Genomic DNA, 55,115 nt, shown 5'->3' on the forward strand with positions numbered 1-55,115 from the left:
GCAGTTCCGCGAGCCAATTAACCAGCTCGCCTCCATTCAGCGGATGGGGCCGCGCGCGGCGCTCACCAAAGCGCTGTTTGACGGAGACGAGCAGTTCCTCGATGACTTTGATCCCAAGAAAGTTGCCGAGCAAGCCAAACGCGAGTCTGAAGAGAAGCCGCAAGAGAAGCCGCGCGGCAACTTCAGTTGGGACGACATCACCTAGACGTATTCAACCCTAGGGACTTGCCGGCCAGGGATTCCCTGCGTACAGCGAGCTTTGCTGCTACCGCTTGGATGGCCTTTGCAGTGGGGGAGTCGCCCAGCGCGATTGGGGTGCCAGAATCCCCGCCTTCTCGCAGCTTGGGGTCCAGTGGGACACTGCCCAGCAGAGGGACTTCGGCGCCGGTGAGCGTCGTTAAGCGATCTGCTACTGCCTGCCCGCCGCCGGAGCCGAAGACGTCCATGACGCTGCCGTCGGGCAGAACCATCGCAGCCATGTTCTCGATCACGCCGGCGATCCGCTGGTGGGTCTGTAGGCTGATGGAGCCGGCGCGCTCGGCAACCTCCGCCGCCGCTGCCTGTGGGGTAGTGACCACCAAGAGCTCGGCGTTTGGCAGGAGTTGGGCGATGGAGATGGCGATGTCGCCGGTGCCTGGGGGGAGGTCCAGGAGGAGGACGTCGAGGTCGCCCCAGAACACGTCACCCAAGAACTGCTGTATGGCGCGGTGCAGCATCGGTCCGCGCCACACGACGGGGGCGTTGCCTTCCACGAAGTGGGCGATGGAAATGTGCTTGATACCATGTGCCTGCGGCGGCATGATCATCTCATCCACAGCGTGGGGGCGGTCGGTGGAGCCGAGCATACCAGGCACTGAGTGACCATAGATGTCCGCGTCCAACACACCGACGCTCAAGCCCCGGGCAGCGAGCGCAGCCGCGAGGTTGACGGTCATGGAAGACTTGCCCACGCCACCCTTGCCGGAGGCCACTGCGTACACGCGGGTTGTGGAGTTCGGTTGGGCAAAGGGAATCACTGGCTCCTCGCCGCGCAGGCTGGTGCGCAGTTCGCGGCGCTGTTCGTCGCTCATGACGTCGGTGGTTACGCTGACCTCGCCCACGCCTTCGATGTCCTGGACTGCGGCGCGGGTGTTCTCCACGATGGTGTTTTTCATGGGGCAGCCGGCGATGGTGAGGTACACCTCCACGGCCACATCAGCACCGTGGATCTCCACGGATTTCACCATGCCGAGCTCAGTGATGGGCTTGCCGATCTCGGGGTCTTCCACACGGGAGAGTGCTGCGCGAACAGCGGAGTCTGTAATCGTTGTCATCATTGTCCTTTGGGGTCTGCAAGGTCACCCTGCACGGGGTCATTGAGTTCGTGCTCACCGCGAATCTGGTGGCGCCATGCCGCGCGTGCCGCCGCTTCGTCGTCGAGCTTCGCCTCAATGCGTTCCAGCATATTCTGGAGGTCTTCAAGTTCGTGGCGCAGGTAATCACGGGTCACCATTTCGCCCACCGCAAGGCGCAGCCCGGCGAGCTCGCGGGTGATGAACTCGGTGTCCGCTTTGGTTTCAAAAGCGCGGCGACGGTCTTCGGCGAGAGAGACGCGGTCGCGGTCCTCCTGCCGGTTCTGCGCGAGCAGAATCAACGGCGCGGCATAGGCAGCCTGGGTGGAAAATGCCAGGTTGAGCAGGATGAATGGGTAGGCATCCCAGGAGAACCACCAGCCGCCAACGTTCAGCAGGATCCAGATGACCACGAACACCGTTTGCCACATGAGGTAACTGCCGGTGCCAAAGAACCGGGCAACCTTTTCGGCGTAGGCGCCTACGGTATCGTCATCCAGCTTGAAGGGGTTTTTCCGGCTCCGCAGCGTGGGAGTGTCCAGGTTTGAGCGATTGTATTCTGCCATGGTTTAAGCGTGAGGGTCGGGGCGCAGGCCTTCGTCGCGCCAATCGTCTGGAAGCATGTGGTCAAGCAGGTCATCGACGCTCACCGCGCCGAGCAAGTGGCCGTCTGAGTCCAGCACCGGCCCGCACACCAGGTTGTAAGTGGCAAAAAAGCGCGCTGCGGTCTCCTGCGAGTCATCCGTGTACAGCGGCGGAAGGTCAGGGTCCAGAATGCCGGACACCAGCGCCGAGGGCGGCTCCCGCAAGAGGCGTTGGATGTGCACACACCCTAGGTACTTGCCGGTTGGGGTCGCCGTGGGTGGGCGCACCACAAATACCAGGCTTGCCAGCGAGGTGGAAAGATCAGGGTTGCGTGCGAGTGCCAAGGCCTCCGCAACGGTGGTTTGCGGGGACAAAATGAGTGGCTCTGGGGTCATGAGCGCACCCACCGTGTCCGGGCTGAAGTTCATGAGGCGGCGCACCGGGGCGGACTCCTCAGGGTCCATCAGCTCCAGCAGCACATCTGCCTTCTCATCGTCCAACTCACCGAGCAGGTCAGCCGCATCGTCGGGATCCATTTCCTCGAGCACCTCAGCGGCGCGCTCAATGCCCAGGGCTTCAATGAGCTCTGCCTGGCGATCCTCGGAGAGCTCCTGCAGCACGTCGGCGAGGCGTTCGTCGTCCAGCTCCCGTGCCACCGCGAGGCGCCGCTGGGGCGGGAGGTCGTACATCGCGTGGGCGACGTCGGCAGGGCGCATATCCTCGAATGTCACCAGCAGCTCTGCGGTAGGGGAGGACTCGCCGACGCCCGCAGCATGCACGCCATGCACATGGCTCCACAACGCGGTGTGTAGTTGGGGGCGCCGGCCGAACTTCGGGCGCTCGCTGATCACTGCGACCCGTGAGATCACCCAGTCGCGGGAGCGGGTGCGTTCGAGTTCCACGTCGGCGATTTCTACCGGCAGGCTGTGCAGGTGCTCCAGCTCGGGGTCATCCACCTGGACCTTCTGGCCCACCAAGTCACCCAGCAGCGCTACCTCACCGGCGCGAGGAGTGTAGGCGCGCAGTGACACTGAACCAGTGGACAGTGTGATTTCTTGGGGGTCGATGGCACCCACGCGCAATATTGGAACAAAGATCTTGCGTTTGTTGGTCATTTCCACAACCAGCCCAATTGCGCGCGAGGTGTGGCCCTGCGGGCGGATGTTCACCACAACGTCGCGTACACGCCCGATCGCGTCTGTATCGGGACCTCGAACTACCATGCCGGACAGGCGGCCTGCGTACACTCGGGTCACTTCACTCATGAGGCCTTAGTCTACGCATCTAGAGTCATTAACGCTAAGCTAGAAAGGTCATTTTTCGCGCCGGGAGAAAAGGATTCAACGATGCAGCACAATTTGCAGGCCGGTCACTCCCACCACGTGCGAGGCAGCGTTGCAACCCTTGCCTTGGCGCTTGCTGGCGCACTTTCCGCCTGCACTGACCTCGAAGCCCCGGTACTCCCTGAGGCGGAAAAGGCCGTAGTCATCAGCGTTGATGATGCCCCTCGTGCGGTGTTCCTCGGTGAGCTCTACCGCCAGGCGCTGGAACGCCAGGGGCGCGAGGCGGTATTGGAAGTCACCGAGGAATCCAGCCTGCACAGGCTGGCCACTGGCCACGCGGACCTCACCTTGACCTGCGCCGGCAACGCACTGCAAGAGCTCAATCCTGCGCTCGCCGAAGAACTCGCCCAGGAGTACAACGGCGTAGTCACCGCGGAGTGGCGCGAGCGAACGTATGCCGCCCTCATGGGCTCGCTGGGGGATAACATGGACGCCACTGACCCCTCCAACGCCCAGGCCTGTGAAGCGGATTTCTTGCCGCAAAACCTGGTGCCCGTGTACCGAAGCCCAGTGATTGGGCGCCCGGAGCGTTCCACCATCAACGTGGTATCCGGCTCCCTGAGCACTATGAACGAAGTACCTCCTCATGAGGAAATCCCCGCGCTGCTCGATCGGGCCGGGGTATAAAAATGCTCCCCACGGGTATCCGTGGGGAGCATGTTCTAGTTAGTCCGCAAATGCTTCCTTGAGCAATGCTTCCTGTTCCACTGCGTGGACCTTGGAGAGGCCGGTTGCGGTGGAGGACTGTGCGCGGCGGGAAACGCGCTTCATTGGCAGCATATCCGGGATGAGCTCGGAGAGGTGCTCATGCAGGAATGGCCATGGGCCCTGGTTTGCGGGTTCGTCCTGGCAGAAGCGGATTTCTTCTGCGTTCGGGTAGGTGGCAAAGGCTTCGCGCAGGCGGTTGAACGGAATTGGGTGCAGCATCTCGATGCGCACGATCGCCACGTCCTCGCGCTTGTCCTTTTGAGCCTTCTTGGCCAGCTCGTAGTAGAGCTTGCCGGAGACCAGCATGATCTTCTTGACCTTGTTCACATCACCAATCACGTTGCCTTCAACGTCCACAAAGCGTGGGTCGTTGATGACGGACTGGAACTTCTCCACCTTGGTGAAGTCCTCTACGGATGAGGTGGCGGCCTTCATACGCAGCATGGACTTTGGCGTGAACACCACCAGCGGGCGCTTCAGGTTGCCCAGTGCGTGACGACGCAGCAGGTGGAAGTAGTTGGCTGGGGTGGTCGGCTGAGCCACGGTCATGGTGCCCTCTGCACAGAGCTGCAGGTAGCGCTCGATACGTGCGGAGGAGTGGTCCGGACCCTGGCCTTCGTAGCCGTGTGGCAGGAGCAGGATCACGGAGGAAAGCTGGCCCCACTTGGCCTCACCGGAGGAAACGTATTCGTCGATGATGGTCTGGGCGCCGTTGGCGAAGTCGCCGAACTGCGCTTCCCACGCCACTACGGCGTCTGGGTTTCCTACGGAGTAGCCGTACTCGAAGCCCATGCCGGCGAACTCGGTGAGCGCGGAGTTGTAAACCAGGAACTTGCCGCCGTTGCGCTTGGCCAGCTCGTGGAGGCCGTTGAACTCTTCACCGGTGTTGGGGTCATACACCACAGCGTGGCGCTGGGTGAAGGTGCCGCGGCGGGAATCCTCACCTGCCAGGCGCACGAGCTTGCCGGTGTTGGCCAGCGAGGAGAAGGCAATGAGCTCACCCCAGCCCCAGTCAATGCCGCCCTCGCGCACGGATTCCAGGCGCTTTTGTGCAACTGGAGCCACTCGTGGGTGGAACTCAAAGCCCTCAGGGGCATTGGCGTAGGCCTGGCCGATTTCCACGAGTTCTTCGCGGGTGATGTTGGTCTTGAGGCCATGAGGCAGGGCCTGGGAGCTGGTGATGCCCTCCTGTGGGGCAAAGGCCTTCTTTTCGGCTTCCTTGACCTCGTTGAACACTGCTTCCATCTGGTCGTGGAAGTCTGCTGCCACGCGCTCTGCATCGTCCTTGGTGAGATCACCACGGCCGAGCAGATCCTCGGTGTACTGCTCACGCACGGTCTTGCGGCCGTTGATGCGCTCGTACATGAGTGGCTGGGTCATCGATGGGTCATCAGCCTCGTTGTGGCCGCGGCGGCGGTAGGAGATGAGGTCAATGAACACATCCTTGCCAAAGCGACGGCGGTACTCGGTGGCGAGCTGGCCAACCCACACCACTGCCTCTGGGTCATCACCATTGACGTGGAACACGGGGCAGCCAAAGGCCTTAGCGTAGTCCGTTGCGTAGTGGCTGGAGCGCCCGGAGTCAGGAGTAGTGGTGAAGCCGATCTGGTTGTTCACCACGATGTGGACGGTGCCGCCCACGGTGTAGCCGCGAAGCTGTGCCAAGTTGATGGTCTCCGGCACAATGCCCAGGCCCGCGAAGGCGGCGTCGCCGTGGAGCAGCAGTGGCATCACGGAGTAGCCGGACTCGCCCTTGTCCAGGATGTCCTGCTTTGCCCGGGCGATACCCTCCATGACGGGGTTCACTGCCTCGAGGTGGGATGGATTGGCGGTCAAGGTGACCTTGATTTCACCGTCGCCGAACATCTGCAGGTGGGTGCCCTCTGCGCCCAAGTGGTACTTCACGTCACCGGAGCCACCGGCTGCCTTGGGCTCGATGTGGCCTTCAAACTCAGTGAAGATGGTTGCCAGTGGCTTGTTCACGATGTTGAACAGCACGTTGAGGCGGCCGCGGTGTGGCATACCGATGACCACTTCGTCCAAGCCCTGGCCCGCGGCGGTATCAATGGCGGAATCCATGAGCGGGATGAGGGATTCGGCGCCCTCCAAGGAGAAGCGCTTTTGGCCCACGTACTTGGTCTGCAGGAAGTTCTCAAAGGCCTCAGCGGCGTTGAGCTGCTGCATGATGTACTTCTGCTGCGCAGGCGTTGGCTTAGGCATGCCCGCCTCCAGGCGGTCTTGCAGCCAGGTGCGCTCGTCGCGGTCCAGGATGTGGGTGTACTCGGAGCCGACCTTCAGGGTGTAGGCGGCGCGCAGGCGGGAGAGCACCTCGCGCAGCGTCATGGTCTCCTTGCCACCAAAGCCACCGACGTGGAAGCTGCGGTCCAGGTCCCACAGGGTGAGGCCGTGCGTCTCAATGTCCAGGTCGCGGTGGTCAGGCACCGGCATGCCGGGCTGGATCCACTTCAGCGGGTTCACATCTGCAATGAGGTGGCCGCGGGAGCGGTAAGCCTCGATGAGCTGCATCACGCGGGTGTTCTTATCTAGGCCGGTGTTCGGCAGATCCTGTGCCCAGCGCATCGGGGTGTACGGCACACCTACGGAGGCAAATACCTCATCCCAGAAGGTGTCATCCACAAACAGTTGGCTCATGGTGCGCAGGAATTCACCAGATTCTGCGCCCTGGATGATGCGGTGGTCGTAGGTGGACGTGATGGTCACCAACTTGCCCACGCCGAGCTCGGCCAGGCGGTCCTCGGAAGCGCCAGCGAACTCCGCTGGGTAATCCATGGAACCCACACCGATGATCGCGCCCTGGCCCTTGGTCAGGCGAGGCACGGAGTGGCGGGTGCCAATGCCACCTGGGTTGGTCAGGGAAATGGTGACACCGGAGTAGTCATCCATGGTGAGCTTGCCCACGCGGGAGCGGGCAACGATATCCTCGTATGCCTCCACAAATGCGGCGAAGTCCAGGGTTTCGCACTTCTTGATCGCCGCAACGACCAAAGCGCGGGAGCCGTCCTTCTGGGCGACGTCGATAGCCAGACCCAGGTTGATGTGCTCCGGGGTGTGCAGGGTGGGCTTGCCGTCCTCCACGGAGTAAGAGTTGTTCATCACCGGGTGAATCATGGTGGCCTTGACCATGGCGTAGCCAATGATGTGGGTGAAGGACACCTTGCCGCCGGAGGTACGCGCAAGGAAGTTGTTAATGATCGCGCGGTTTTCAAACATGAGCTTGACCGGCATATCGCGCACCGAGGTAGCGGTGGGGATTTCCAGGGACTCGTCCATGTTCTTGGCAATAGCCTTGAAGATGCCCTTGATTTGCTTGGTGCCAGGGGCTGGGAGCTCGCCCTCACGGTCCAGCGGGGACGCCTTGCGCTTCTGCGCGGCGGCAGCCTTCTTTGCCTCTTCTTCTACTCGCGCTTCCGTCTTTTGGTCCGCGCGCTGTGCTACTGGCTCCGCTGGCTGCGGTGTGCTGACTGGGGCAGGGGCGGCTGGTTCAGGAGATGCTGGTGCACCCTGCTTTTCAAAAAGCTCGCGCCACTCTGCATCTACAGACTGGGGATCTTTCTTGAACTGCTGGAACATCTCGTCAACCAGCCACTGATTCTGGCCGAAGGTACTCGCGCTGCTCACGGCAGGTGCTCGCCTCATTTCTTTGTGAGATTTCTTACGTCTAACTCACTACAGGCTAACCCTTTTTGGAAAAAGGGTGTAACTGCTTTGCACAAAGTTTCCTCTTCAGTGCTAGGCACGAACGGGGGCAGGCCCCGACCCTCTCCCTAACTGGGGTTTTGCTGCGTGGTGTCCTCCCACATTTTTGCATAAATACCCCCATTAGTGCATAGCGTGTCGTGATCACCCTGCTCCGCAATTCTTCCATCAGCAATCACCACAATGTGGTCCGCGCCTTGTGCAGTGGCAAGGCGATGGGCTACCACAACGGAGGTCCGGTGTGCGGTGACCCGTTGGGAGGCCTTGAGGATCGTTGCCTCCGTGGCGGGGTCCACGGTGGCGGTGGCCTCGTCGAGAAGCATGATCTCTGGAGTGATGAGCTCGGCGCGGGCGAGGGCGATGAGCTGACGCTGCCCCGAAGAGAGGCCGCGTCCACGCTCGCCGACGCGCGCAAGGAAGCCACCGGGGATCGCGGCGATGGCGGCGAGCGCGCCAACTCGCCTGGCCGCTTGCTCGATGTCCTCGCGGGTGGCGTCGGGCAGGCCGTAAGCGATGTTGCTGGCAACCGTGCCGGCGAACAGGTGTGCTTCCTGGGGAACGTAGCCTACGCTGCGGCGCCAGGCGGCAAGGGAGAAGCTGGCGATGTCCGTACTGTTTGCCCGGACGTGGCCCGAGGTGGGGTCGTAGAAGCGCTCGATGAGTTTGACCACCGTGGATTTTCCCGCGCCCGTTGGGCCCACAATGGCAACCGTTTGTCCCCTCGGGATGTTCAGCGTGAAGTCCTGGAGCACTGGCGTGTCGGTGTAACCGAAGTACACCTGATCAAAGTGCAGATCCGCGCCCTGTGGCGGCGTGGCCGTGCCGCTGTCTGCCACAGCGGGGGAGGTACCCAGGAACTCTCCGATTCGACGGAGGCCCACTTGGGCTTGCTGGTAGGAGTCGAACACTTGGGAAAGGGAGGTGATGGGGGAGTAGAGGCGGTCCAGGTAGAGCAGGAACGCCACCAGCGCGCCTGCCGCGAGCTGCCCTTGGGCCACCATCGAGGCGCCGATCAGCAGCACACCCGCTTGCACCAGTTCAGAGATTGCATTGAGCCCTGGGAAATAGGTGGCCACAGCGAGTTGAGCGCGGATCCTCGTGCGCACATAGCGCTTCGAGCCCGAACGGAAGCTCGCGAGGGTTGCCTCTTGAAAGCCAAAGAGCTGGGTGGTTTTCAGCCCGGCAATCGCCTCCTGGAACTGCGCGTTGACTCCGCTGATTTGCTCGCGTGCCTGGCTGTAGAGCTTGGTGGAAACGCGGCGGAACACCATGGTTGCCACCACGATCACGGGGATTCCCACCAGAGACACGGCGAACAGTACCGGCGAGGTGATGCCCAGCAGCACCAGAATGCCTACGATCGTGGTGGAGCTCACCACCGCCGTGGCCAGGCTCGTCTGGAGGAACGTGTTCAGGGCGTCGATGTCCGTGGTCATTCGCGTCATGATCGCCCCAGCCATGTTCTGCTCGTAATAGTTCATGCTGAGCCGCTGCAGATGCGCGTAGCAGCGCACTCGTAACTGATAGAGCAGGCGTTCGCCGGTGGTTGCCGTGGTGATTGTTGTGGCTATCTGGGCGCCCCAGGCCAGCGCCACCAAGGCGAGCCCCACCGCGGTAATCGGGCCGATGATGCCCGGTTGGTTCCCCAAAACACCCCGGTCAATCACCATGCGCGCAAGCCAAGGCACGCTCAAGCCGGCGGCTACGGACAGCGCATACAAACCAGTCACCGCCGCGATCAGCCCCTTGACCTCGGCGAACAGCACTCGAGCGTTGAACACCTTGAGCGGTTGCTCCAGAGCCTGCTCGTCTGCTTTCGGAGTTGCTGTGGCTGGAGGGAGCTTGCCGACGCGCGCCAGGAGCTCAGGGGTCGCCGGCATTGCGGCGCTTTGCCGACGCGCGCCCCCTTGCCCTGGGTGCATACCGGCAGAGGACGCGACCTCGCGCATCGTGCTGGACTCCATCGCCAAGGCGTCGGCCTCTGGGGCGTCCTCCGGCCAAAGCAGGTGGGCGGGCGGTTCGGTGCCGTCGTCGAAAGGAACTGGTGTGACCTTGCCCTGTAGCTGCATGATGTGCAGGAACTGTGGGTGCTGCGCCATCTCCGCTGGCGGAAGCTGAGCCAGGGTGCGGCCCTGATGAATCAGCGCGATGCTGTCCGCATGCTCCAGTGTGCTGTGCCGGTGGGCTGCGGCGATGATAGTGGTGTTCGGAAGAGCTTGGCGAAGCGCGGTGTAAATGGCGCGTTCCGTGGTGGCGTCGATGGCACTGGTGGCGTCGTCAAACAATAGGATGTCTGGGTCTGCCGCGACTGCGCGCGCGATGGCGATGCGTGCGCGCTGCCCACCCGAAAGCGTCAGCCCTCGCTCGCCCACAGTGGTGTTGTAGCCCTGCGGGAGCTGCTTGATGAACTCGTGTGCGCAAGCGATGCGTGCAGCGCGTTCCACCTGTTCGGTGCTGAGCCCACGACCCAAGTCAATGTTGTGGAACACTGTGTCTGAGTACAAGAAGGGATCATCAAATACCGCACCTACGGTGCCGGCGATGCGGACGGTTCCGGATTCTTGTTGATACACCCCGGCGAGCAGCTCCAAGAGGATGGTTTTCCCCGAACCCGCCGGGCCCACCATCATGGTGGTGCTGCCGCGCGGCGCATCAAGGTCAATGCCACGCAGCACTTCTTGCTCGCCGAATTGGAAGGAAACACCCTTCACCTTGATATCCCCAACTGTGCTTGCCCGCGTGCGATCGGTGGTGGGCACAATTTCTGGTGTGAGATCGATGACCTGGTACACGCGCTCAAGGGCGCTCGCGCCGAGCTGGAACTGCACCACCAGGCCGGCGATGGAAGAAATGACCCCCGTGACCTGTGTGAGGTAGGCGCCAAATGCCAAAAACAGGCCAATGGTGATTTCCCCACGCAGCGCCAGCATGCCGCCCAAACCGATGCCGATCACCAACGCCACGTTGGGAAGCTGCTGCACAAGCGGCTGGAATCGGGCCGTGAGCTTTGCCGCGCGGATGGCGGTGGCGTAAACCTCGCGCCCGAGGATACGCAGCGTGCCGAGTTCCCGGCGCTCCTGAGCGAATGCCTTGACCACGCGTACACCGGTGACCGTTTGCTCGATTTGGGTGCTCACCTTGGCAATTGCCTGCTGTTTTGACCAGGTGGCTGCAAAGAGCGTGCGCCTAGACAACCAAGTAATCACAGTAATCACTGGCACGCTGAGCACCGCCACTGCCAATAGTGGCAAGGAAATCCACCCAAGCAGCGCCAGGATCACAATGAGGTTCAGGACCTGGCCCAACAGCAGCGGGAACATGGCCACCACGGCCTGAACCTGGTTGAGGTCAGAGATGGAACGGGAAACCACCTGGCCGGTGTCCAGCTTGTTTTGAGCTTTGCCGTCGAGCCGCAGCAAAGATTCCAACACCGCGATGCGCAAGGTGTGTTGCAGGCGGTTGGACAAGATGCCCGCCACGAACCTGCGGGCGAATTGGAAGGCATAGCGCAGGAGGGCCACCACGATGAGTATGCGAACCACCTGGGGGATGTCCGCTGCATTGGCCCCGGTTGCGGCGTCCACCGCCTGGCCCGCGAGCAGCGGAATGGCCGCCTGGAATGCCGTGACCCCTACGGAGGAAAGTATTGCGCACAGCAACACAAAAGGGGATTGCCACAGTGCACGCAGCAGTTGGCGATAACGGCCCTTGTGCACGGTAGCAAACCCCTTAGGCTAGTTCTTGGCTGGTTCTAGCACATCTTCCTCGGCCTTTGCCGGTGTTGCAAAACGTGCTGGAAGAGGACCCAGAGAGCTGCGGGTGTTGCTGATCACCTTGTCTGCCAGCTTCCGGTTGGCCATCGTGCCAAGGACTAATCCCACGCCCATCGGCATGAGTTTGCCCAGCCAAGCGCGGCGGATTCGCTTGTTGACCTGCTTCAATGCAAGGCGCACGAGCTGGTTGTTCACCTGCACCAAATTGCGCTTGGACATGTTGGAGATGGCAGTAATGGAGGAAGTTTCCAGCGCAGCGTCCACCAGGGCGGAGCCGGCGGAGCCCGTGATGGCCACCAGGATCAGGGCCTTCCTGCGCTCGGGGTCGCGGATTTCCGCGCCGCGTAGGTAGCCTGCGGCGACAGTGTAAAACGCTGCGGCGTCCAGGAACACCAAAGACTCCGCGCTGATTGCCAACGCGCCGGTGACAAACCCAATGCCCGGGATCGCGGCAGCGGCACCCGCACCGGCGCCGGAGCCGGTGGCCAGGCGCATGAAGTGCTTGTCCATCAGCACCTGGATTTCCTCTGGGGTGGCCTCTGGGTTCTTGGCACGCAGCCAATCCACATAGTTCTCAATCGTGGAGGACTGCATGGAGACAGCCTTATCCAACGCGGTGATGAGCGCCTTAGCGGCTATGCCCCCGCGGGCCTCGAGGGCGTTGGGGTCTGTAACCTCGGCGCCAACGGCGTCCGTTATCTCGACGTTGCCAGCTGGTTGTTGGTTGCTCTTTCCAAAGAATGGGAGCTCAAAACCCATTGAATTGGTCCTTCACAGTTGATGTTCTCTAACGATGCCGAGGCCCCATGTGGCCTTGGGCTCACAGGATATAACTGCCTGTTGTGCCGAAAAGGTTCCCGCACGCAAATAACGATTCTGCAACTAGCCTTGCTGGGCGTAAGCTTCCGCTGCATCCACCTGTGCTTGAGTGGGCTGCTTGCCGGTGTAGAGCACAAACTGTTCGGCGGCCTGCAGCGCCACCACTTCACCGCCATTGATGCTCGGCACGCCCAGTTCCTCCGCCTTCACAATCAGTGGGGTGCGCACCGGGTAGGCCACAACATCGAAAATCATCTTTGCGCGTTGGATTTGAGTGTCGCTGAAGGCCTGGGCATCAGCTTGGTCACCATTCATTCCCAGTGGGGTGACGTTGACCAGCAGCTCAGCATTTTCTGGGACTTCGGTGGCGTATTCCCAACCGTAGCGCTCCGCAAGCGCGGTACCCGTAGCCTGATTGCGTGCCACCACCGCGCCGCGCATGCCGTGGTCCGCGAGTGCCGCCACCACTGCGTTAGCCATGCCACCGGAGCCGCGCACGGCAACCCTCCACGCCGGGTCCACATTGTGGGTGTTCAGCAGAGACGCCACCGCCGTGTAGTCCGTGTTGTAACCTGTGAGCACGCCGGAATCGTTCACAATCGTGTTCACGGCACCGATGCGCTCGGCGGAAGGATGCAGGCCGTCGATGAGCGCGATGACGTCCTGCTTGTATGGCATAGACACCGCGGCGCCGCGGATGTCGAGCCCGCGCACACCGGCGATCGCCTGTGTGATGTCGGTGGGGGCCACAGCCTTGTAGAGGTAGTTCAGGCCCAGCTCAGCAAACAGCCAGTTGTGGAAGCGCACACCGTGATTAGAGGGGCGTGCTGCGAGCGAGATGCACAGCGTTGTTTCGCGGTCGACGTAATTCACCATGTCACCTACTGTAGACAACATGAGCAAACGTGGCCGCAAAGTGCCGCGGCTGCAGCGTACAAACACACAGCTAGCCGCCGGTGAGAGTTCCGACGCGCCGCAGCGCATCCTCGCACGCACCACCGCAGGGCTGGTCGCGGGGGTCCGGCAAACAGGGATTTCCCCAGAGCTTTCCGTGCGCACATGGCGCGGGGTGCCATACGGGGAAACAACCACAGGGGAACGTCGTTTTGCAGCTCCCCGCCCAGCGAAACCATGGCCGGGCGTGCGAGAGTGCACGGAGTATGGCGAGGTTGCCGCGCAACCGATCCTCGGGCCCAGCGACCGCACCAAAGGCGGCGAGGACTGCCTGCATTTGGATGTGGTGCGCCCGGATTCCGACGAAGTGCTGCCCGTAGTTGTGTATTTCCACGGAGGGTCATTCATGTTTGGGTCCTCGCACGAGCTTCTCCTGCGCGGGCACTACCTGGCCACCGGCATGAACGTGGTGTATGTGAGCCTCAATTTTCGTCTCGGAGTGCTTGGCTACCTGGACTTCAGCAGCATGGCCGCGCCGGGTGATGATGTGGTGGCGAACCCGGCGGTACTCGATCAGCTTTTGGCGCTGCGGTGGATTCAAGCCAACATTGCAGCGTTTGGTGGCGACCCCGAGAATGTGACGATCATGGGGGAGTCCGCGGGTGCTGCGGCTGTACTCACCTTGATGTGCGTGCCTGCGGCGAAAGGGATGTTCCATCGGTGCATTGCGCAGTCGCCACCGATTGCCATGGTGCATTCCAAGGCGCAGGCGGCGTTTTGGACTGCGCAGTTGCGCCGGCGCCTCGGGCTGGCGGAAGACGCCACCGTTGCGCAGTTGCGGGAGATGGATCAAAAGACGCTCATTAATGCGGGTCAGTCAATGCTGTGGCGCAGCCGCGAGCTGTTCATGATGAACTCCTGCTACGGGCCTACCGTGGATGGAAAAGTGCTGTTCGAGCACCCGTTGGAAGTGTTTCGCAAAGGCCAGCAGCACCCGGTGCCGCTGCTCATTGGAACGAATTACGACGAAGCATCCTTTGCCAAAGGCTTTTACCTGCGCCAAACCGCCCGCGGCAGGGCAGCCGAGCGGATGCTCGCGGCATTCGACCCGGAAGGCGCACCCGGTGTGCTGGAGTCCTATGAAGGTGCGTTTCGGCGCAAGGAGTTTGCACTGCTCATCGCCGACGCCGTATTTTGGGCACCCGCCATGGTGGCCGCCACCTACCACCAGCTTGTGGCGAACACCTGGATGTACCGCTTTGATTTTGCGCCAGCAGTATGGCGCTGGTTGGGGCTCGGCGCGATGCACTCGATGGAACTCACGCCCGTGTTCGGAGATCTCAACGGTTCCCGTGCTTCAGCCGTCCATCGCATTGGGAAATCCGAAACCCTAGAGAAAATGCGCGAACTCATGCAGGGGTATTGGGGCAGCTTCATTCACCACGGCACTCCTGGCGGGACGTGGCCACGCTACCGGGTGCCTTCCGAACACCTCCCCGGGCGCGCAACCATGGTGTTCGACCGCGAACCCCACATTGTGTACGACCCCAAATCTCACAAACGCCGCGCATGGTTGAACTACACAATGACCCAGTGGGGCCTCGGCCGCCCCGAACTGCTGGAACAGTTCGGGGAACTTGAAGAGCAAGGGCCAAAGGCGCTGCCACCTGCACCCTAACTTTGGTTGCGGCACTGGAATCGTTGGGAACCGGCCCAAAACTCCGTAGGCTTAAACACATGGCCAGTCCTACCAACCCAACCCTTGCGCGAGCACTCCAACAGCTCGTGGCGCAGCAACCACACTTTGATCCCTGTGTGGCGCCTGGACCTGATTCCCTCACAGTGTCATTGCGGGAGCTGTGCGAGCCAACGTTCGTATTGCAGGTAATTCACCGAGGCCAGCAGACCTTTTCCTTGGAAAACCCCAAGCATGCTGCTCAACTCTGGTTCTACTCACTGTGCAACTCAGTGGTTGGCCCAGCCATGAACCTCATGGTGGAGCACAGCGTGTACCCGAGCCTCAAGTTGGGAGAGCTCTTTAGCCAGGACAGGCAGGGCTATTGGTTGGGGTATCAGCCTTCCAGCCTGGTAGATGGGCCTCTGGAGGCGGGGGAGGAGCTGGGCGCGGCGATGGCACAGGTGATTGCGGCCTTATCTGAGTCCTCCGGGATGAAACAAGCTCCTCTGTGGGCAGTGCTTTCGGATGCGGTGATCCAAAGCGGGGTGGCAGCGGGCAATGATGCATTTGAGCCGGAGCACGCCCTTGAGGTCATTGCCGCGATGCGTGAAGGCATCCAAGAGGCCACCAGCCGCTCGCTCCCACCTGCGCAGATAGAAGGACTGAGTGCAGATGGCGAGATCATGTCCGTTGAACAGGCGGAGTACTTGCTGGCGCACCGAGCCAGTTGCTGCATGATCTACTCCTCACCACAGGCACAGCTGTGCACCTCTTGTCCGAAGCGGGAGAAGCAGGAGCGTATCCAAGGCCAAATCCAGGCGGTGCTTTTTTAGCGCGATGGGGCATGCGCAAACCCCTGTTGCCCGTTAGGCTTAGGAATTGCCGTGTGCAAACAATGCGCCCGGTACTTCAAACTCCATGCTTGGAAGGGATGGACGCAGGCGATGAGCTTCTTTGAAGATCTTGCAAACGCACTGGACACAGAGGGAATTGAATCCAGGGTTCTGGGCGAAACACTGTTTGTGCCAATCACACCCGAACTTGAAATTCAGTTCGTTGAAATTGATCCCGATCTGCCCGCCGCCAACGTCTACATTGCCGCCGCGAATGATGATGATGAAGAATTCGATGCCGCCCTGGTATCTGTGGTCTTCTCAGTCAAAGACGCGGTGAGCACCGTTGCCGAGCATGTGGCCACCAACCAGATCATCTCCCTGATGAAAACCCTCCTTGAGGGCGAAGACCCACGGTTGGAAGGCCTGGAGTTCTTCCAAGACGCCGCCCGACCCAATGTGATCCGCACCTCGCTGTTGCCCGACGCGGAGCTTGCCATCGGCATTGACATTGAGGAAGCCGTACCCACCGCGACCCTGACCTTCCAAGTGTTCCAGTTTGATGACCTCCCGCTGGACCTTGTTGAGGAAGACCTGTTCAACAACAGCGTAGAAACACTGGAACTCGGGACCTTCAGCGATTTTGACAAGCTCCTGGACATCATCGAGTTCGCCGCCTCGCAGGCAGACAGTTGGGCAGAGCAGATGGTGCCCCTCGACGACGAGTTTGAGTACTTTGACGAAGACTAAAACCCCCACGGTGCTGCTGGACTGTGACACGGGCATTGACGACGCGCTCGCGCTGATCCTTCTGGCTGCGTTGCACCGCGCCGGGCGGATCACGCTGGCCGGGGTAACCACCACTGCGGGGAACACGACTGCGGAGCAAGCGGCGCGGAACACCCGGTGGATCCTTGGCCTGGCGGGCATAGGGGAAGAGGTGCCCGTGGTCGCTGGCGAAGCAGGGCCGGTGGTGGTGGATTTGGTCACCACCCCGGAAACCCACGGGCCCACTGGGTTGGGGTATGCGCAGGCGCCCGCTGCGGAGGTGGGCTATGACTGGCAGGGCTTGTGGCGTGAGGTGTTGCAGGACGATGGTGATGCGTTGTTGGTGGTCACTGGTCCCGCGACGAATGCCGCCGTGTGGTCCCGCGCGAATGCACTGCCGAAGCACATCACGCTGATGGGTGGGGCCTACTTGTATCCGGGGAATACCACCCCCACCGCGGAGTGGAATTCTTGGGTGGATCCGCACGCGGCGAAAGAGCTGTTCGGGGCGGTGACTCGGCCGATCACCGTGTGCGCGTTGGGTGTGACGGAGCAGATGTTGCTTACACCAAAGCTGCTTGAAGAGTCTGTCGCCGCGTTGGGGGACTGCGCTCTTGCAAAGGTCCTCGAACCGATGCTGCGTTTCTATTTTGAGTTTCACCAGGCTCAGGGTGAGGGCTATTTAGCACAAGTTCATGATTTGCTGGCGGTGATGATCGCGCTGGGGATCGTGGATGTTGAGGCGCACACGTTACGGGTGGATGTTGAAGCTGACTCCGCGCTGCTGCGGGGAACAACCGTCGCTGACTTCAAAGGACACTGGAACCAACCTGCGAATGCGCGCCTGATTATCCAAGCCAACGTGGCTCAGGCTTGGGACGTGTGGCGTGAGGCTTTGGGGCTGTTGCGCGCATTCCATTCTGCGAGCTGACGCAAAAGTTGGCGGGGCGGCGGGGGCAGGTTTACACTGTCCCACGTTCGCGCGCCGAGGTGACATAGGCGCGACCGTTGTATTCATCCATTGCAGGATGATGTTCGAGGAGCTTTGCATGTCACGTTCTGTTCTCCCTGATACCTCCGATTTGGCTGGTAACACTGGGACCGCTGGGTTTACTGGATTCTCGGGGCTTTCCGCCAACCGGAAAGTATTGGTTGGTGCCGGCCTGTTTGTTGTACTGCTGACCTGGTTGTATTTGGTGGTAGTGGCCCCTTTGGATTGGGATTCAGTGGGAGGCTCCGCTCCAGCGCTGATCACGCTCATTGGCTATGGCCTCGGCGCTGTATTTTTGTTGGCAGCAACCTTGCCAGTTCTTCCGGTGCGCACCATTGCGCTCATCCCAATGGCGTTGTTGCTGAATATCTTGATCGGCCAGATTGTTGGCTCTGTTGGCATTCCGTTGTACTTGGATTCTGTGGGAACGGTGTTGATCGCCGCGCTGGCTGGGCCAATCGCAGGTGTTGCCACCGGCACCTTGAGTTCCGTGGTGTGGGGCCTGCTGAATCCCGCGGCTTTGCCTTTCGCTGCTGTTTCCGCCGTGGTGGGTCTCCTTGCCGGTGTGGCTTTCCAACGCGGCGCAAGGCGTAACCTCTTGGTGGCCGTGCTCTCCGGTGCGGTCATTGGTGTGATCTCGGGGATGTTGGCAGCACCGGTTGCGGCTTTTGTGTACGGAGGAACCGCAGGCGTTGGAACTGGTGCAATTGTGTCCTTGTTCCGTGAGATGGGCAATTCTCTGATTGCCTCGGTGACGATGCAATCGTTTATCTCTGACCCGTTGGACAAGGCGATTGTGATGGCGTTGGTGTGGCTGACGGTGCGTGCCTTGCCGAGCCGCATTTGGGGTCGGACCAAAGCTGCCTCATAGTGGTATCCCCGCAAACGTCTATGCACCCGTACACCTCGCTGTGTGCGGGCGTTTGTGCATGGCTTCTGGTGCTGGGCATTAATACTTGGTGGTTTTCTGCCATTGTGTTGGTTCTCGCCGTTGGGGCTGGTACATGGAAGGTGGGCAATGCCTCGGTGATTTTTGCCAGTTCTGTGTTGTGTGCTCCTGCTGCGATTTCGATGGTGTTGGTGCATGCCCCGTATGGGCAGCAGCGCATCGCGCCGTTTGTGACATTGGATGGTCTTGCCACTGCAGGTGTACTGGCATTGCGATTTTGCGCGTTGATCGTGGTAGTCCTGGCAGCAGTTGCTTGGGTGGAAACACCGGCGCTGTTGAAGGCTCTGCAAGTTTCCGGTAAGGGGGGATTGGGTACAAGGCTCGCCGTGATTGTGGGGCAAACGTTGCAATTGGCGCCCCAAGCAGCGCGCGCCCGAGGGACAGTACGCGATGCGATGGTATTGCAGGGAATACCGGTGAGGGGGCCGCGCGCGGTGGTGCGCGTGGCACTGATGGTGATGATTCATGTGATTACACAGGGAGCGGACCGGGCGGCACCAATGAAAAGTGCGGGCCTGGAGCTTGTGGGTCAAAAAACGCTGTTGTATCCGCTGCAGGACTCCGCGGTGCAAAAAGTGGTGAGGGGAGCCATGGTGGTGTTCAGTTTCGGGGTGATTGCGTGGATTTCGTTGTGGTAGATGGGTTGATGCAGCGGTTGGCGTCAGGCGATTGCGTTGTGGTGGGTGCAACCGAGGGCAGCGAACGCGTGGCATTGGCACTGCAGGAGCAGGCTTTGCGCGCAGGCAAAAGCTCGGCGGTGGTGTTCCGTGACGGTATGCGTCACCTCTCGTACTTACGCTCACGGGTAGATGAGGAAGTGGCGTTGCCGCTCGAGCAACGGGGCTGGGAGCAGGTCAGGATGGCCGCGCGAGTGGAGGAGTTGCTTGCCCAGTTGGGCTTAAGTGAGCTTGCCGACGCAGACCCAACGCATCTTTCAGGCGGTCAGGTGCAGCGTGTCGCGGTGGCGAGTACCGCTTCATGGGGTCCGGATGTGCTGATTTTTGAGGATCCTTTCGCTGGCCTGGATGTGGATTCGGTAGGTCGCCTTTGTGCGTTGATGCATAGTTATCCGGGTGTTGTGGTGTTGTGCGTGAGCGCCAACAGTGCTGGGGTGGAGCAGTTGAGGGGTTCTGGTGAAGTTGAGGTAGTTGGTGAATTGCCGGAGCTGCCTGCGCTGGACGTGGAACTGGACTTGGACGGCTCGAGCGTGGCGCCGCTCGAAGAATGGGTGGAGTTGGGGGAGCTCAATGCAAGGCGCGGATCGCAAAGGCGTGGGTGGTTGCGTGGGCGAAAGCCAGCGCACCCGAAGTTCCGGCAATCACGCCAGCTCCGGCAATCACGAGAGTTTGAGGTCCATGTGCCTGCGGAGAACCTGAGGCTGCAGAAAGGTGCGGTGACCTGGTTGTGTGGACCGAATGGCGCGGGGAAAACGACCGTGCTGCGGGCACTAGCTGGATTGGACGGGCATGAAGGTTGCCAAAAGAACATTGGTGGGAGTTTTGGTCTTGCGTTGCAGCGCGCCCAAGACCAAGTTGCCCAGACCAGCGTGGGGGAGATGCTGGCCCAGGTGACCTGCCAAAGGGAGCAGGTGGCTCGCATGTGTACAGCTTTGGGTGTGCCCTTTGATGCGCATCCGTTGGATGTGACGGCTGCTCAGCTCCGCGCTGTGCAAGTGTTTGCTCAGCTCGGAGGTCCGCACTTGGTGGTTGGTTTGGACGAACCTGATGTGGGTTTAGATCCGGCTGCTGAGCAGGTAGTTCACCAGGTTCTTGCAGACGCTTTGAGGGAGGGGAAAGCTGTGCTGCTCACATGCCACAATGAGCGCTTTGTGCGGCGGGTTGCAACATATGCCGAGGTAGGGGAATTGCACCTCTAATTCCTCACCTCTCGCACCCGATGAACTAGGCCAGCTATGCCGCCTCAGCGAAGCTTTGGAACATCCGCGCCGGGGAGTGGAGGGGTTGGAAGTGTCCGTCGACGAGCCACAGGAAAGTGGCTGCTTGGCCGGATTCAATGACGTGGACGCAGTCTATCCGTTGTTCACCAACGAGGGCTCGAACCCAGGCTTCGGCGATGTTGGGTTGCACGTAATAGCCTTTGGGGCTTGTGACTCTGGTGGTGATGAGGTATGCGGGAGGAGCCTCGCCGAAGCCCTGCAAGCGCGCTTTGGCCTTGGCCCCAACGCGCCGCCGGGTAATGCTGACCTGCAGGTCATCCTCCCCGGGCAACTGGGGCAGATGGAAGGTGGGTGGGCGCCAAGTAGGTGTAGGGCGAGCAAGTGAGCGCGGGTGATGCAACGCCATGCCTACTTTGCTGAGCGTTTGGGGGAACGCGCGGGCGATGTGGCTGGCGAGCTCGGTGGCGGAATGCTCATGCAGGGGGCGGGGGGTCAATGGGTTCTGGTGTGCAATGCGCATGGGGTGCCTTTCTGGAAAATCATGTATTGGGGGACGTCGTTAAGGCTAGGAAATAGGTGCGACACCCAAACCCAGCATATAGAACAAATGTTTGAATCGGAAGGAGGTGGTCTGGTTCTATGGTCAAAGCGTCGGGGCATGAATAATATGTGAGGGTGTGAAACCAGTCGCAATTGATCCCAAACCTAAGATTCCGCGCGAAATCTGGGTACTTGTGATCGCGGCATTTGTGATCGCGGTGGGTTTTGGCATCATTGCGCCGGTGATTCCGCAGTTCGCAATGAGCTTCGGGGTGGGCATGGCAGCCGCTGGGGCGGTGGTGTCCGTCTTTGCGGGGACAAGGCTGCTGTTTGCCCCGATGTCTGGGACTTTGGTGGATGCTATTGGTTCCCGAGGGGTGTATATCACCGGGCTGTGGCTCGTGGCGATCACGACCATCATGTGCTTCTTTGCGCAGGAATATTGGCAGCTCATGCTGTTTCGTGGCCTCAGCGGATTCGGGTCCACAATGTTTACCGTCTCAGCGATGGGGTTGGTGGTGAGGCTTTCGCCGCCGACAATTCGCGCGAAGTGCTCCTCGGCGTACGCGAGTGGCTTTCTGTTTGGCAATATCGTTGGGCCGATTTTAGGCAGTGTGCTGGCGGTGTTCGGCATGCGGATGCCGTTCCTTATTTATGGCATCTTCGTGACCATCGCCGCGGTGATGGTGTGGCTGCTGCTGCCGAGTAACGTTGGCAAGCCCGCTACCGGCAGCGCCGTGGTGCCGCCCATGAGATTTGCGGACGCTTGGGCATCCCGGGCATACCGGGCAAGTTTGGTTTCAGGGTTCGCGCACGGATGGACCAACTTTGGCGTGCGAGTAGCGGTGGTGCCCCTGTTTGCCGCCACTGCCTTCAGTAATGGGCCGGCGGTGGCAGGCCTTGCAATGACCGCATTCGCCGTAGGAAATGCGGTTGTGCTGCAATTTTCCGGCAGGCTCGCGGATACCTATGGGCGTAAACCGCTGATTCTGTGTGGATTGGTGATCAATGGGCTCTCCACCGCCGTATTTGGATATGCGCATGACTTCACGTTGTTGCTCGTGGCATCCGCGGTTGCCGGCGCCGGGGCGGGGCTGTTGAACCCAGCTCAGCAAGCGGTGATGGCGGATATCGTTGGCACCCATAGTTCCGGTGGCAAGGTCTTGGCCTATTTCCAGATGTCCATGGATTTTGGTGCGGTGCTCGGCCCGATCATCATTGGCGCCGCCGCTCAGGCCTTTGGGTTCGGTCCTGCCTTTGTGCTGTGTGGTGCACTTTCCCTAGTTGCAACGCTGGCTTGGATTGCCGCACCAGAAACCCTCACCGGGGGAGCTGCCAGACGAAAGGCGGAGGGGGACCTGGGCAGGGACTTGGGCGAAGAATGAGGCGAAGGCTAAGCGTGCGGACCCCGGACCCCGGACTCTGGACCCCGGACTGCGGTGAGGGACTACGGTCTTGGGGGGCGTCGGTAAGCTCCTGCCTAGCGCCGAACGGCCCCTGGAAACCTTTGGAAATGCTGAAATGTGACATTGGGTACCTTGGGCGGCGCGGGTGTGCTTGGGCACGTTTTGGGTTTTGTGTTGCGTTGTAGCGTAGGGTTGCTTAGGCAATGAGCATTACCGATAACGCCTCCAGCGGCGAGAATGAGCTGGAAATTAAGATTTTGTCGGAATCTCAGGAAACTTCGCAGGTAGACGAAGGCACCACCGAAGATGTGGCTGCCGTTGTAGACGACTCCAGGGTTGCGAACACTTCTGAGGCCGCCGGCTCCGCTGAAATTGAAGCGGACAACGACGATAAGAACGAAGAAAAGGTTGACTCAGAAGGTGCTGCAAGCCCTGTGGATGAGCGAGTCGATCGTGAAGAGGAAAATGGGTTTGAGGCGCTCGGCCTCCCATCCAAGGTGCTGAAGGCCGTTGCCCGCGTGGGTTTTGAAACGCCTTCCCCCATCCAGGCGCAAACCATCCCAGTGTTGCTCGAGGGCAACGATGTGATGGGTCTCGCGCAAACCGGTACCGGCAAGACCGCAGCATTTGCGCTGCCAATTCTTTCGCGTATCGACGTCACCAAGCGCCACCCTCAGGCCTTGGTGCTTGCCCCGACCCGTGAGCTTGCGCTCCAGGTGGCGGATTCCTTCCAGTCCTTCGCCGACCACCTCGGCGACATTCACGTGCTGCCAATCTACGGTGGGCAGGCCTACGGCATTCAGCTTTCCGGCCTTCGCCGTGGCGCGCAAATCATCGTGGGTACCCCAGGCCGTGTGATCGACCACCTGGAAAAGGGCTCCCTTGACATCTCTGAGCTGCGCTTCCTCGTGCTCGATGAAGCGGACGAGATGCTCAACATGGGCTTCCAAGAGGACGTGGAGCGGATCCTCGAGGACACCCCTGCTGACAAGCAGGTTGCGCTGTTCTCCGCCACCATGCCTAACGGTATCCGCCGCTTGTCCAAGCAGTACATGAACGACCCGCACGAGATTCAGGTGAAGTCTGAAACTCGCACAAACACCAACATCACCCAGCGCTACCTCTCTGTGGCGCACCGCAACAAGCTCGACGCCCTCACCCGAATCCTCGAGGTCACCGAGTTCGAAGCGATGATCATGTTCGTGCGCACCAAGCACGAGACGGAAGAGTTGGCGGAAAAGCTGCGCGCTCGCGGGTTCTCTGCTGCTGCAATCAACGGTGACATTGCCCAGGCGCAGCGTGAGCGCACCGTTGACCAGCTCAAAGACGGCCGTTTGGACATTCTGGTAGCTACCGACGTAGCCGCCCGTGGTTTGGACGTGGAGCGTATCACGCACGTGTTCAACTACGACATTCCAAATGACACGGAAAGCTATGTGCATCGCATCGGCCGCACCGGCCGTGCCGGACGCTCCGGTGAAGCAATCCTCTTTGTGACCCCTCGGGAACGCCGCATGCTGCGCTCCATCGAGCGCGCAACCAACGCCCGCTTGGTGGAAATGGACCTGCCCACCGTGGACGAGGTTAACGAGTCACGCAAGGCCAAGTTCGCTGACTCCATCACCGAATCCCTCGAAGATTCGCAGGTAGACGTGTTCCGTGCCCTGGTGAAGCAATACTCCGAAGAGCATGACGTGCCACTGGAGGACATTGCTGCAGCACTGGCGACCCAAGCCCGGGCGGGAGACGAGTTCCTCATGAAGGAGCCTCCGCCGGAGCGTCGTCGCGAGCGTGGTGACCGCGGTGACCGCTTTGAGCGTGGTCGTGGCGATCGTGGTGACCGGTTTGATCGTGGTGATCGCGGTGATCGTGGTGGCCGCCGTGACCGTGGTGATCGTGGTGACCGTTTTGATCGGGGCAACAAAGACCTTGCCGTTTACCGCCTCGCGGTGGGCAAGCGCCAGCATGTACGCCCAGGAGCAATCGTGGGTGCGCTCGCCAACGAGGGTGGCCTGAACAACAAGGACTTTGGCCGCATTGTGATCAATGTGGACCACACCTTGGTGGAGTTGCCAAAGGATCTGCCACGCCACGTGCTGGACAACCTTGCAGATACTCGTATCTCCGGCCAGCTCATCCACATCGAAAAGGACCCATCGGGCCGTTTGCCTGAGCGTAATTTCGATCGTGGTGGCCGAGGTGACCGTGGTGGATACCGCGGTGATCGTGGTGGCCGTGGTGGGTACCGTGGTGATCGCGGTGATCGCGGTGGCCGCCGTGAGTGGCGCGACTAGAAGTACCCCGGCGATTCGGTTCTTTGGCTGAATCAATTGCCTTAATCCCCACCCGTTGAAGTGTTAAAGCTTTGGCGGGTGGGGATTTCTCATGGGCGGGGGAGAAATTGGGGTGATTTTGGAAGCGGGAATCTGTTGGTCGACATTTAAAAGTCGATAGGACAGAGCGTTGGTCGATAGGACGCCGGATTTTGGGGGAAATCGGGTCCTATCGACTTTTGCCTATCGACCAACGCGTCCTATCGACCAACGGACCCAACGAACCCAACGGACCCGCAACCCCCTCCGCACTCCTTGAACTCGAGGGTACCTGCTTGTTGAACGGCAGGTGACGTGCCTCCAGCGGGTTTGTCTTGCAATGTTGCGTAAAGGTGAATGATTTTCAACACCAAGTCTGATTGAGAAATAAATTGCAAAACTTACCCTGCGTGCAAGAACTTTTGCATTTAGGTTGTTGGCTTTGAGTTTCCAACAGCGAGTAAGCAGCGCACCCATGAGGTGCTGGCTTTACTCGGCATTGATCACCTCGCGGCGCGCTACCCAGGCGAAATCTCCGGTGGCCAGCAGCAGCGCGTGGCCATCGCCCGCATGATCGCCCCAGAACCCAAGGTGCTGTTATTCGATGAGCCTTTGAGCAACCTGGACGCTAAACTGCGTGTGGAAACCCGCGCCGAGCTCTCCCGCATCCACCGAGCAACCGGCGCTACCTGCGTATATGTGACGCATGACCAAGTAGAAGCAATGGCAATGGCAACCCACATCGCCCTGATGCACGAAGGCAAAATCGCCCAGTTTGGCACTCCGGAAGATCTGCTGGAACGCCCCGAAAACGCCTTCACCGCAACCTTCATTGGCACCCCGGCCGCTAACGTCTTGGAGGCGCACGCCCACGATGGCACCCTTACTGTGGCGGGTGAGCACGAGGTACTGCTGGTCGGTGATGAACAAGGCCCAGTTCAGGCGATGTATCGCGCCACCAGCGTCCGCGTGTGCACCCAGCAAGCCGTGGCGAGCGGTGGGGAAGCGGCGAATGGCCAACGGGGGATCGTCGGAACGCTCGTGGACCAAGTGCCAATGGCTGATCGCTGGGTCATTGGTGTTGAATTGCACAATGGTACTCGCGTGACAGCAGCGCAGGAGCAGCGCGTGCATGCCCTCAATGGCCAGCAGGTGAGTGTCTTCCTCGATGCCTATCCAGACGCGCTGTTTGATCAGGAAGGAGAGGTGATTTGGCATGCATATTCTGCTGATTCGGCACGGTGAAACGCTTTGGAACATCGAACGCCGCCTTCAAGGACAAACGGACATCCCGCTCTCTGACACCGGTCGGGCGCAGGCTCAGGCACTCGCTGCGCTCGTGAAACGTTACGACGTACGCCAGGTCACAACCTCCGGCCTCGCACGCGCGCAAGACACCGCCCGGGAACTGGGATTTCACACTTTCACCGCAGACCCTCAACTCAACGAGTGCTACCTGGGCCAGTGGGAGGGACAATACGCTGCAGATATTCGCAGCACGCAGGGTGCTGATTACAAAGCCTGGCGCGCCGGAGATTTTGACCCACCGGGTGCGGAAACATTGGTGGATTTCCGCGCTCGTGTTCTGCGTGGTGTGGATGCGGCTGTGGGGCGTGGCCTTGCCGCCCATTCGGAGGATGTTCCCGTGCCGGCTATTGCCATCGTGATCCATGGCGGTGTAATCCGCGCAGCCTTGCGCGCCTTGGTGGGCCTGGAGCCCTCGCAGGTGGTTGCGCCGCATCCCGCGAGCCTCACGGTTCTGAAGCTTGACGGCGAAAAACTCCTGCTGGAAAGTTACAACCTGCGCTAAAACGTCCATTCCAGCGCCAGCAGGCGGTAGTTAATCTTTGAATCGGTAGCCCGAGCCGCGCACGGTTTCCACGCGGTGGGCACCGATTTTCTTGCGTAGGGTGCGGATGTACACGTCCACCACGTTGGAACCTGGGTCAAAGTCCATGCCCCACACCTGCCCTAAGAGCTGGGCGCGGGACAGGATGTGGCCGGGGTGGCGCATCAGCGTTTCCAGCAAGCCGAGCTCTCGGCGGGAGAGGTCCACCCATTTGCCGTCCACCTCTACGCGGTGGGTCTTCAAATCTAAGGTGATGCCGCCGCGGCTGAGAGTGTTTGCTCCGGTTGGGGTTGGGGTGTCGCGCAGGCGCAGACGAACTCGAGCCAGCAGCTCGGCGAACTGGAAGGGTTTGGGCATGTAGTCGTTTGCCCCGCCCTCGAGGGCTTTGATCCGGTCATCCAGTCCGGTGCGGGCGGTGAGCACAATAATTGGTAGTTCGTTGCCCAGTGATCGCAGTTGCCCCAGTACCTCCGTGCCGTCCAATCCCGGCAGGCCGAGGTCAAGCACCATGAGCTGGTATGCCCCGGAATGTGCCAGGCCCAAGGCAATGGGTCCGGATGGAGCGAGGTCCACGCTGTACCCTTCGGCTTCGAGGCCGCGGGCGATGAACTCCGCGATGCCTGCGTCGTCTTCCGCAATCAGGATTCTGCTCATTGTTGCTCCTCGTTCGGGGTGTGCGTGGGAATGGTGATGCCAAAAGTGGAGCCCTCGCCGGGCGTGCTTTCGGCCCAGGCATTGCCACCGTGAGCTTGAGCGATGGCTTGCGCAATGGCCAGCCCCAACCCTGAGCCCTGCTTCTTGGCGGCGTCGGAATTGCCTTTATGGAAGCGCTGGAACAGCGTGGGCAGCGCCTCTGCGGGGATGCCCTGGCCGCGGTCGTTAACGCTGAAGCTCACCCCGCCTTCAACCACGGAGCTGGCGAGTTGGATTGGGGTGCTCGGCGGGGAATATTTCACTGCGTTGCGCACGAACTCGAGCATGACTTCCGTGATGCGGTCGGGGTCGGCGAGCACGGTGGCCTCGGCAAATTCGCGGACCTGCACGCGGTTGGGGGCGAGCATCATCGCTTTGTCCTCGATCTCCAGCACGAGGTCGGTGGCATCTACTTCGCTGAGGTTGAGGAAGGGCTGGCCGGCGTCGGCAACAGCAAGTGTGAGTAGGTCATTGACCATGCGGGTCATGCGGTCGAGCTCCTGGGTGCACAGCTCCACGCTTCGGGCGCGCTGCTCCGGAGTGGCATGTTCGAGGAGCTCCAAATGGCCGCGAACCACGGTGATGGGGGTGCGCAGCTCGTGGCCGGCATCGTCGATGAACTCCCGCTGCACGGCGTATGCTTCCTCGATTCGGTCCAGCATTCCATTAAAGGTGCGGCTGAGCTGGGCAATTTCGTCATCACCGCGGACGGGCACACGCCTGGTGAGGTCAGTTTCCGAGCCGGTGGTATCCGATGCGATGTCAGAGGCAACCTTTTGCAACTCGCGGACTGGGGCGAGCACCTGTGCAGCAACAACCCAGGCGATCACGGCAGCAAGCGCCAAGCCGACGCCCCCAAGACCCCACACAACCCGCGCCTGCTGGGAGAGCTGGTCATAGGCGGGTTGGGTGAACACCGCAATGACAAAATAATTGGGGTCATTGGTGCCAAAAGTGCTCACTTGCAGTTTCGCCCAATGCACACCGGGGGTGTCCGAGGTATCCGTAATACCGGAGCTCGCATTGGTTTCCATGATGGCCCGCACCAGTGTGGTCTCCTGGCTCAGCGTCTCCGGGCTCGTGGAATTCGCGCTGCGGTGCTGCAACACCAGTTCGCCGTTGATGAGGGCAAACATGAGCTCGTCTTCACCCGGAATCTGCTGGCTGAAAAACGCCCGGAGCATGGACTCTGCGGTGCTAAACGGCTGCCCCGTTGCCGGGTCGATGCCCTCAGCGCTGAACCGGCGGAACTCTTCAATCTCCTGCTCCACTGCCACGTTTGCTTGTGCGTGAACCTCGCCGCGACGCACGGAATCGAGCAGGTAAATCACGCTGCCCAGGACCAGGAAGACCACGGCGAGGATCCACGCGGTGATGCGCCACCGGATGGAGTGGCGCATTTGGGTGATGGCGTTAGTCGTCATCAAAATCCCCAAAATCGTCTAGGTCATCAAAGTCATCGTCAAAGTCCTGGTACACCAGCGGCGGTTGCGGCACGATCACCTGCGGTGCTGGTGCTGGAGCGGGCGCTGGAGCCGGTGCGGGTGCGGGTGCTGGAGCGGGGGCTTGTGCTGGTACCGGTGAAGGGACGGCCGCTGATCCCTCCCCATTGTCCTGCCCATTGTCTTGCCCATCATCTCCGGCCGTGGATGTACTGGTGGTGGGCGCAGGCGAGGGTGGGGTGGTGCTGCCGACGGTCAGGGTTGCCGATGCAGGGTCGATCCGGGGTGCCTCGTGGGAACTGCTGAGTGCCGCTCCGGCGAGGGCCACCGCGATCAGCAGGACCAGGATGCCAGCGAGGGGGATGAAGCGATTGAGTGCGGTCATAAGAATCTTCCTTGTGTAGTGGCCGCAAGTGGTTTGCAGCTTAGCGTATTTGGGCTGAAGGTGGTTTGAGGCCGTCGGATTTTGGAGCTTCGGCGAGGATGGTGGCTTAGGCAGCAGGGATCACGCCGAGGCGGGCCAGCGTGCGCGTTTCCTGGCGGTAGGCCAGCACGCTGCCAAGTTGCAGCATGCGCATGGAGCGCTCGGCGGCGTCGGTGAGCAGCTTGCTGCCGTCACGGACCGCGTCTTCCAGTGCCATGGGGACGGTCATGATGGATTGAATAGCGGAGATTCCCACCTCGTGGACCCGCGGGGCACCCTTGCCCAGGGACCCGGCGATGCCCAGGACGGGGACGCCGGTGGACTGTGCTCGGCGCGCGATTTCCGCCGGCACCTTGCCATTGGGGGTTTGGAAGTCGATGGCGCCCTCGGCGGTGATCACCAAGTCAGCGGCTGCGATCAAATCGCAGAGACTTTCCGGTGCGGGGAGCTGTTCCAGCAGCACCTCGAAGCGGTTGTGCGCGGAGGCACCCACTGCGATGAGCCCCGCGCCAAGCCCGCCGGAGGCGCCGGAACCAGGGCCGCGGACGTCACCAGTGGGGCAGAAGGTGCTTTCTAGTAGTTCTGCCCAGTGTTCAAGGGCCGCGCCGAGCTGCTTGACTTGCTTCTTCGTTGCTCCCTTTTGGGGCCCGAACACCTCGGCAACGCCTTTTGGTCCGGTGAGCACGTTGTGCATGTTGCATGCCAGGGTGATGGTTGCCTCCGCGAGTCCTGGGTGGAGCTCGGATGTGTCCAAGTGGTGGGCGTCGGAAAGCGCTTCGCCGCCCTGGGCAATTTCCTTGCCTTCTTTGTCCAAGATCTTGAGCCCAAGCGCGCGGAGTGCGCCGGCGCCGCCGTCAGAGGTTCCGGAGTCGCCGCAGCCGATGACGATGTTTCGGATACCGGAGTCCAGGGCGGCCGCGATGAGTTCACCAACGCCGGTGGTGGTGGTCTTGCCAGGGTTGCGGTTATCGCGCGGGACCAGGGAGAGCCCGGCTGCGGATGCCATCTCCACTACGGCGGTGGGCTCTGCGCCGGTGAACTCCAGCCACTTTGCATTCACGCGCTTGCCTACCGGGCCGGTGACGCGCATTGGGTGCACCACGGTGTTGGGGCGCTCGGCGAGGAGGTCAATGGTGCCCTCGCCGCCGTCTGGGACGGGGAAGGAATCCACGCGCACGCCGGGGAGGACGCGGCGGATGCCGGCTGCGATCGCGTTGGCAACTTCAGTGCCGGAGAGAGACTCCTTGAAACCCGATGGGGCAACCAGGATGCGCTCTGGGAGGTACATGTTCATGATGGTTCTTCTTTCTGTTTGCGGGGGAGAGATTGTTAGAGGTGTATGGAAAGGCCCATTGCCGGCCAGATCCACAGCGCAAAGCCCATGAGCGTGAGTACATGCACCGGCATGATCAGCAGCGAAACTTTGAGCAGTTGTTTGGGGGTAAAGCTCGGGTGTTCGCCGTCTTCGCTGTAGAACACCGCCAGTGGTTTGGCGGAGCTTGGCAGCGTGTGGCAGAACCCCGCCGCCGCAGTGGAGATGAACGCCGCGGCTACTGGATTTACGCCCATGGCCGGGGCCACGGCGATGACCAAGGGGATGAGCACCGCCGAGCGGGCGGAACGAGACTGGATCACCAGGTGAGCCAGCGTGGACAGCAGCACCACCATGCCAACGAACAACACAACCTGGCGGCCCTGAGTGCTAGTGCCGGAACCGGAATCGGAACCGAAATCGGAATTGGGGATTTGTGAGAACAGGGCTTCGGCCAGTGCTTGCGCTGCACCTGAGGTTTGCAAGGCGGTGGCGATGGCCACCGTGGCTGCCATGAACAGCAGCAGCGACCACGGCACCTTCTTGATGGCCTTGTTCAGGTCCACCCCGCCGACCTGTGGGGAGGTGATCACCAGTGCGGCCACGATCGCCACCAGTGCGGGTGGGAGCCCGTGAAGCGACTCCGTGCACCACAGCACCACGGCGGTACACAGCACCGCGATGCAACGGATTTCCTTCACGGAAAACGGTGCGTGCGGAGCAAACTCCGCTTGGTTGAGCTCCAGCGGGGTGGAACGCTGCTCCCGGGTGCTCATGGAGAGCAGCATGATCTCCGCGGAGATATGGGAGGCCACCAGGGCGTATGGCAAGCCGTAGAGCATCCAGGAGGCAAAGCTAAACGGTGAAAAGCCGGCTTCGGCGAGCATTTGGTTGGTGATCAGGTGCGCGCCCGCCCCGATGAAGCTGGCCACCGCGCTGAGCAGCACCACGGAGGGCATGATCACGCTCAGCGCCACTGCGTACCACTGGTGCTTCTTGGGCAGCGCCGCGGCGATGGCCAGGAAGATTGGCAGCACCAGCGCCGCACGCCCGGAGGTGGCCGGCACCATGAAGGCGGTGACCACCAGTGCCAGGGTAATAAGGTGGAGCAAGACCCGTGGCGAGGTAATGTCGGCGCACAACCAAGCGGTGATTCGCGGTGCCAGACCAGATGCGCTGAGTGCGGCGGAGACGATGAAGGCGCCGATGAGGAGCCAGGTGGTGTCGTCGCCAAGGGGCGCGAACATGTCCTCCACGGAGATCACACCGACGATCACCAGCACGCATGTTGCGCCGAGGGCTACAAAAGTATCCGGAATAGGGGAGACGATCCACAGCCACACGGCCACCGCGAACACCGCTAGCGTGATACTTGCCTGTGCAGGAAGGCCCAGCGGGGCGAGCAGGATCGCCGCCACCAGCACAACCGCTACCAAGGTGAGCAGCGTGGTGCGGAGGTTGAAGGAGGGCAGTATCGACGGCGCCTGGGGGAAGGGGATGGTTGCGGTGGTCATGCGGAGTCACCGCCCGCAGGTGCAGCGTGGGAGGTGCGCGCATTGTGCAGCGCGACATTCACCACTGTGGCCAGGTCTTGGGTTTCGGCACCTGGGATAGAGGTGACGTCGATAGTGCTTCCCTGCGTGCTGGCTTTGATGATTTCTCCACGCAGTTTTCGCAGCGGGGTGAACACCGTAGCGCTCATCACCCATGCGAGCAGGGTGGAGATCAGCACTCCTACAGCCCCGATTGCGGAGACAATTGCGATGGTTCGTTGGATCGCTGCATGTGCCTGCGCGGTGGAGACAGCCACGATGAAGTCGGCCTGACCAGCGGGATTGTCCAGTGTCATCCGGGCCCAGTGCAGTTGCTCGGCACCTTGGGTGCCCTCGCGCTGGTAAATGCCGGAGGTGCCCTGCATTGCGGCGACGTCTGCGGGCTGCAATTCGATGGGGGAGCCAGCGACGGTGAACACTCTGGCGCCGTCTACCCCCACCATGGCTTCATCGGAGCTTGGGATCTGCACCTGCAGGTACGCCTCTATGAGTTGCGCTGGTGCATGGGTGGCGGTGTTCTCCATAAAAGTTTGGAACTCTTCCACCTCCTGTTCCACCGCCGCGTTGGCTGCCTGGGATGCCTCAGCTTGCAGCAGAGTGCGGGTGGTCAAGGCCGTAGCCAGCAATGCGGCTGCGGAAGCGAAGGCGAACCACCAAATCAGGCGCTTGCGCAACTGCGGCACCTGCCTTGGGTCCGTTGCGGGAAGTGGGCTCATGGCTGTTGTCCTTCAGGTACTCGTTCATGTGATGTTCTGCGCAACTGGTGTTGTGCGTTCATGAACTAGTGTGAAAGACCCGCGTGAAGCCTCAATGAGTCCAAGATGAGAGTTCTTTCATCTTGTATTTGTGCAGGTAGAGATGAATTTTCTCGTCTCCTTTCCCAAAAAAATTCTCTTCCCGCCGCAACAGTGCATTTACGCAAAAACCCGCGAGCTGGAAACTGATTGTTCAGTCCAACTCGCGGGGAGCAGTAAATACGGTGGGCAAGACGCCTCGGCGGAAGCGTTCGCCTGTTGGTGGCCGCCAGATTAGAGGAGCATCAAGATGGCCACGATTACCCAGAGCAGGGAGAAGATGCCACCAAACATGGAGAGCTGGGATTTCTCCTTCTCCCAGTTATCCACGGTGTAGGCCTTAGCCTCTTGCTCATCTGCCTCCAGGATGCCGAGGGCACCGGCGAGCTTTTGCTGGCGGGGCAGGATCACGAACAGCAGGAGCGCCCAAGCGATGACGGACAGCGCGATGGAGGCGTGGAACTTACCATCAGTCCAGTAATCGCCGGTGAACATCACACCGAAGCCGATCAATGGCACCAACAGGGAAAGGGTGCCGTAGGTGCGGGTAATCTTGAGCAGATTGCGCGCAGCGCCCTTGGCTTGCTCGCTGCCCTGGGAGGCCTCGTAGGCCCGGGCATGGAAGGTGGAAACGGCCACGGTGACTGGACCGAGGAACAGGATTGCTGCGATAACGTGCAGCAGGATCAACAAAGTACCCACGGGGGTTTGCCTTTCAGCTCTACATTAAGAATTTCAAACAGCCTCCAAGCCTACCTTATGGTGGCAAAATGCACTGGGAGTGCATAGCCTTGAGATCCTGCTCAGGTAGGGGGAGCCCGTAGGCCACCGCAACGGCAGCGAGCCGGCCCGCATACCAACACCTGCTGGAGCGCTTTGGCGGCAGCCATTCGGAGGGTAGTTGATCTCCTTTGGCTTGGTTTTGCGTTCTGGAGACCGCGATGAGGTTGATGGGGTCATTTGCAAAACGGACCCGGAGTTCCTGCGGCCAGTGAGCTGCGCCGAGGTCCCAAGCCGCGGAAAGCGGAAAGACGTGGTCAACCTCGATGCGCTCGTGCTCCTCGCCTATACCGATTAGCACCCCTGAGTACGGGTCTTTTGCCCAGCCTGCGGTGAGGGTACAGGCGCGCTGCTGGACGTCGGAAAGCGAGCGTTCCAACAGCCACACCCTAGTGTTGCAGGGGCCTTGGGGTGGCGTTGCCCAGGCCGCACCGAATTTGGTGCGCTCGTAGCCCGGAATCGTGGGGCGTGCTGCAACGGTGGAGACCTGCAACATCGTCGGGTGCTTGCGCGCGATCGGGGGAAGCGACCAAGCCGCAAGCAACACCGTGGCCACAACTAAACACAAAAAGAAGCGCCGCATACCATCCTTAGACGGTTGCGGCGCCCCTTTTGGTTCCATCAGGATTGCAGCCGTGTTGTAACGCTAGAGCTGACCCTTGTCTTGGAGCTGCTTGGCCTCGGCGATTTCCATCTCAGGGTTGGCTTCAACCACGCGGGCAAGACGGGTGGCTTCCTCGAACTCGTCGAGCACTCGCTGCGCCGGTGGCTTGGTGGCCAGGGATACGAGCACCGTAACCAAGGCTGCGGAGATGAAGCCTGGGACCATTTCGTAGAGGGAGTCGGAAAGCGAGCTCATGCCCCATGCGAAGCTCACCAATGCGCCGGTGAGCATGCCCGCCACCGCGCCGGGGACGTTGAGGCGGCGCCAGTAGAGCATGAACAGCACCAGCGGGCCGAATGCCGAACCGAAACCGGCCCACGCGAAGCCCACCAAGCCCAGGATGGAGTCGGAAGGATTGATGGCCAGCACGCCTGCCACAATGGCAACCGCCACCACCGCCGTGCGGGATAGGTTGATCATCACCTGCTCGGATGGCACCCGCTTGGTGAACACCTTGAAGATGTCCTCGATGAGGGAGGTGGAGGTGACCAGCAACTGGGAGGAAATGGTGGACATAATCGCTGCCAGCACTGCGGTGAGAATCAAGCCAGCGAGCAGTGGGTGGAACAGAATCCGGCCCATGTCCAGGAAGATCGTCTCAAATGCGGTGCGGTCCACAATGGAAATGTTGGGGTCCTGGCCAAAGAATGCCGTACCAATAATCGCCACGAAGGTTGCGCCGAGGATGGAAAGGAACATCCAGCCAATACCGATCCAGCGGCCCATCTTTGCGTCCGCAGGGGTGCGCAGCGCCATGAATCGCACGATGATGTGCGGCTGGCCAAAGTAGCCCAGGCCCCAGGCGAGGTTGCCAATGATCGCCGCCGCAGAAACACCGGAAATCATGTTGAAGTAGGTGGGGTTGCCCACGCCGTCGGTGTACGGACCGTAGTCATTGTTTGCAGCCCAGGTCCAGATGGAGGAGGGATCATCAAGGTAGAGCAGCGCCATGATGGGCACGATGGTCAGGGAAAGGAACATGATGGTGCCCTGCACTGCGTCTGTGTAGCTCACCGCAAGGAATCCGCCAATGAAGGTGTAGGCCACGGTGATCACAGCCACGATCAACATGCCGTCAATGTAGGAAGAGCCAAACGTGGACTCAAAGTAGCGGCCGCCGGAGACCATGCCGGAGGACACGTAGAACGTGAAGAACACGATAATGATCAGCGAGCTGGCAATGCGCAGCACACGCGAACGATCCTTCAGGCGATTCTCAAAGAAAGACGGCAGGGTAATGGAGTTTTCTGCTACCTCCGAGTAGGAGCGCAGTCTTGGTGCCACCCACTTCCAGTTCGCCCAGCAGCCAATCAGCAAGCCAATCGCGATCCACAGTTCGGACAGGCCGGTCACAAACAGTGCGCCGGGTAGACCCATCAACAGCCAGCCGGACATATCGGAGGCGCCGGCAGACATCGCCGCCACAAACGGGTTGAGGCCACGCCCAGCGAGCACGTAGTCGTCGTACTCATCCGTTTGGCGATAACTCCAGTAACCAATGGCGAGCATCACCGCCATGTAAATCACGATCGCCAAAATAAACCACGTATTTTGGGTCATTACATTCGATCCTTTCTCCAAGGGGACTTGCAGAGTGGACTTTCTCAAGTTCAGGGACAGATGAGGGTCACTTCAGGAAAGTGAAATAGACATATTGCCCTAGGGTCCCACCATAGAGGGCAAAAATGAATAGAAGCAATGCTCAGCCGCACGGAGGGGTGCCTGGAATAAAACCCAAAGGCGAATAAAACCCAATTCCACTCGAATAACTACCGCCGCTCGCGAAAAGCAAAACGGAACATAAAATCCAATTCAGCAAGGGTGCAAATTTCCTGGTGTGAATAATTCGGGTTCGTCGGGCCAAACAATTGTTGCTGCGCTGTTGAGTGGGCGTTGCGGCAGGCAGGAGAGTATCATTGTTCAGATTGCGTACTTGCCGCCGAGAAGGCGTAACGACGTGCACAAGGAGGTTACGGTGGCAGATCCTAGGGCCGCTCAACAAGGCACCCCTGCGTTCCTCCTGCATGGCCTCTGGCTCCAGGAATCTGGGCTTCACCTGTGGATTGAGCAGGTGGAGGGGCACAAGATCATGGTGCCGGAAAACGTGGACCTCTCCGTGTTTCCAGACGCCGTGCGCGGCCTTCTCGAGGGCAAACGATTTGCCCACCTGATTCCGGTCACCCTCCTCACGCCCAAAGGCCGCAGAGTACAACTGAAAATCCCCACCGCCGCCTACACCCCAGAGCAAGCGGTGCGGGTTCTGGCCACCCTGTCTACAATCGGCCCAACCACGGCAAGCGGCGAGCAGATTGCCACCCTCGCCCCAGATGTTGTGTGGCTTGCCAGGATGTACCAGGGCCTGGACCAATTTGTGCGCGCCGGGCGCCTTACATTCAAGGTAGGCTACGCGGACCGGCAATGGTGGCCCACCTGGCAACTTGCCGCGGGACTCGCTGAGCGGGGCTGGATCGCCCAAATGAGTGCTGCAGCACCTGGGGTGATCATCGCAAACGGTGGGTCAGCCGTTGCTCAATCCATCGCCCAAGAACTCCCACACTGGATCGCCAACGCCCACCTGCGCGTGACCGCCGATGCCGCCCGGCCGATGCCGTGGCACGACTTCGTCGGCTCACTTCTGCGCAGCACACCAATGCGCCGCGGCAGCGCCAATTTGGTGTCCGCCCTCAACAAGTGGCGCAACAGCGTACAAAGCGTGAATTTCACGCTGGTGTTCTCCGTGGAGGAAGCCTCCGGCGAAGTGCTTGAGGCTAATGAGGACGCAGACATCACCACCGCCATCTGGCCCGTGCGCGTGCAAGTGCGCGCCGGGTCTGATGCTCCCATGGCGATGGCGGATGCATTGCAGGACAAACTGGTTGCCCAGCGCCTGGAAGAAATGCATGGGCAGGCAGTGGCAAGCGTGCCCATGCTGAACCCAAACCGGGAGATGGGCAGTGAATACGCCATGGACTTGGCGTTTGCCCGTGCGGCTGAGCACGCAAGTACATGGGACGCTTACCTCACCACCGATGAGCTAATGCAGTTCATTAGCCAAGACGTGGAGGTGCTGCGCAAACAGGGCTTTACGGTAATGCTGCCCAAGGCCTGGGATGTGAAGGAAACCAAGGCCAAGCTGCACGTAGAGGACCCTGCGGAATCTGCGGTGGAACCTAAGCTCGGCCTGGACCAGATTGTTGATTTCCGTTGGGAAATCTCGGTGGGTGACACCACCTTGACCCCCGATGAGATGACTGACCTGGTGCGCTCAAAGTCCGGATTGATCCTGCTGCGCGGCAAGTGGGTGATGGCGGATGCACAGTCCTTGCGCAGGGCAACCAAGTACATGACTGAGCTTGCCAAGCATTCAAAAAAGCGGCGCAAGGCCGAGATTGAAAAACTGGAGGCGGAGCTCGAGCTCGCCCGCGCAGCCTCCCCTGTAAATCAGGCGGAAATCGCCGCGCTTGAAGCCGAGCTTGCCAGACTAAAGGAGGCCTACGAGCAGGACTTCACCGACCCCGGTGCGATCACCCTCGGCGAGCTGCGCCAATTGGCCATGGAGTCTGCAGACCCCGAGGTGGTCGAGTACGCCGGATCAAAGTGGCACCAGGCGCTCATAGGGGGCCTTCAAGCCACGGACTTGCCGGCGCCGGTGCGGGTGGAGATACCACCCCAAGTGCATGCTGAGCTGCGCGAATACCAGCGCCGCGGTGTGGATTGGCTGTATTGGATGGCGCAAAACCATGTGGGTGCCGTGCTGGCAGATGACATGGGCCTTGGCAAGACCCTGCAGCTCCTCGCGCTGGAGGCAGTGGAGCGTTTTTCCCCCGCTCGCGGTGAGGGCGTTCGGGCCTTGGGGGCGTCGGAAAGCGGGCCTTTGCCCACCCTGATTGTGGCGCCGACCTCCGTGGTGGAGAACTGGCGGCGCGAGGCGCAGAAGTTTGTGCCGGAGCTGAAGGTGATGGTGCACCATGGATCTTCTCGCGCGAAGGGTGAGGAGCTGGTGCGCGCCGTGCATGAGGTGGACCTGGTGATCAGCAGCTATGGAACTGTGCTGCGTGATTCAGCAGTGCTGGCGGGCGTGCATTTTCGCCGGGTGGTGCTCGATGAAGCACAGAGAATTAAGAATGCTTCAAATAAGGAAAGTAAAGCGGTTCGCAGTCTGCCCAGTGATCACCGGGTGGCACTCACGGGCACTCCGGTGGAAAACCGTTTGACGGAGATGCGATCCATCCTCGACTTTTGCAACCCCGGCGTGTTGGGTTCCGCGAGCTTTTTCCGTAACCACTTTGCCCGCGCAATCGAGCGCTATCAGGATGAGGTTCGCATTGAACAGCTCAAGACCCTCACTGCGCCGCTGATCCTACGCAGGCTGAAAACAGATCCAGCGATCATTAGCGACCTGCCGGAGAAAACGGAAAACATCATTACGGTGCCGATGACCAAGGAACAGGCGGCGCTTTACAAGGCGTATGTTGAGCAGCTTAAGAAGCAACTCGAAGAGGCGCCTACCCAGGGGCGGCGTGCGCTGGTGTTGGCCTCGCTGACCAGAATCAAGCAAATCTGCAACCACCCTGCGCACTTTCTTGGGGACGACTCACCGATCCTTATCAAAGGCCGCCACCGCTCCGGCAAAATGCAAGAGCTCATGAATTTGTTGGATCAGGCCGTGGAATCCGGGCGAAAAGTGCTGATCTTTACCCAATACGCTGCATTTGGCAACATGCTGCAGCCATTCCTCAGCGAATACTTTGGCGAGCACATCCCGTTTCTCTACGGCGCAATCAGCAAGAAGGATCGCGACAAGATGGTGCAAAATTTTCAGCGTGACGACGGCCCAAAGGCGATGCTGCTCAGCCTCAGAGCGGGCGGCACGGGGCTCAACCTCACCCAGGCATCCGTGGTGGTGCACATGGACCGCTGGTGGAACCCCGCCGTGGAAAACCAGGCCACCGACCGCGCGTACCGCATTGGCCAGCGCCAAGACGTCACCGTGTACAAAATGATCACCGCCGGGACCATCGAGGAATCAATCCAGGACATCATCGACGGCAAAACCAAGCTGGCAAGCACAATTGTGGGAGATGGCGAAGGCTGGCTCACTGAGCTCAGCGTGGAAGAGCTCTCGATGTTGCTGAGCTATAGGGGGCAGTAATGGTGTTTTTTGGAGGTCAACATGACTGAGCGGAAGCGCCCGCGCGGGGTGCACAAAGACAACGTGATCTACTACAACTTCGGCGCGAAACGGGACGTCGAAGACCTTGGAGCGGATGACGTTGTGGTGCTCGGTGGGGCGATGGATCGCACCTCAGCGCGCACGCTCACGCCCCAGTTGCCCGAGATCCTGCGAACCTATCCGCTGGAGCTTGCCGACGGTGGCCGGGTCCGCCGTGGGCGTGAGTACTACCGTGACGCGATGGTGGTGGCCTTCGACGTGCGCGAGGGCGTGCTCGTCGCGGAAGTTGCAGGTAGCCAAAATGAGCCTTTCACCGTGACCATTTCCTTCCCGTACCGTAGCCCCGAGCGCCTTGGCCAGATTGGGCAAATGTTGGCTGATTCCCCGGTGAAGCTGCGCAAAATGCAAGAAGGGGAATTTACCGAGGATGTGCTTGAACTGCTGGTGAAGCAGGAACACGAGGCATTTGGTCTGCGCTGCGACTGCCCGGATTCCCAGTACTGCTGCAAGCACCTGGTGGCGGTGTTCCTCAAGGCTGCTGACTACTTCTTTGCGCACCCCATGGCTATTTTTGAGCTCCGGGGCCTGAACTTTATTGAGCTGCAGCAACAGGCGCTGCGGATTGGCCAGCAGCGTGGCGTGGAAAACGCCGAAGGCAGTGAGATCCTGTTCTGGCGCGGTAAGCCGCTGCCGGACCTTCCCAATCCCGCGGTTGCCCCGGCTCTGGATGACTCTGACCTCAACTTGCTTCACAAGGCTCTCGCAGAGGTGAGCTTTGCAACGGTGGACACGCTGCGCGCCGTATCCGAGCTGGAGGATCTCTACTACGAGCTGACGCATTTGGAGTGATGTGGGCTTCCAGCGCCGTTTCGAACATTTGTTTGGTCAATTGGGGTGAGGTGGCGAGCATGCGTCCGGGGCTCATGATAGGAAAGCAACTATGAACATTCGGTTCCTGCATACATCAGACTTCCAGCTCGGGATGACCCGCTGGTTTTTGAGCGGAGAGGATGAAGGCGCGCAGGAGCGCTTTGCCTCAGACCGCCTCGCCGCTGTTCGCCGCCTGGGTGAGATAGCGAAAGAGCGAGACTGTGCATTCATCGTGGTTGCCGGTGACGTGTTTGAACACAACTCGCTCGCCCCAAAAACTACCGGGCGTGCCCTCGAGGTTCTCAGGCAATTGCCGGTGCCGGTGTACTTGATGAGCGGAAACCATGACCCACTTACTGCAGACTCCGTGTTTTACCGCGCCCAGGAGATCGAGGGAGTGCATGTGCTGGCTGACAGCACCCCGGTCCGGGTGGAGACGGCACCTCATGTTGAGCTCGTCGGGGCACCGCTGCTTTCCAAGGTACCGAGCGAGGACCTCGTGGCGGCCGCGCTCCGGCACCTTGAGCCGGCGGAAGACACCATTAGGATCGCGGTAGGCCACGGTGCGGTGGAAGGATTCGGGGATACCACGAACACCGCCCTCATTGACCTCAATGCTGTGGAAGAGCGCATCGCGGAAGGTGTTATTGACTACCTTGCATTGGGAGATACCCACTCCACGCAAGCCCTGGGGACCAGCGGCAAGGTGTGGTACTCCGGTTCGCCGGAAACCACGGACTTCCACAAACTCGGGGAAGGAGGCCGCGGTGAGTTTGCGTCCGGGAACGCACTGGTAGTGGAGATTGAAAAGCGCGTTGGCGGCGTTCACGGAAACAGCACTGTCTCCGTTGAGGCGGTGCCAGTGGGGAAGTGGACTTTTGAGTCCATCGTGGCAGAGGTGAATCACTTCAACGATGTTGAAGACTTCCTTCAACAGCTCCGAGACTACAAATTCAAAGAGACCACGGTAGTGAAGTACGCACTCATCGGTTCACTGGACCTGCGCTCAATGCGCCATCTCCAAGAAGGGATTGAGGAACTCCGTCCGGTGTTCGCGGCTCTATACGAACGCCAGCGTCTCATGGATTTGATGATCGAACCCGGCGAGGAAGAACTCGAAGAATTCGGCCTCAGTGGATTCGCCGCAACCACCCTCGAGCAACTTCGAGAACAGGCGCGGACCGGAAATGGCAAAGAAATGATTGGGCTGGTTGACGCGAAGGGGGCAGAAACTGCAAAAGATGCAATCAACCTGCTCTTTAGGCTCAGCAGTGGGCTTGATTACGGCACAAGTTCGGAAACACGGGGCGTGGGCGGCGTTGTAGGCGGTGGCGCGAGCATCCAGAAGGCGGGGAGGTAAGAGCCATGATTTTGTGCAGTATTAGCATTGCCCACTTCCGAGGAATCGAACACTTGGAGATCAACAACATCCCAAGCACCGGCTTGGTGATGATCTCCGGCCCAAATGAGCAAGGCAAATCCACCATCATGGAGGCGATCCACCACGTTCTCCACACCCCATTTGCCAGCAGCAAGAAAGAGATTCGTGCCACCCAGCCATACGGGAAAGATGTAGGTCCCGAGGTGACGCTCACCCTCGAGATCGGGCCATACAGCCTCAGCATCCATAAGCGCTGGCTCAAGTCCAAGATTCATGAACTCACCATTGAAGCTCCAGTATCTGAACGTGGTGTGCTCACAGGCACCAATGCCGACCAGCGGCTGGCAGAAATCATTGGCACTCACATGGACAGCGACCTCAGCGAGGCATTGTTTATGCGCCAAGGCGAGGCCGCACCCGCAATTGAAGCCGCTGGTATTCCCGCATTAACCACCGTACTTTCCGCCGAGGGAGAGCAAGGGAATAGCCTGGAAACCGAGGCCTTGACTGAGCTTGAGAAACGAGTTCAGAAGGAATACAGCAATTACTTCTCCGCCACGGGCAAACCCTCAGGGGATCTTCTCAAAGCCCGAAACGCCGTGGCTGATGGTGAAGAGGCGGTCAATCAAGCTCGGCAATACCACGAGAAGGTGCAGCAGAATGTTGCACAGGTTGAACAAGCAATCGCTGACCAAGAACTTGCGCAAGCGAAGATCCCCGAAATCGAGCAGGCCCAACGCGAGATTCAGCAGGAGATCGAGCTGGCAGAAAAACTTCACCACAGCGTTTCCCTAGCGCAATCCCGCTGGGAATCTGCCACTCACCAGCAAGAACGTGCGGCTCGGGCTTTGGAGGATCGAAACGCAGCACAAGCGCAGATGGAAAAAGCCTTGGCCAAAGCGCAGCAAATGCTGGCTGGCATTGATGGTCTCGCGGAAAAGGCTCAGGCTGAAGAGCAAGCCGTGGAAGTGGCGAGGGAAAAACAAAGCAGCCTGCTGGCCCGTGAAGAGCAACTGCAGCAGAAGCTGGATGGATTAAGGATCCAGCAGCGAAAGGTGCTTCAACGCGAAGAACTTGCTCGCTTGCTTCAGGAAGAGGAGGAGATTGGGGCCCTCACCGCATCGATTTTGGAACTGAAGGCCGTACCAGAAATCGCGGGCGCAACCTTGGCAGAGGTAGAAGAAGCGCAATCTGAGCTCAAGGCATTGGAGGCAGTTGCCAAAAGCGCCGCTGCCAGCCTCCACCTGGAGCTGGGAGACGGCAGCGAAGCACTGGAGATAAGCCTTGACGGTGCCGCAACTCAGGTCGATGCAGATGGGGTGAAAATACCAGTTCTCGAGGACATCACTGTTGAACACGCAGGGCTGCGAGCAATCTTCAAAGCAGGAGAAAGTACTCGGGATCGAGCAGAGGCCGTCACACGTGCCCGGGCCCGGCTTGAGCGCCTGCTGGAGCAGAGCCAAGTGGACACGCTGGAACAACTCAAAGAAAAGCACGCAGCTTGGGTAGAGGCTTCTCACCAGCTCAACAACACCCAAAGTAGCCTGAACCAATTGCTTGCCGGACGCAGCCACGAGGAAGTGAAGTTCGGCATAGCCGCGCTCCGGGACGCGTTGGAAGGGGAAGGTCTGGAAAAAGAAGATAACCAACCCGATCTGGGTGCGGATCGAGGCGTGGAGGAGCTGGTAGCGGAGATTTCCAGTGTAGAGGCCCAGCTCGGGGAAACCCGTGTGGAGTATCGTGGGGCATCCGCTGCGCTCGAACTTGCACTCAAAGGCGGGGCCCGCCTGGAGTTGCTTCCTGCACAGGCCCTTGCGAATGATGCAGAAGAACAGGCCCAACAACTGGCAAAGGAGTTTGCCCAAAAGGAAGCAGAGCAGCCAACCGAAAAGCTCCAACAAGAACTCGAAGCTGCTAACAGTGCTCTCAACACAGCAACGGAAGAACTCCACGAGGCAAAAGCAAAGGCTCAAGCTCTTGACCTGGCGGCGTTGCGTGCTGAGGGTGATGCCATCGCACAGGAACTGGAGAACACCAAGATCCGTGAAGCTGAGGCCGGGGCGCGCCTCGATCAGCTGCAGAATGACATCCACAACAACGCGGGAGCCGCAGAGGTACTCATGCTGGCCGAAGAAAACCTCCACGCACTTCGCCGGCGTGCAGAAGCCGTGGAACGCCGAGCTGCAGCTGCGCACCTACTCCACAGCACGTTGCGCAACAATCGAGACGAAGCCCGCAGGAAATACGCGGCACCCTACGTGCAGGAACTCAAGCGCCTGGCACGGGCCGTGTATGGCCACGAGGTGGAGTTCCAAGTGGATGATGCCCTCACCCTCCAAGAGCGCGAGGTAGGCCATATCCGCCTACCCCTCGATTCACTCTCCGGTGGTGCGAAAGAACAGCTCGCCGTGCTCAACCGCTTTGCAATTGCCAAACTCACAGCCCAGAGTCAAGTTCCGGTGTTCATCGATGACGCCCTTGGAGCCACTGACCAACGCCGCATCAGAAAAATGGCTGGCTTGTTTGAGGAAATAGCTGAACACACCCAAGTTTTCGTGCTCACATGCGTGCCTGAGCGATATGACTCCATCCGGAGAAACCTGGACTTGGGGATTGAATCCCTGAAGCAAATAGGAAGCCGCCAGGAATAGGCCTAGGATTGTGCAATGCGTGAAATTATTGTGACGGCATTCATCTCCCTAGATGGAGTGATGGAAGCACCCGGCGGTGAACCCGGCTACCGCAACACCGGATGGACCACCCAAGTGGAGCTCCTCCCCGAGGCGTATGAGATCAAAGGCCGCGAACAACAAGAAGCTGGCGCAATGCTCCTCGGGCGTAACAGTTACCAAGCCTTCGCGCCAATCTGGCCCACCATGGAAGAATTTGCGGAATACAATGCCATGCCCCGCTACGTTGTTTCCACCACTTTGGAGGAGCAAGACGCAGGCTGGCCCGCAACTATCCTGCGGAGCATCGATGAAGTGCGGGAGCTTAAAGAACGCACTGGGGGCGGACCGATCTTAGTGCACGGTTCCGCAACACTCGGGAAAAGCCTTGCCGAAGCGGGCCTCGTGGACCGATACCACCTGCTCGTATTCCCCGTGCTTTTGGGGGCAGGCAAACGCCTGTTTACTGAGGCAGACCTCGCCGCCCAGTGGCTTGAGCTCGTAGAGCATGAGGCGTACCCCAACGGTGTGGTGAAATACGTCTACAACGTAGCCCGCCCATAAAAAAGAGAGGGTGGTGAATTGCTCACCACCCTCTACGGGGAAGATTAGACCTGCTGAAGGGGGATCAGCTTAGCCCTGCTTCACAGCGGAGCCGTCAATCTCAATCTTGATCTCCTCAGACAGCAGGAGGCCGCCCGTCTTCAGAGGAGCATTAAAGTCAATGCCGAAATCCTTGCGGTTGATCTTGGTGGAAGCCGCGAAGCCAAGGCGGGTCTGGCCGTAAGGATCCTCAGCAACGCCCAAGAACTCAACATTGAGACGAACTGGCTTGGTCACACCCTTGATGGTGATGTTGCCCTCGACCTCGAACTCCTCCTGGCCCTGGAAGTCAAAGCCCTCGGCCTCGAAGTGGATCTCTGGGAACTGCTCAACAGAGAAGAAGTCATCGCCGCGAACGTGAGCATCCCGGTCAGCGTTACCGGTGTTCAGGGAGTGAGTCTTGATGGTTGCAACAGCCTTGTTGTTGGCTGGGGCAGCGCCATCGATGGTTACGGATGCGTCGAACTCGTCGAACTTGCCGCGAACCTTGGTCACAGCAGCGTGGCGAGTAACAAAGCCGATCTCGGAGTGTGCAGCGTCGAGAACGTAGGTACCGGTGAAGTCAGTCATGATTGCTCCTTAGAAGTCTGTTGATATTTCACGGACAACACCCCAAGGCCCGAGACCCAAGGCCCGCCACGCAATGCGGCGGAAGCGGGAAGCAGTGGCTTGTTGCCGTGTCTACAAAACACAATACACCCTCATGGTGATGTGTCAACTATTTTGCTATATTTATTTTCATCACGGTATTTACCTGCAGCTTTCCGAGGCCTCTCCGGTGTGTCGCGAGGAATGCTGGCCGCCAAAAACGCTCAGTATTCTGCTCGGCGCACATCCGATCGGTAGCACAGATGCTTTTGGAAAAATGGGTAACTACCTTGCAATAATGGACACTTCAACAGATTTGAAAGGTTGCGTGATCCCCATGACCGCATCTGTAGAGAACTCTCCTGCAGCCTCCTCCACCGAACCAAGGTGGCTTAACCCCGAAGAGCAGGATTTGTGGCGTCTGTTGCTGCGCTCAATCCACCGCATCGACCGCAGCCTGGACGAGACGCTGCAGCAAGGGGAGGGCATTACTGCCTCGGAGTTCGCGGTGTTGGTGGCACTTTCCGAGCATCCGGAAAAGACGATGCGCCTCAAAGAGCTTTGCGCTCAATTGGAATGGGATCGTTCCCGCACCTCCCACCAGATCACCCGAATGGAACGTCGCGGGCTGGTGACTAAGGCGAAAGCTGAGCACGACGGCCGCGGGGTGCATGTGCAGCTTACCGACGAAGGGCAGAAGCGCATCGAGGCGGCAGCGCCTGGGCATGTGGAAGTGGTGCGAAAGGTTGTCTTTGACCACATGAGCGCTGAGGAAGCTGAGGTGTTGCAGCAGTTTTTTCGCAAAGTGCTCGAAGTGAAGCTGGATGCAGTAACTGACTTTCAGAGCGCAGCCTGCGCCGAGCAAGCCTTCCCTGAGCGGTAGCGGCGCTGGCTGCGTCGGTTAGCCCCGAATATCAGGGAGTTTTTCAGGGACAACCCCGATGCGCGCCTCGCCCCTCGGCGCGCAAAATAGGTGGCATCAGCAACAATTCCACTGAGAAAGGGCTAACCGTGAATACTTTTGCCGGCACCACCTATGACCGCGACGGCCTGCCAGTTGGCCAAAGCACACCGTTCCTGCAGCGCAGGTTGCACCGAAGCTCCACCGATTCGATGGTTGCCGGTGTGCTTGGCGGATTTGCGGAAACCTACGGCTGGAACGTCACCTTGCTGCGTATCGCATTTTTGGCAAGCTTCCTGCTTCCTGGGCCGCAGGCGATTTTCTACTTTATTGCGTGGCTTGTGATGCCCCGCGGGATCTAGGATCCGGATGCCACCCTGGCCAACTGGCCAGGGTTTTCCTGTGCGGGCTCCTTTTGGCGCTGAACCCGAAGCCATACCACGAAGCCCCAGATCACAAACGCGGCGTACACGATGTACAGCGCTGCGGATGGGTAGTAGCCCGCCATGAGCAGCAATGGAACACCAACGATGTCCACACCAATCCAAACCAACCAGAACTCGGTCCAGCCCCTGGCCATGCCGTAGGTGGCCAGGATGGAGCCGGTGAAAATCCAGGCGTCGGCAACTGGGCCCCAGGAGCCGAGGGCGGAGAAGATCCATGAGAAGACGATGGTGCCGGTGACTGCGAAGGCGATCATGCCTGCACGCTGCTTGTTCGTTGCCCAGTGTGGTTGCACGGCCTCGGCGGTTTCGTGTGGCTCAGAGACGATGGAGCGGGATGGATCCAGCTCTTCGTGCTCTTTCAAACCTTGGCGCTTTGCGCGGGACCAGGTCCACCAGCCGTAAACGCTGACGATGATGAACATCACCTGCCGGCCGGCCTGCCCGTAGAGGTCGAGGTTTTGTGGAGTGTGGAAAAGTCCACCCATGAAAACGGTGAAGAGGAGCACGTTTCCGATGATGCCCACTGGCCACGCCCACACAACGCGCTTCATACCGCCGATTGCGGAGGCAAGACCGAAGGCATTTCCAACGATCTCACGCCACAGGATGGGAACGCCGCCGATGTAGAGGGTGGCATTGAGAAAGTCATTGAGAAGATTCACTTGAACAATCCTTTGTTGAGGGGTTTGCGGCACAATTTGTGCAGCAAACACGTGTTCACAAACAGTAAATCCCCAAGGCTGTTGGTTGAGTGGAACCCAAATTAGTACACGGACTATTGCGCAATCACGGTGCTTCCTGTGGGAACACAGGAAAGCGATTGTGCATCGCGTGAACTCCTTGAGTTCGCTATCAGCCGTCCTCTTTCATCCGGACTGTGACCGTCGGCTGTGGAATCTCACCACAATCTGCTTGACCCTCCCAACAGTTGGGAGGCGCTCGCGGGCTTGCCCAAGCAATGCTTGGTATCACCGCCGGTGGGGAATTTCGCCCCGCCCTGAGAACTGACCCCAAGCATAGTCCGATTTTCGCGCGAGGAGTCAAATTTCTTTCACAGCTGTGTCGGGTCGATACCGTAGATGAAAGTTTGTGAATGAGGTTCTTAAATTAATGCCCCCTTTTGGGGGTAAATTGTGATGTTTGTCGGGCCAATGCTGTGAAGATGGCATAGATCACAGGCAGGGGTAGCTTGGTTTTTATCTATGTTCTTATAGTTATTACTTAAGCCCGCTCGCCTGCCAAAACGCTGGAAAAAGCCGAGCATTTCAGGAAATGTGCCTGACTGTGTTTGAAAATTGGCCGAGGAGGAACGGAAGCCCTTGCGGTAGCACCTGACCTAAACGGGGGGAACGAAAAAATGTGGGATTTGAGCCAGTGTGGGAACGGGCATGGTGAAGAAGCTTGTTCTGCCCCGTTTGAGGGGGGCACACTGAGTCCAACTGAAGGCGGCGGACTGCACGATACGGGCCGGAGTCAGGCTGCCTGTTCGGTTGCTTATCTAAAAATTCCTGCTGACCAAAACGGAGAAGCACATGGTTTCTATCGTGATTGCTACACATGGTGAATCAGCACCAGCACTCCTTGCGTCCGCTGAAATGATCGTTGGCAAGGTGGAAAACGCTCACGCGATTACTTTCTTGCCAGGTCAGGGTCCAGAAGATCTCCTCGATGCCTACGCAGCCGTTGTCCCTGACGGCGAAGAGGTTGTGTTCTTGGTGGACCTTTTCGGTGGTAGCCCTTACAACGCCGCTGCGCGCTTTGTTGCAGAACGCGAAAATGCGGACGTGGTGTCTGGTGTGAACATTCCCATGCTTATGGAGGTATTCCAGGGTGCTAAGCGCTCTGGGGCCACCGTAGAATCCCTCGTGAAGAAAGCTCTCAAAGCCGGGTCCACGGGCGTGCGCGCCTTTAAAGGTGGCAAGGCTCCGAAGCCAGCCGGTGAACAGCCTGCTGGTGACGTCGTTCCCGCTGCAGCTCCCGCAGGTGAGATTGATCCCAATTTCCCGCGTGACCCCAACGAGACCATGAACGTGGTCTTCCTGCGCATCGACTCCCGCCTCATCCACGGCCAGGTTGCTGGTTCCTGGGTGAATCACTGGGGGCCGCAAACCCTCATTGCGGCAAGTGATGCGGCGGCAAATGACAAGCTGCGCAAGCAATTGCTCCTGCAAGTTGGGCCTGCTTCGGCGCGCACCAACGTGCTTCCCGTGGATAAGGCTATCCGCGTGTACTTCAACCCTGAGTACAAGGGCATGAAGACCATGATCGTGGTGGAAAGCCCAATGGATGCGCTCAAGCTCATTGAAGCCGGCGTGAAGGTGAATGAAGTCAATGTTGGCGGTGTGACCTTCAAACAAGGCATGACCCTCATTACCGAGGCCGTTTCAGTAGACGACGAGCACGTTGCCGCCTACAAGGCTCTGGATGCCCTCGGCGTGAAGATGACCCTCCAGCAAGTTCCCAACAGCCAGCGCACTGACATGATGGGCAAGCTCAAAGAAAAAGGATTGGTGTAATGTCTACCACCCAATTTATCCTCGTCATCCTCGTGGCATTGGTTGCGGGTATGGCATCGGTGCTCGACGAGCGCCAGTTCCACCGCCCACTCGTGGCCTGTACTCTGATGGGCCTTGTGCTGGGCGACCTCGAAACCGGCATCATCCTCGGCGGTACGCTCGAACTCATCGCGCTCGGCTGGATGAACGTGGGCGCCGCAATGGCCCCAGACGCCGCCCTCGCCTCCACGATTGCCGCTGTGGTGGTGATCGTCGGTGAGCAACCCATCCAGACAGGTGTTGCTATCGCTGTTCCGCTGGCTGCGGCTGGCCAGGTGCTCACCATCTTTGTTCGAACTATCGCGGTGTTCTTCCAGCACCAAGCAGACAGGTTTGCCAAAGACGCCAACTTCAGAGGCGTGGAAATCATGCACTTCAGCGCGCTGCTCCTGCAGGGTCTGCGCGTGGCGGTTCCCACCGCGGCCGTTGCTGCGGCAGCCGGCACTGACCTGGTGGAAACCTGGCTCAACTCCATCCCAGAGGTGGTCTCCGTTGGTCTGCAGATCGCCGGTGGCTTCATTGTGGTTGTCGGTTACGCCATGGTGATCAACATGATGAAGGCAAAGGCTCTCATGCCGTTCTTCTTCCTAGGCTTCGTAATCGCCGCCTTCATCCCAGACATGAACCTGGTGGGCCTGGGCATTATCGGTGCCTGCCTGGCAGTGATTTACGTCCAGCTCAACCCACGTTTCCACGACGCCATCAAGGCGCCAGGTGCTGCACAGCCAGCGCGTGTGGGTGCTAACTACGACAACGAACTCGAGTGAGGCAGGAACCATCATGACTACTCCTGAACCAATCAACCCAGGTGCAGACGTCCTGCCAAAGCGTGACGTCCCAGAATTGACCAAGCGCGACTACTGGTCCATCTACTGGCGCTCAACCTTCATGCTCGGCTCCTTCAACTTCGAGCGCATGCAGGCAATCGGCGTGGCAGTGACCATGATCCCCGCGATCAAGCGCTTCTACAACAAGAAGGAAGACCAGGCTGCTGCGTTGGGCCGCCACCTGGAGTTCTTCAACACCCAACCATGGGTAGCCTCCTCAATCTTCGGTGTGACCACCGCTATGGAGCGCCAGCGCGCAGCCGGTGAGGATATTTCAGAAGCCGACGTCACCAACGTGAAAGTGGGCCTCATGGGTCCCCTGGCCGGTGTGGGTGACCCGATCTTCTGGGGCACCGCGCGCCCTGTGCTTGCTGCGCTTGGCGCCTCGCTTGCCATCAACGGTAACCTGCTGGGCCCACTGCTGTTCTTCGTTGGCTTGAGCGTGCTGCGCATCGCTACCCGTTGGTACGGCTTCAAGGCCGGCTACCAGAAGGGTATTGAGGTGGTTTCTGAGGTTGGCGGCCATACGCTGCAGCGCCTTACGCAGATCGCGTCCATCATGGGTCTGTTTGTGATGGGCTCCCTGGTGAGCAAGTGGACCAGCATTAACATCCCATTCGTGCTCACCGAGTACACCAACCAAGAGGGTGAGACGGTGGTCACCACCATGCAGGACACCCTGGATGCCCTCCTGCCTGGCCTCGTTGCACTGGGCCTGACGTTCCTGTGCATGTGGCTTCTGCGCAAGAAGGTCAATGCAATCTGGATCATCTTCGGCATGTTCGCCGTGGGTATTCTTGGCTACTGGGCAGGTATCCTCGCCCCATAAGCGAACCAATTACTTCCGCCGCACCTTCAAGCGGCACAGCAAAGGCCGCGGTGCACCAGCAATAATCTGGGACCGCGGCCTGCGTCTTGAGAAGGTAACTATTGGCAAGTGGCCCGCAGTCCAGTCCGGGTAATCGCTTTTGCCCGTTCACTGCTGTAAAGCCTGCGCACCAACACCTTAGGGAACAATTATGAAAAAACTCGCAAGCATTGACCTCGACGGCACACTGTTCTTCAACCGCCAACTCGCCCTTGGAACCAAGGAAGCCTTGCAGGAATGGCGGCGCCGCGGGAACATCGCGGTGTGCAACACCGGCAAATCCATTGAGGCTACCAAGTTGGCCATTGAACATGAGGCGTTGCCTTTTGATTACTACGTCCTCTACACCGGTGCCGTGGTGGCTGACAAGGACTTTTCGCCGATCATCGCGGACACCATCCCAACATCGGTGGTACGTGAGGTGTTGGGTGAGTTCGGTGCGCGCAAGGGTGTGGCGGTATTTGCCACCACCTTGGATAGCCCCGACGTGCAATTGGCAAACAATATTTCCAGCGAGGGGGCAACGGATCTGATTTTGGATTTTGTGCCATTGGATGTGGCGGACCTGGACAAGCATCAGTTCGTGGGCATCCCATTGTGGGTGGACCTGCCCGAGCCGGAGTTTGTGCAGGTGGAGCAGTGGCTACGGGAAAATGTTGGTTGCGCGGTAGAGGTACACCGCAATCAGAACTTCCTGGACCTGGTGCCACACGGCGCCAACAAGGGAACTGGCTTGACTCACCTGCGCGAACTCGTGGAACAAGAACTCGGCGAAACCGTGGAAGTGCACACCCTCGGCGATTCCTGGAATGACCTGGATATGCACAAGGTGGCTGACGTCTCTGTGAGCTTCCCCCATGCACCCGCCGAGGTGCAGCAGGCTGTGGATGTGGTCACCGAATCCGCCGTAGAATACCTGCGTACGCAGGGCTAGGAATAGGGCTAGGAATAGGGCAAGGAATAGGGCTGGGAACAGAAAAATGTCTACATCTTCTTCACACAACGGCAATGCTCGCCCGAGTTTCAAAGAAACGTTTATCGCGGTGGGGCAGCAGACGCTCTCCAAGGACCGCCAGGATTACGTACATTCAGTTGGTGTACTGGTGACAGCCCTCATGGTCCTAGCTGGGTTGCTGTACCTCTGGACGCCCGCCGCTGCCGTGGTTGCACTCGTGTGCGCCCTGATTTTGCTTTGGGGGCGCTGGGTGATCCGCCGCCAGGTGCTGCAGGACATGAGCCAAATGCACCAGGCCCGGGAGACGGTAGAAACCCAAAACCCGGAAAATGCCGAGGAATATCGTCAGTTCATCCGCCTCCGAGGCGCACAAATGCTCCGAGACAACAAAGCGCTCACTCCACACGCAAAGCAGGAGATCAAAGCACTGCTTCAGTGGGCAGGCTAGGGAGAAGAGTAGGGGATTGCTCAATGCCGACGTCTTCCTAGGGGGCGCAGGTGCTCACGACACTTGGCCCCTCCAGGAGACCCGGAGATAGCGCAAATTGTTCAGCGCTGTGATCCTAAAGACGGAGGAGTGGGGGCTGTGGAAACCTTGATGTTGGCAGCTCATCGATAGCGAATGGCAGCATTTGAACCGCCTGAGAATCAAGCGTCAAATCCATTGCCCCCACCTCTTCGGCATGTTTCACTAAGATTTTCAAATACCTGCGCAGAACCATGAGCGGTGGAAACACATTTTGGTCTCTACACCAAACCAGGAAATCCTTGCCTCCTTTTGAGCTGTTGCAGGTTGCACAAGCGAGAACCAAGTTATCTCCGGAGTCAGATCCGCCAAGATTCTTAGGTATGAGGTGGTCAAGAACCAGCCCTTCTTCAGCACCGCAATAGGAACAACTGCGTTCTCTTTCGAGCTTCCACTTCTCATCTTCAAACATGGAACCCATGGACATTGACTCAGATTTGAGCCCTTTGGTGAGGCGTGCTCTGATCATATAGGCAGTGCGAGAATAGGACTGGTCACCTCGATTCACGGCATAGTGAGCCATGGCAAGGTTGCCGTATGAAACGGCGATCAATTCTCGAAGCTTCATCGCTTCAACTTCGCTGCCTGTCATAGTTTGATCAATCTATTGCCTTACCCTGAGATTTTGTACACGTATTCTCCTGAGTGATGGCGCGAAATTATACGGTTCTGGATTGTCAAATGAAGCAGGACTTCACAGTGGAAAGACCGATCTTGTTTTTATTGAGTATACGAAGAGTATCGGAATGATCTTTTGGTGACACTCGAACTCACAAGGTCCCGGGGCCCTGAGTGGGGCACTTCAGAAAAATAAAGGCACTCCGCCTCGCGGCGGTGCGGGGAGATTCGGATATTCATCCTCCCAGCCGGTATGCCTGTTCCAGTTGAAATTGATTCCCTTGCAGGATACTCGCCGATTCCCTATGGTGTAAGAAAGATTTCCGCGAGGTTAGCGAGAACCTCTTCCATAGCGGCGGGTGTAATCCCGTCCTGTGATAGGCAGTCTTGTAGGTCGCTTTTGAGAAGGCGCTGGCAGTGGTCGACCCTCACCCAACTTCTCTTACGTAGCCCTCCTTCGTAAGCGGCAATTTTAACGTCGAAACTCGATGAGTTACCTCCACTTGAGAGGGGGCACACGAAAACGGCCTCGTTTGACTCATCGTTGTTCACTTTGTCACGGGAGACCACCAGAACCGGGCGACGGGTGTCATGCCAATTTCGCTTACTGTTGGAGACGAATGTTATTTTTTCGTCGCTGACGAAGTAGAGGCGGCCTTGCCGGACAACTTTCGGGAAGGGTGAACTCATCGTTCGGTGGCGTGTCCAGCAAAAATGTTGTGGATTAGTTCCTTGTTTAATCCGTCCGTTGAATACGCGTCAATATGCGAGGGTAGAGTTTTGAGAGCGTCAACTCGGCGTCGCATTTCGGGTGAACGTTCAAAAATGTGGAGACCATTAATGAAGTCTGGCCACGCGCCGTGAATCTCATTCTTCGGGATCGTGATACCTCGAACGCCGACTCGATAATGGTGTTCATATGGACCGTAGGTGTGCGTGAAGTTTCGCAGTTGAGTGGCAGTCATCCCGCCGAAGTTTTCCCAAATGCCATCGAAGATTTCCTCGACATCGTGCGGTATAGCGTCACCCGTCGAAAATGGCTCCAAAGGGGCTGCAGGGCTTTCGCCAACTCTAGACTTGATAAACCGGTACAAATCTGGCTGCGCCGGTCCGTGGTCCCAGGCCTGGAAGGTTCCGGCGGATAAATCGCGGTTTTCCAAGTGTCCATAGAGACTCTCCGCGAGGTAGGACAACTTCTGTGCCTTCATATTCGTAATCGAAGGGTTCAGACCTTCATCAGACTCACGTTGGGTAGCCCATGCAAGGAACTGCAACAGGGGTTCCATAACTTCACCTCCTCAACTTCAATTTGATCCTAACACTAGATTGGTTCGTCCCCTCGTATCCTCGGCTAGAAGGGTGGCAATCTATACCTGCAATTTATTTTACAGGCAGGTTCGACATCATTCCTAAATTAATCGAACATATATTCCCCATGTTATGAGGTCGTATTCATGCCCCAGGTGAGTCGCGCAGGGAAATCGCCCTCCTAGTCCGCCGGTCGGCCAAAATATCCGGGAGGTTGGACACCTCCCGGATATGGCTTGGACACCCGATTAGGAGTAGTCGGACCTGACCCCCGTTAGGTAGACACCCAATCTCAGCTCAGTCGGGCTGGGGGAAAGGTAATCTACCACCATGTCAGCGAAACGCTATGACGAGCAGTTCAAAAGGGATGCGGTTGCCTTCTATGAGGACAATCTGGGTCTTTCCTTGCAGCAGGCTTCGAGCGATCTCGGTATTAATCGAGCCACATTGCACGGCTGGGTGAAGGCACTCGGTACCGGCAAGCGAGCCCGCACCAAGCGGTTAGCAAAGCAAGCCCAAGAGATTTCTGACGCACAACGCATACGCGAACTCGAAAAGGAAAACGCTAGGCTGCGTGAACAGCGAGAGATCCTGCAGAAGGCTATGAAATATTTCGCGGCAGAGACAAACTGGTGATCCGCTTTGCAGTTTGTTGAAGACCACCGCACCGAATACTCGGTCAAGCGGATGTGTAAGGTCCTTGATGTCAACAGGTCTTCCTACTACAAGTGGCACGATGGCACTAAACGCCGTGAGGATAGGGCCTGCGATG

The 55,115-nt window shown here is 59.4% G+C and carries 47 protein-coding genes, 1 pseudogene and 1 riboswitch (1 of these 49 running past the window's edge); of the genes and pseudogenes, 26 read left to right on the top strand and 22 right to left on the bottom strand.

The genetic code is table 11. From position 1 onward, the window contains the following. Positions 1–205: the 3' portion of a Sec-independent protein translocase protein TatB gene (gene tatB, locus NQ018_RS06205; RefSeq protein ID WP_373566905.1), read on the top strand. 179 nt of this gene lie to the left of the window's left edge; the window shows 205 of its 384 coding nt (coding positions 180–384); its start codon lies off the left edge, out of view; its stop codon occupies positions 203–205. Here the strand turns inward: tatB and NQ018_RS06210 are convergent. From NQ018_RS06210 to NQ018_RS06220, 3 genes are read right to left on the bottom strand one after another with little or no spacing between them, the layout of a single operon-like run. Next, on the bottom strand, positions 198–1,316 hold the full coding sequence (locus tag NQ018_RS06210) for an Mrp/NBP35 family ATP-binding protein (protein ID WP_257059582.1): 1,119 nt from the start codon (positions 1,314–1,316) through the stop codon (positions 198–200). The genes tatB and NQ018_RS06210 overlap by 8 nt on opposite strands. Next, positions 1,313–1,897, bottom strand: coding sequence for a DUF1003 domain-containing protein (locus NQ018_RS06215; protein ID WP_257037672.1), 585 nt, complete (start codon positions 1,895–1,897; stop codon positions 1,313–1,315). Before NQ018_RS06215 ends, NQ018_RS06210 begins: the two co-directional genes overlap by 4 nt. Before the next feature lie 3 nt (positions 1,898–1,900). Beyond that, entirely contained in the window at positions 1,901–3,181 is a 1,281-nt protein-coding gene (locus NQ018_RS06220; protein ID WP_257059593.1) for a magnesium transporter MgtE N-terminal domain-containing protein, read from the bottom strand. An 81-nt stretch (positions 3,182–3,262) separates the two neighbouring features. Between NQ018_RS06220 and NQ018_RS06225 the strand changes: the two genes are divergently transcribed. Then, positions 3,263–3,886, top strand: coding sequence for a hypothetical protein (locus NQ018_RS06225; protein ID WP_257059595.1), 624 nt, complete (start codon positions 3,263–3,265; stop codon positions 3,884–3,886). A 39-nt stretch (positions 3,887–3,925) separates the two neighbouring features. Here NQ018_RS06225 and NQ018_RS06230 read toward each other — a convergent pair whose 3' ends face one another. The 4 genes from NQ018_RS06230 to NQ018_RS06245 all read right to left on the bottom strand — a co-directional run bounded on the left by NQ018_RS06230 (position 3,926) and on the right by NQ018_RS06245 (position 13,152). Then, a complete protein-coding gene (locus tag NQ018_RS06230; protein WP_306428955.1) occupies positions 3,926–7,624 on the bottom strand; it encodes a multifunctional oxoglutarate decarboxylase/oxoglutarate dehydrogenase thiamine pyrophosphate-binding subunit/dihydrolipoyllysine-residue succinyltransferase subunit in 3,699 nt (1,232 codons plus the stop codon). 128 nt (positions 7,625–7,752) lie between these two features. Then, on the bottom strand, positions 7,753–11,400 hold the full coding sequence (locus NQ018_RS06235; protein WP_257059600.1) for an ABC transporter ATP-binding protein: 3,648 nt from the start codon (positions 11,398–11,400) through the stop codon (positions 7,753–7,755). Between the two features lie 18 nt (positions 11,401–11,418). After that, positions 11,419–12,216 (bottom strand): hypothetical protein, encoded by a 798-nt coding sequence (locus NQ018_RS06240; RefSeq protein WP_257059603.1) that lies wholly within the window; start codon positions 12,214–12,216, stop codon positions 11,419–11,421. Between the two features lie 123 nt (positions 12,217–12,339). Continuing rightward, entirely contained in the window at positions 12,340–13,152 is an 813-nt protein-coding gene (locus tag NQ018_RS06245; protein WP_257059612.1) for a shikimate 5-dehydrogenase, read from the bottom strand. Here NQ018_RS06245 and NQ018_RS06250 point away from each other — a divergent pair. The 7 genes from NQ018_RS06250 (at position 13,151) to NQ018_RS06280 (ending at position 20,265) form a co-directional block, all read left to right on the top strand. Beyond that, entirely contained in the window at positions 13,151–14,848 is a 1,698-nt protein-coding gene (locus NQ018_RS06250; protein ID WP_373566907.1) for a carboxylesterase/lipase family protein, read from the top strand. The genes NQ018_RS06245 and NQ018_RS06250 overlap by 2 nt on opposite strands. Before the next feature lie 59 nt (positions 14,849–14,907). Continuing rightward, positions 14,908–15,681, top strand: a complete 774-nt coding sequence (locus NQ018_RS06255) for a (2Fe-2S)-binding protein (RefSeq protein ID WP_257059618.1) — start codon at positions 14,908–14,910, stop codon at positions 15,679–15,681. Between the two features lie 111 nt (positions 15,682–15,792). Further along, a complete protein-coding gene (locus NQ018_RS06260; RefSeq protein WP_257059619.1) occupies positions 15,793–16,431 on the top strand; it encodes a hypothetical protein in 639 nt (212 codons plus the stop codon). Beyond that, positions 16,418–17,380, top strand: a complete 963-nt coding sequence (locus NQ018_RS06265) for a nucleoside hydrolase (protein ID WP_257059622.1) — start codon at positions 16,418–16,420, stop codon at positions 17,378–17,380. Before NQ018_RS06260 ends, NQ018_RS06265 begins: the two co-directional genes overlap by 14 nt. A 118-nt stretch (positions 17,381–17,498) precedes the next feature. Then, the gene (locus NQ018_RS06270; RefSeq protein WP_257059624.1) at positions 17,499–18,311 is read left to right on the top strand and encodes an ECF transporter S component; all 813 of its coding nucleotides are present in this window, start codon (positions 17,499–17,501) and stop codon (positions 18,309–18,311) included. Between the two features lie 155 nt (positions 18,312–18,466). Then, on the top strand, positions 18,467–19,027 hold the full coding sequence (locus NQ018_RS06275; RefSeq protein ID WP_257059626.1) for an energy-coupling factor transporter transmembrane component T family protein: 561 nt from the start codon (positions 18,467–18,469) through the stop codon (positions 19,025–19,027). Continuing rightward, positions 19,009–20,265, top strand: a complete 1,257-nt coding sequence (locus NQ018_RS06280) for an ATP-binding cassette domain-containing protein (protein ID WP_257059629.1) — start codon at positions 19,009–19,011, stop codon at positions 20,263–20,265. The genes NQ018_RS06275 and NQ018_RS06280 overlap by 19 nt, the downstream gene beginning before the upstream one ends. A gap of 34 nt (positions 20,266–20,299) precedes the next feature. Here the strand turns inward: NQ018_RS06280 and NQ018_RS06285 are convergent, their stop codons facing one another. After that, entirely contained in the window at positions 20,300–20,806 is a 507-nt protein-coding gene (locus tag NQ018_RS06285) for a hypothetical protein (RefSeq protein ID WP_257059631.1), read from the bottom strand. Positions 20,807–20,963: 157 nt separating this feature from the next. On the opposite strand from NQ018_RS06285, the gene NQ018_RS06290 reads away from it, so the two are divergent. The 4 genes and pseudogenes from NQ018_RS06290 to NQ018_RS06305 all read left to right on the top strand — a co-directional run bounded on the left by NQ018_RS06290 (position 20,964) and on the right by NQ018_RS06305 (position 26,354). Beyond that, positions 20,964–22,211 carry an MFS transporter gene (locus NQ018_RS06290; RefSeq protein ID WP_257059633.1) on the top strand — a complete coding sequence of 416 codons (1,248 nt, stop codon included), beginning with the start codon at positions 20,964–20,966 and terminating at the stop codon, positions 22,209–22,211. A 224-nt stretch (positions 22,212–22,435) separates the two neighbouring features. After that, positions 22,436–24,526, top strand: a complete 2,091-nt coding sequence (locus NQ018_RS06295) for a DEAD/DEAH box helicase (protein WP_257059635.1) — start codon at positions 22,436–22,438, stop codon at positions 24,524–24,526. Between the two features lie 486 nt (positions 24,527–25,012). Then, positions 25,013–25,789 (top strand): annotated as a pseudogene (locus tag NQ018_RS06300) (ABC transporter ATP-binding protein); the annotation flags it as partial. After that, positions 25,761–26,354 (top strand): histidine phosphatase family protein, encoded by a 594-nt coding sequence (locus NQ018_RS06305; protein WP_257059638.1) that lies wholly within the window; start codon positions 25,761–25,763, stop codon positions 26,352–26,354. The pseudogene NQ018_RS06300 and the gene NQ018_RS06305, both read left to right, overlap by 29 nt. 30 nt (positions 26,355–26,384) lie before the next feature. On the opposite strand, the gene NQ018_RS06310 is transcribed toward NQ018_RS06305, so the two are convergent. From NQ018_RS06310 to putP, 9 genes are all read right to left on the bottom strand, one after another. Next, on the bottom strand, positions 26,385–27,047 hold the full coding sequence (locus NQ018_RS06310; RefSeq protein ID WP_257054641.1) for a response regulator transcription factor: 663 nt from the start codon (positions 27,045–27,047) through the stop codon (positions 26,385–26,387). Further along, positions 27,044–28,510 carry a sensor histidine kinase gene (locus tag NQ018_RS06315; protein ID WP_257059652.1) on the bottom strand — a complete coding sequence of 489 codons (1,467 nt, stop codon included), beginning with the start codon at positions 28,508–28,510 and terminating at the stop codon, positions 27,044–27,046. Before NQ018_RS06315 ends, NQ018_RS06310 begins: the two co-directional genes overlap by 4 nt. Beyond that, entirely contained in the window at positions 28,500–28,913 is a 414-nt protein-coding gene (locus NQ018_RS06320) for a hypothetical protein (protein WP_257059655.1), read from the bottom strand. Before NQ018_RS06320 ends, NQ018_RS06315 begins: the two co-directional genes overlap by 11 nt. A gap of 106 nt (positions 28,914–29,019) precedes the next feature. Then, the gene (locus NQ018_RS06325; protein ID WP_257059658.1) at positions 29,020–30,246 is read right to left on the bottom strand and encodes a glycerate kinase family protein; all 1,227 of its coding nucleotides are present in this window, start codon (positions 30,244–30,246) and stop codon (positions 29,020–29,022) included. A 35-nt stretch (positions 30,247–30,281) separates the two neighbouring features. After that, positions 30,282–31,778 (bottom strand): SLC13 family permease, encoded by a 1,497-nt coding sequence (locus NQ018_RS06330; protein WP_257059660.1) that lies wholly within the window; start codon positions 31,776–31,778, stop codon positions 30,282–30,284. Next, on the bottom strand, positions 31,775–32,533 hold the full coding sequence (locus NQ018_RS06335; protein ID WP_257059662.1) for a hypothetical protein: 759 nt from the start codon (positions 32,531–32,533) through the stop codon (positions 31,775–31,777). The genes NQ018_RS06330 and NQ018_RS06335 overlap by 4 nt, the downstream gene beginning before the upstream one ends. A 312-nt stretch (positions 32,534–32,845) precedes the next feature. Next, positions 32,846–33,313 (bottom strand): DUF2269 domain-containing protein, encoded by a 468-nt coding sequence (locus tag NQ018_RS06340; RefSeq protein ID WP_257059665.1) that lies wholly within the window; start codon positions 33,311–33,313, stop codon positions 32,846–32,848. A 55-nt stretch (positions 33,314–33,368) separates the two neighbouring features. Continuing rightward, on the bottom strand, positions 33,369–33,974 hold the full coding sequence (locus tag NQ018_RS06345; RefSeq protein WP_257059668.1) for an HNH endonuclease family protein: 606 nt from the start codon (positions 33,972–33,974) through the stop codon (positions 33,369–33,371). A 63-nt stretch (positions 33,975–34,037) separates the two neighbouring features. Continuing rightward, positions 34,038–35,615 carry a sodium/proline symporter PutP gene (putP, locus tag NQ018_RS06350; RefSeq protein ID WP_257037642.1) on the bottom strand — a complete coding sequence of 526 codons (1,578 nt, stop codon included), beginning with the start codon at positions 35,613–35,615 and terminating at the stop codon, positions 34,038–34,040. 415 nt (positions 35,616–36,030) lie between these two features. Here putP and NQ018_RS06355 point away from each other — a divergent pair, with 415 nt between their 5' ends. From NQ018_RS06355 to NQ018_RS06375, 5 genes are all read left to right on the top strand, one after another. Next, positions 36,031–39,207 (top strand): DEAD/DEAH box helicase, encoded by a 3,177-nt coding sequence (locus NQ018_RS06355; RefSeq protein WP_257059670.1) that lies wholly within the window; start codon positions 36,031–36,033, stop codon positions 39,205–39,207. 21 nt (positions 39,208–39,228) lie between these two features. Continuing rightward, entirely contained in the window at positions 39,229–40,077 is an 849-nt protein-coding gene (locus NQ018_RS06360; protein WP_257059672.1) for an SWIM zinc finger family protein, read from the top strand. A 91-nt stretch (positions 40,078–40,168) separates the two neighbouring features. Further along, complete coding sequence (locus tag NQ018_RS06365; protein WP_257059674.1) at positions 40,169–41,458, top strand: metallophosphoesterase family protein; 1,290 nt, start codon at positions 40,169–40,171, stop codon at positions 41,456–41,458. A gap of 5 nt (positions 41,459–41,463) precedes the next feature. Next, positions 41,464–44,130 (top strand): AAA family ATPase, encoded by a 2,667-nt coding sequence (locus NQ018_RS06370; RefSeq protein ID WP_257059676.1) that lies wholly within the window; start codon positions 41,464–41,466, stop codon positions 44,128–44,130. Positions 44,131–44,145: 15 nt separating this feature from the next. Next, positions 44,146–44,712, top strand: coding sequence for a dihydrofolate reductase family protein (locus NQ018_RS06375; protein ID WP_257059678.1), 567 nt, complete (start codon positions 44,146–44,148; stop codon positions 44,710–44,712). 69 nt (positions 44,713–44,781) lie between these two features. On the opposite strand, the gene NQ018_RS06380 is transcribed toward NQ018_RS06375, so the two are convergent. Continuing rightward, entirely contained in the window at positions 44,782–45,321 is a 540-nt protein-coding gene (locus NQ018_RS06380; protein ID WP_257059680.1) for a YceI family protein, read from the bottom strand. A 355-nt stretch (positions 45,322–45,676) separates the two neighbouring features. On the opposite strand from NQ018_RS06380, the gene NQ018_RS06385 reads away from it, so the two are divergent. Continuing rightward, positions 45,677–46,222 (top strand): MarR family winged helix-turn-helix transcriptional regulator, encoded by a 546-nt coding sequence (locus NQ018_RS06385; RefSeq protein ID WP_257059682.1) that lies wholly within the window; start codon positions 45,677–45,679, stop codon positions 46,220–46,222. Between the two features lie 167 nt (positions 46,223–46,389). Further along, on the top strand, positions 46,390–46,602 hold the full coding sequence (locus tag NQ018_RS06390) for a PspC domain-containing protein (RefSeq protein ID WP_257059722.1): 213 nt from the start codon (positions 46,390–46,392) through the stop codon (positions 46,600–46,602). Here NQ018_RS06390 and NQ018_RS06395 read toward each other — a convergent pair. Next, positions 46,599–47,348, bottom strand: a complete 750-nt coding sequence (locus NQ018_RS06395) for a nicotinamide mononucleotide transporter family protein (protein WP_257059685.1) — start codon at positions 47,346–47,348, stop codon at positions 46,599–46,601. The two genes, NQ018_RS06390 and NQ018_RS06395, sit on opposite strands and share 4 nt — an antisense overlap. Positions 47,349–47,540: 192 nt before the next feature. Then, a riboswitch (FMN riboswitch) is annotated at positions 47,541–47,695 on the bottom strand. 523 nt (positions 47,696–48,218) lie between these two features. Between NQ018_RS06395 and NQ018_RS06400 the strand changes: the two genes are divergently transcribed. The 5 genes from NQ018_RS06400 to NQ018_RS06420 all read left to right on the top strand — a co-directional run bounded on the left by NQ018_RS06400 (position 48,219) and on the right by NQ018_RS06420 (position 52,339). Further along, positions 48,219–49,202 carry a mannose/fructose/sorbose PTS transporter subunit IIA gene (locus tag NQ018_RS06400; protein WP_257059686.1) on the top strand — a complete coding sequence of 328 codons (984 nt, stop codon included), beginning with the start codon at positions 48,219–48,221 and terminating at the stop codon, positions 49,200–49,202. Further along, the gene (locus NQ018_RS06405) at positions 49,202–50,008 is read left to right on the top strand and encodes a PTS mannose/fructose/sorbose transporter subunit IIC (RefSeq protein ID WP_257059688.1); all 807 of its coding nucleotides are present in this window, start codon (positions 49,202–49,204) and stop codon (positions 50,006–50,008) included. The genes NQ018_RS06400 and NQ018_RS06405 overlap by 1 nt, the downstream gene beginning before the upstream one ends. 13 nt (positions 50,009–50,021) lie before the next feature. Next, a complete protein-coding gene (locus NQ018_RS06410) occupies positions 50,022–50,897 on the top strand; it encodes a PTS system mannose/fructose/sorbose family transporter subunit IID (protein WP_257052199.1) in 876 nt (291 codons plus the stop codon). Between the two features lie 190 nt (positions 50,898–51,087). After that, positions 51,088–51,870, top strand: a complete 783-nt coding sequence (locus NQ018_RS06415; RefSeq protein ID WP_257059691.1) for an HAD hydrolase family protein — start codon at positions 51,088–51,090, stop codon at positions 51,868–51,870. A gap of 46 nt (positions 51,871–51,916) precedes the next feature. Next, positions 51,917–52,339: a hypothetical protein gene (locus tag NQ018_RS06420; protein ID WP_257059693.1), complete on the top strand. Its 423-nt coding sequence runs from the start codon at positions 51,917–51,919 to the stop codon at positions 52,337–52,339. A 115-nt stretch (positions 52,340–52,454) separates the two neighbouring features. On the opposite strand, the gene NQ018_RS06425 is transcribed toward NQ018_RS06420, so the two are convergent. From NQ018_RS06425 to NQ018_RS06430, 3 genes are all read right to left on the bottom strand, one after another. Beyond that, entirely contained in the window at positions 52,455–53,009 is a 555-nt protein-coding gene (locus NQ018_RS06425) for an HNH endonuclease (protein WP_257059707.1), read from the bottom strand. 329 nt (positions 53,010–53,338) lie between these two features. Continuing rightward, positions 53,339–53,725, bottom strand: a complete 387-nt coding sequence (locus NQ018_RS11615) for a type II toxin-antitoxin system PemK/MazF family toxin (protein ID WP_373566908.1) — start codon at positions 53,723–53,725, stop codon at positions 53,339–53,341. Beyond that, positions 53,722–54,321: a Panacea domain-containing protein gene (locus NQ018_RS06430; RefSeq protein WP_257059709.1), complete on the bottom strand. Its 600-nt coding sequence runs from the start codon at positions 54,319–54,321 to the stop codon at positions 53,722–53,724. The genes NQ018_RS11615 and NQ018_RS06430 overlap by 4 nt, the downstream gene beginning before the upstream one ends. 352 nt (positions 54,322–54,673) lie before the next feature. On the opposite strand from NQ018_RS06430, the gene NQ018_RS06435 reads away from it, so the two are divergent. Further along, the gene (locus NQ018_RS06435) at positions 54,674–54,979 is read left to right on the top strand and encodes a transposase (protein ID WP_257059711.1); all 306 of its coding nucleotides are present in this window, start codon (positions 54,674–54,676) and stop codon (positions 54,977–54,979) included. The last annotated feature ends 136 nt before the right edge of the window (positions 54,980–55,115 follow it).

Origin of the sequence: Corynebacterium kozikiae, from assembly GCF_024580965.1 — a bacterium.
GTDB classification, from domain to species: Bacteria; Actinomycetota; Actinomycetes; order Mycobacteriales; family Mycobacteriaceae; genus Corynebacterium; species Corynebacterium kozikiae.

Excerpts from the sequence above, each read along its gene's own strand:
- NQ018_RS06210 (WP_257059582.1), bottom strand. The coding sequence starts at position 1,316 with ATGATGACAACGATTACAGACTCCGCTGTTCGCGCAGCACTCTCCCGT.
- NQ018_RS06215 (WP_257037672.1), bottom strand. The coding sequence starts at position 1,897 with ATGGCAGAATACAATCGCTCAAACCTGGACACTCCCACGCTGCGGAGC.
- NQ018_RS06220 (WP_257059593.1), bottom strand. The coding sequence starts at position 3,181 with ATGAGTGAAGTGACCCGAGTGTACGCAGGCCGCCTGTCCGGCATGGTA.
- NQ018_RS06225 (WP_257059595.1), top strand. The coding sequence starts at position 3,263 with ATGCAGCACAATTTGCAGGCCGGTCACTCCCACCACGTGCGAGGCAGC.
- NQ018_RS06230 (WP_306428955.1), bottom strand. The coding sequence starts at position 7,624 with ATGAGGCGAGCACCTGCCGTGAGCAGCGCGAGTACCTTCGGCCAGAAT.
- NQ018_RS06240 (WP_257059603.1), bottom strand. The coding sequence starts at position 12,216 with ATGGGTTTTGAGCTCCCATTCTTTGGAAAGAGCAACCAACAACCAGCT.
- NQ018_RS06250 (WP_373566907.1), top strand. The coding sequence starts at position 13,151 with ATGTCACCTACTGTAGACAACATGAGCAAACGTGGCCGCAAAGTGCCG.
- NQ018_RS06245 (WP_257059612.1), bottom strand. The coding sequence starts at position 13,152 with ATGGTGAATTACGTCGACCGCGAAACAACGCTGTGCATCTCGCTCGCA.
- NQ018_RS06255 (WP_257059618.1), top strand. The coding sequence starts at position 14,908 with ATGGCCAGTCCTACCAACCCAACCCTTGCGCGAGCACTCCAACAGCTC.
- NQ018_RS06260 (WP_257059619.1), top strand. The coding sequence starts at position 15,793 with ATGAGCTTCTTTGAAGATCTTGCAAACGCACTGGACACAGAGGGAATT.
- NQ018_RS06270 (WP_257059624.1), top strand. The coding sequence starts at position 17,499 with ATGTCACGTTCTGTTCTCCCTGATACCTCCGATTTGGCTGGTAACACT.
- NQ018_RS06285 (WP_257059631.1), bottom strand. The coding sequence starts at position 20,806 with ATGCGCATTGCACACCAGAACCCATTGACCCCCCGCCCCCTGCATGAG.
- NQ018_RS06295 (WP_257059635.1), top strand. The coding sequence starts at position 22,436 with ATGAGCATTACCGATAACGCCTCCAGCGGCGAGAATGAGCTGGAAATT.
- NQ018_RS06305 (WP_257059638.1), top strand. The coding sequence starts at position 25,761 with ATGCATATTCTGCTGATTCGGCACGGTGAAACGCTTTGGAACATCGAA.
- NQ018_RS06310 (WP_257054641.1), bottom strand. The coding sequence starts at position 27,047 with ATGAGCAGAATCCTGATTGCGGAAGACGACGCAGGCATCGCGGAGTTC.
- NQ018_RS06315 (WP_257059652.1), bottom strand. The coding sequence starts at position 28,510 with ATGACGACTAACGCCATCACCCAAATGCGCCACTCCATCCGGTGGCGC.
- NQ018_RS06320 (WP_257059655.1), bottom strand. The coding sequence starts at position 28,913 with ATGACCGCACTCAATCGCTTCATCCCCCTCGCTGGCATCCTGGTCCTG.
- NQ018_RS06325 (WP_257059658.1), bottom strand. The coding sequence starts at position 30,246 with ATGAACATGTACCTCCCAGAGCGCATCCTGGTTGCCCCATCGGGTTTC.
- NQ018_RS06330 (WP_257059660.1), bottom strand. The coding sequence starts at position 31,778 with ATGACCACCGCAACCATCCCCTTCCCCCAGGCGCCGTCGATACTGCCC.
- NQ018_RS06335 (WP_257059662.1), bottom strand. The coding sequence starts at position 32,533 with ATGAGCCCACTTCCCGCAACGGACCCAAGGCAGGTGCCGCAGTTGCGC.
- NQ018_RS06345 (WP_257059668.1), bottom strand. The coding sequence starts at position 33,974 with ATGCGGCGCTTCTTTTTGTGTTTAGTTGTGGCCACGGTGTTGCTTGCG.
- putP (WP_257037642.1), bottom strand. The coding sequence starts at position 35,615 with ATGACCCAAAATACGTGGTTTATTTTGGCGATCGTGATTTACATGGCG.
- NQ018_RS06360 (WP_257059672.1), top strand. The coding sequence starts at position 39,229 with ATGACTGAGCGGAAGCGCCCGCGCGGGGTGCACAAAGACAACGTGATC.
- NQ018_RS06365 (WP_257059674.1), top strand. The coding sequence starts at position 40,169 with ATGAACATTCGGTTCCTGCATACATCAGACTTCCAGCTCGGGATGACC.
- NQ018_RS06370 (WP_257059676.1), top strand. The coding sequence starts at position 41,464 with ATGATTTTGTGCAGTATTAGCATTGCCCACTTCCGAGGAATCGAACAC.
- NQ018_RS06375 (WP_257059678.1), top strand. The coding sequence starts at position 44,146 with ATGCGTGAAATTATTGTGACGGCATTCATCTCCCTAGATGGAGTGATG.
- NQ018_RS06380 (WP_257059680.1), bottom strand. The coding sequence starts at position 45,321 with ATGACTGACTTCACCGGTACCTACGTTCTCGACGCTGCACACTCCGAG.
- NQ018_RS06385 (WP_257059682.1), top strand. The coding sequence starts at position 45,677 with ATGACCGCATCTGTAGAGAACTCTCCTGCAGCCTCCTCCACCGAACCA.
- NQ018_RS06400 (WP_257059686.1), top strand. The coding sequence starts at position 48,219 with ATGGTTTCTATCGTGATTGCTACACATGGTGAATCAGCACCAGCACTC.
- NQ018_RS06405 (WP_257059688.1), top strand. The coding sequence starts at position 49,202 with ATGTCTACCACCCAATTTATCCTCGTCATCCTCGTGGCATTGGTTGCG.
- NQ018_RS06410 (WP_257052199.1), top strand. The coding sequence starts at position 50,022 with ATGACTACTCCTGAACCAATCAACCCAGGTGCAGACGTCCTGCCAAAG.
- NQ018_RS06415 (WP_257059691.1), top strand. The coding sequence starts at position 51,088 with ATGAAAAAACTCGCAAGCATTGACCTCGACGGCACACTGTTCTTCAAC.
- NQ018_RS06420 (WP_257059693.1), top strand. The coding sequence starts at position 51,917 with ATGTCTACATCTTCTTCACACAACGGCAATGCTCGCCCGAGTTTCAAA.
- NQ018_RS06425 (WP_257059707.1), bottom strand. The coding sequence starts at position 53,009 with ATGACAGGCAGCGAAGTTGAAGCGATGAAGCTTCGAGAATTGATCGCC.
- NQ018_RS11615 (WP_373566908.1), bottom strand. The coding sequence starts at position 53,725 with ATGAGTTCACCCTTCCCGAAAGTTGTCCGGCAAGGCCGCCTCTACTTC.
- NQ018_RS06430 (WP_257059709.1), bottom strand. The coding sequence starts at position 54,321 with ATGGAACCCCTGTTGCAGTTCCTTGCATGGGCTACCCAACGTGAGTCT.
- NQ018_RS06435 (WP_257059711.1), top strand. The coding sequence starts at position 54,674 with ATGTCAGCGAAACGCTATGACGAGCAGTTCAAAAGGGATGCGGTTGCC.